The sequence below is a fragment of the Paenibacillus oleatilyticus genome, assembly GCF_018998565.1.
Taxonomy (GTDB): domain Bacteria; phylum Bacillota; class Bacilli; order Paenibacillales; family NBRC-103111; genus Paenibacillus_G; species Paenibacillus_G oleatilyticus.
Window position 1 is genome coordinate 57346 of the sequence record NZ_JAHNZO010000027.1, and the last position, 56367, is coordinate 113712.

Consider the following 56367-nt stretch of genomic DNA (forward strand, 5'->3'; position numbering starts at 1 on the left):
GGCTCATCATATCAGACGAAAACCGTGTGGGTCTAGAGAAACAGTGTTTTACCCGCCAATAAAAATAGGTCCCGTGCAACTTTGTTTTACCCGTCAAAGGATGTGGGGAACAGCCAACAAAAAAGGACCGGACCAAAAAAAGAAACAGCGGCCCGCGTCTCGCCGGGTACCGCTGTCCGGACGCGGCGACGGACCGCCTCTTGCCGCTTATAAACGCAGGCCGGCATCGAAGCCGTTATAGTTGTCGCCCGACGGATCGAACGGAACGTCTTCGTCATTATATGCGCCGCTGGATCGGTTGACATAATCCGAAGCGGACACAGCCGGCTCGCTTTCGGTCCAATCGTCGTTCACGAAATGCGCCGGAATCGGGATCAGGCTGTCTGGGTCGTAAGCCATGGCGAAAGCGGCGGTTTCGCTCAGCGAGCCTTCCGCTTCCACCAAACGGCCCCCATAGGCCTGGACAATTTCGAGCGCGGACGTCAGATCATGCCGGTCTACGATGACATGCAGAGTCGGCTGCTTCAGGTTCGTATGCGGACTCACACGGTACCCGAGCTCCTCCAACATATCCTGGGCCAAAGCGGCCGCATTCTGAGAATCGAATTGAAACAAAATCGGTGTGCTGCTCATAAGGTTCCTCCGCTTGTCGGTAGTAGGTTCACGTTTGGTCCTAGTTTGCCCCGATGAAGGAGGCTTATTCCAAGCGCGGCACATACTCCCTCGCCCCCAGGCATAGGATGATAGCGAAACCGCTGCCTTATCCGGCTTCGCCGAATCCTGATCCGAAAGAGGTGCACACCATGTACAACGGACTGCCCGAAAGCCCCGAGCTGGAGGACATACGTTCGAACCAATGGATTGCCGCCGCGGCGTACTTGTTATTTTTCGTGCCGCTGCTTGCTGCTCCGAAGTCGAAGTTTGCCATGTACCACGCCAATCAGGGGCTAGTGCTGCTCTTGGCCGCGATCGCCGCCAATGTGGTGCTCTGGCTGCTGCCGCTGATCGGGCTGCTGCTTGTGCCGCTGGCTAATCTCGGCCTGCTCGTCCTATTTATCATGGGTATTCTGAATACTGTGAACGGGTGGATGAAGCCGCTGCCGTTCATCGGCGGCCTGAGCTTGATCAGAACACCTTAGCGCGCGAGCACACCAAAAAGACGTTCCGTATCCTTCTCTTGGAGTAAGGAAACGGGACGTCTTTTGGTTTTGTCACAAATCGCGGCGTTATTCTTGGCGCACAACCTCTTGCAATGGCCGCCGTTCCACGGTCAGCAGCTTTCCCTCGCGGAAAAAGCAGCGGTGCTCCGCACAAGGCTCTCCGGCCAGCATCGCCGGAAGAAAATGCCGGACATGCTGCACCACGCCGTTGTTTTCCGGGTCGATCACCCATTCGATCGGCTTCCACGCTAAGATCCCCTCGGCCGTCTCCATCGGCAAATCCGGCAGTGCGTCACCCGGAGCTTCTCCGATAAAAGCGTACATTCCCCCGACATCCCTGCCGTCCACCTCCCACGTCACGGTCCCGCCGAAGCGCACCGCCTCCTCTTCGAGTCGGAGCCCGGTCTCCTCTTCGATTTCCCGTATGACGCTCGCCAGCGGCGTTTCTCCCGGCTCCAGCTTTCCGCCAACTCCGTTCCACAGTCCGAGCAGCGGTGCCTTGTCCCGGTTCAGCATAAGCAATCGATCGCCGTTGCGAATAAAAGCGATATTGAATTTCAGCATGTCTCATCCTCCTGACCCGCAAAATCCGCAAGTCTGTCTCCATTATAATGCAAGTTTCCACAAAACCACGGAAAATCCTGCAACTTTTGCTTATTTTCGGCGAATATGAGATTGCCAACAGTACGGGGAATTTGTTATCATTGACAAGTGGCGAGCCATATGTAATATTAATTATAAAAACGTATGCTTTACTGCTTAAAAGCTTAAAAGCCACGAAGCGTTCGCCTATTTTGGAGAGGAGTCAATCATTATGGTCAGGGAAAACCACAATATTTTGGACTGCACCATCCGCGACGGCGGTTTGGTCAACAACTGGGATTTTAGCGTCGAGTTTGTCAAAGACATGTATTACGGTCTGAGCGAAGCCGGCGTCGAATATATGGAGATCGGTTATAAAAACTCGGCTAAGCTGCTGAAAGGCGCTGAAGCGGGGCCTTGGCGCTTTTTGAACGAGGATTTCCTGAAGGAAGTCATCCCGCAAAAGACCGACACCAAGCTGTCTGCGCTGGTCGATATTGGACGCGTTGACGAGAAGGACATTCTCCCCCGGGAAAACAGTCTGCTCGACCTGATCCGCGTTGCGACCTACATTAAAGATGTAGATAAAGCGCTCGATCTGGTGCAGAAATTCCATGACTACGGTTATGAAACGACGATCAACATTATGGCGCTCTCCCACGTGATGGAGAACGATCTGAATGAAGCGTTCGAAGAAATTGCCAAGAGTCCGGTCGATGTCGTGTACATCGTCGATTCGTACGGCAGCATGGACTACCGGGACGTCGAATATCTCGTCTCCAAATTCCAGCGTCTTCTGCCAAATAAGAAGCTCGGCCTGCATATGCACAACAACATGCAGCTCGCCTTCTCCAATACGATCATGGGCGCCACCAAAGGCGTCGAGTTCCTTGACACCTCCGTATACGGTATGGGACGAGCTGCCGGCAACTGCCCGACGGAGCTGATCGTCAGCCATTTGAAAAATCCGAAGTACGACGTTCGTCCGATCCTCGGCATCATTGAGAAGCATATGATCACCATGCGCGAGAAGTGGGAGTGGGGCTACATTATTCCTTACATGATCGCCGGCGTATTGAACGATCATCCGCGTTCGGCTATGGCGGTCCGCGCCAGCGACAAAAAGGACAAGTTCGTGGAATTCTACGACAAAATGACATCCCCCGAAGCGATGCCGGCCGGCGAGTAATCCGGCTGCCGCTTGCGGTTCACGCAGAAAAAACCCGGTTTCCCCTGGAGGAAGCCGGGTTTCTTGTCTATTCGCACGCCATTCTGGTAAGCTTAACCTTGTACGGAAAGGGGATATACGCGACTATGAAAACTTTTGAAGCCCGGGTCAAGGCCGTGCTGGCCGCCCGCGATCCGCATACATTTGTCACCGCGCGGGAAAGCTCCGTCACTGTGGATCTTGCCGGCATTCCCGGTGACCGGCATTACGGACTCACGCGGCCTGCCGACAGCCGGCAGCGGTTTTATCCGCGCGGCACCGAAATTGCCAACCGGAGGCAAATCAGCATCGTCTCCGTCGAGGAATTGGCCCAGATCGCCGAGCGGCTAGGGCTGCCCGAAGTGCTCCCGGAATGGCTCGGCGCCAATCTGCTCTTGGAAGGATATCCCTCCCTTACGCTGCTGCCGCAGGGTGCACGCCTGCTGTTCCCTGCCGGAACGGGCTTGATCGGCGAAGGTGAGAACCTTCCCTGCACAGGGCCGGGCGAAATGATCGCCGAAGCGACAGGCCATGCTGCGGCAGCTACCCGCTTCACGGCTGCCGCGAAGAAGCGGCGCGGCATCGTCTGCTCCGTCGAGCGCATAGGCACGATCGCAGAAGGCGATACCGTGCGGATTATGATCGAGTAACCGGGGCAGGACCCGGCCGATTTCACATTTTACAAGCGAAGCGAGGTGCGGGAGGTGCTTCCGACCGTTACGTTCAAAGCCCCCAAGCAGCTGCTTAATCCAGCCACCGGCTACTTGACGGGCTATACGCATACGCTCAATCCTTATTCCGGCTGCGCCTTCGCCTGCACCTACTGCTACGTGCGCGAAATGCCGGTGGCGAAGTTTCGCCCGGAGCCTTGGGGAAGCTGGGTCGACGTAAAATCGTCGGCCGCGGAGCTGCTCGCCAAAGAACTCGTCCGGGCGAAGCGCAAGGGCCCTGTCTCCATCTTTATGTCCTCCAGCACGGACCCTTACCAGCCGGTCGAATACCGGACCGGGCTGACCCGTTCGCTGCTCGAAACGATGGCGGAAGGAGACGCGCCCGACTTTGTACTGCTGCAAACGCGCAGCCCGCTCGTCACCCGGGATATCGATCTGCTCCAGCGGCTCGGATCGCGCGTACGTGTCAGCCTCACGATCGAGACCGATCTGGAGTCGGTCCGCAAGGCGTTCTCGCCCGCCGCGCCGCCGATCCCCGCCCGGCTGCGGGCGCTGCGCAAGCTCGTCGAAGCGGGCGTTCCCACGCAAGCGGCCGTTTCGCCCGTGCTGCCGAGCAGCGACGGCTTTGCGCAAGCGCTGCGGGATACCGGCGTGACGCGGCTCGTCGTCGACGATTTCTTCATGGGCGACGGCAGCCTTGGTCGGCGCACGGAGCGCCTCGGCATCCGGCGCATTTACGAGTCGCTCGGTCTGGAGGCTTGGTATGACCGCGACGCTTACCGCCAAGTACTGGAGCAGTTGAAGCGGCATTTTTCGGAAGAGCGGATCTTGGTCAGTCAGGCGGGCTTTTTGCCGTAAGAAGCAGGAGTCCATTTATGAAAAAAAGGGAGGCATCGATAACCCGATGCCTCCCTGAGCTTGTTGCGAAAGTGGTCAAACGGGATTATAGAGGTTACGAAAGGGTGGGGTATCCACTTCCGACCGCTGTTGTCATCGGGAAATTTTTATTGAAGCCGCTTATCAGCGGACATTTCCCGAAGACAAAGGCGGCCGCTATCGCTTCTCCAGTGGATACCCCACCTCCGTATATTTCTCTATTTTTGTAAATGCTCACTTTCTCAACACTCTGAGGGAGGCATCGATAACCCCGATGCCTCCCTTTTATAATGCGGTTTACGATCTCCGCTTCTCCGCTGCCGGACGAATGCTTTCCAATAAGCGGAGTAAGCCATCCATGCACTCCCGTGACGCCTCTTCTCCGCCTTCCGAGAAGGCGCTGCCGGAAGGACGCTTGAGCTGCTCCTCCGTAAGCTGCGAGCGCAAGCGGTAATGCGTCTCGACGACCAGATAGCCGTCGTAGCCGTCCGCTAGCAAGCGCAGCAGCAGCGCCCGGTAATCCACTTCGCCCTCCCCGATCGCAACACCTTGAACGCCTTCCGCCGTCCGCACCGCATCCTTCAAATGAATATGGCAGATCTGCCCGCGCAAATGCTCGTAGCCGTCCGGATAAGGCACTTCGCCGTCCGGGTCCCATAAGTCGTTGCCCGGGTCGTACAGCGCCCGAAGGTGCGGGGAGGCCACCGCATCCAGCAGCCGCCGCACTTTGGCGCCGTTCGTCGCATAGACGGCGGGGTCGAATTCGAGCGCGTAGACAAGCCCTGCCGCTTCCATCATCCCGGCGATTCCTCGCAGCCGCTCCGCGATACGCGGGAGCGCTTCATCGAACGGGCCGTGCGCCCAGAAGCTGAAGCCCCGGACGTAACGGCAGCCAAAGCGGCGGGCCAGTTCCGCATATCGCTGCAGAATCCCGAGATGCTCCTCGATCTGCGCCTCGTCGTCCAGTTCGCATTTGAATACCGGCGAAGACAAGCCGCATACGGTCAGACCCGCTTCCCGCAGCCTCGTCGCAAGCGCATCAATCCGCTCGTCCGATAGCTTGAAGAGCGGCTGATCGTCGATGGAGCGCAGTTCGACCGCTTCCAGCTTATAGTCGCGGCAAAAGCAGATCACCGCCTCAATATCCTGCGACACCTCGTCGGTCAACACAGCCAGCCGAAACGGCCATGTCATGACGGCTTGCCCCCTTCCCGGGCAATAGCCGTTTGAGCGGATGCCGGGGAAACGCCGAGCGATACCGCCCGGCCCGTGACGCGGCTTTCGTTGGCGGCTTCCATAAAGCGGACGACCTCCAGCGTCTCGCGCAGATCGACCGCCGGACGGCCGCCGGCAAACCAGCCGACGATGCTTTCGAGCAGCAGCGCATAGTACGGCTTGTCGGACGCGTAGACATCGGCGTACAACGTCCGTTTCTCGCGGTGCACCCACGCGCCGAACCTCCGATTGCCTCGGCGATTCCCGCGGATCGTGCCGATGCGGCCGTCCGCCCAGGTGCCGACGATGAGATCGTGGTCGTCGTTCGTATGCGCCTGGACCCAGATGCAGTCCGTCCCCATGGCGGCGTACAGCATATCGGCCGTATGCACACCATACCAGAACAGTCCCGGCTGAGTCGGCTGCAGGTCCATCGGACCGTAGCAGTCCGCGCCGATGATGGCGCCGCCCTCCTCCGAAGCGACCGCCTCCGTCAACGTTTGCGCGAAGCGGACGGCGGAGCAGCTCATCACCTCGACACCGTACTGCTCTGCAACGCGCGCGATTTCTTCGGCATCCCGCGAGCTGGCCGCTAACGGCTTGTCGATAAACACCGGCTTGCCATAGTGCGCAATGCGGCGAAACTGCTCCAGGTGCACCCGCCCATCCACGGATTCGAGCAGAATTGCGTCGCAGCGTTCCGCGACCGCTTCCGGCGTATCCGCGATCTCCACGCCGTGCTTGCTCCGCAGCGTCTCCGTGAAGCCTTCCACCCGGCCGGCGCTCAGTTCGAAATCGGGCGAGCCGCCCGGAAACGCCACCGTTACCCGGGCTCCCGGGACGTGATGCTGATGATTCGGGTCGTTCAGCAGTTCCGTAAAATCGACAGCATGCGACGTATCCAAGCCGATCATGCCGATGCGAAGTACAGAGTTCATTTGCAATTGCCTCCTGTTCTTGGGCTTGCTTGCACATAAAAATCCGAGCCTTGTGCGATTTGGATTAAGGGTTGATAATCACGTACGGCTGATGCTCCGTATGCTCTTTCGAGTGAAGCTGCACTAACGAGTTCTTCGTATTGGAGTCCGTCAAACGGAATGTCGCAAGCCCGTCCGTCTGGCTCTGAAGGAATGGGGTAACATCGATACCATACCAGCCGCTTTGCGAGACGGACAGCGTACCGATGCTAAGCGCCGTGCCGCCAGGACGATTGTTCCAATTCACCGTCTCCTCGCTCCAGCCGTCCGCTGTCAGCCCTTGTACCGTGATCGGCACGGCAACAGCCGGAGCCGCATGAACGTACACATACAGCTTGGCGGAATGCACAGGCTCCGGGTACGCCCCGAAATTGAATTTCATCAGCGCAAGCTTGTCGCCTCCCCCAGCCGCCCGCGGGGCATCGATGATGTCCAGCAGCTCGGCGGACCCGTAATTTTCGGTCGGAGCGTTCTCAAAGACATACGCGTCGGTAACCGGACGCAACATGTTGCTGCCAACTGCTGCGCGGTTGACCGTTATCGTATAGCTGTCCGTCGTTCCGTCAGGTCCGGCGGTCCGGACCGTGATGCGATTCGCACCCGGCTGCAGAGCCACCTCTGCGGGAGCACCCGGAGTCACCAGCGCTCCGTTCACGAACACGGCGGCGTTCGCCGCCTCCGGACGGGCCGTCACGGCAAGCCGGTACGTATCGGCAGATACCGAGGCGGTATACTGGAGCCGGTCCGGCGTAAAGCCTGGCTCCAGCGCGCCCGCGCCGAGGCTAAGACCCTGTAGGCGAACCCGCGGGTACAGCGCCGCCGCATGCGGCGCATCGTACGCCTGCGCCCAGTAGTAGCCGGCCGCCGTGATGCGGCGCGGCTCGAACCCAACCTGCGCGGCCTGCGGCAGCGCCTCGGAGACAAGCGTGATGGCGCCGCCGGTCGCAAGGCCGCCCGTATATTTGCCGCCGGCATAGGTGAAGCGGCCGTACACTTCCGTCGTCACAGGCTGTCCCGTCGCCTTGTCGACGACTTGCAGCGCTGCGCTGGCGCTGTTCCCGCTGCGCACGACCTGCAGCTCCGAGACGATCATCGGCTTAAGCGCCGTCGTTCTTGTCGTCGCCTGCGTCTCCGCCGAAGCGGGGCCGACGTTGCCCCGGACATCCATAGCCGCGACTTTATAATAGTACGTCGTATTCGGCAGCAGCCCGGTATCTTTGAAGGATAAGCTTCTTGCAGTGCCGACCGCGGTCGCAGCTCCGGCTGTAAAGCCCGACTGCGTGCTCCGGTAAACGACGTATTTGTCCACCTCGGTATTGTCGAACGCCATCCCGTAGGATAGTTGAACGGTGCTGTAGTCCGTCGCAGTCGCCACAGGATTGCGGGAGACGGCGGTCGGCGGCTCCGTATCGGCCGGTGGCTGCCAGAACACGGCTCCCGGCCCCCAGTGCGACGGCAGGGCGCGCAGCGAATCATAATGGTGCATCGCGATGCCGCCAAACCCCGGCTTGTTTTCGAACGCTGCATACACTTTATCTAGCTCCGCTTCCATCGCCGTCCGGCCTTCCTCGCGGAACGTGATCGTCTCCGGATCGCCGCTATTGGCGATATCGAGCGTCTCGACGCCGATGACGACGGAGTTCGGCTTGCCGATTTTCGCGGCGTAGGCAATTTCGCCTTCTGCGCCTGCAATGATGCCTGCCGTCCCGTCGGCCGTATCGCGGTAATCCATGATCGAGATATAATCGGAAATGTCCTGAATATGCTCAGACAGCCATTTCGTTGCGCCGTTCCATTCGATATTCTTGGACTCGTTCGACGAGTCGTACCACTTCGGTATGGCCGGACCGATCGGCAGATCGATTCCTGCGGCATTGCGCCGGTCCGCCATCTTTTTCGACAGGTCCAAATATTGCTTCTGAAGCGAAGGGTACTGTTCTTTGAAATCCGGCGAGATGTACGGCTCGATGTCGGCGTTCACGCCATCGAAGCGCGCGCCTGCCGGGGAAGCGATGTTGTAGTTGATGATCTTCTCCAACTGGCGCAGTGCCAACGGATGATATTCAGTATAGGCGCCCATATATGCCGGCGACGTGCCTCCTGCGATACAAGCGAATACCTGATACCCCCGGGCATGCGCCCAAGTCAGAAAATCGCGGACCGCTTCCCGGTTATCCTCCAGTATGTCGATCCCGCCATAAGAGCCTACCGCGATATAAAATACGGTTACCGGATCGGAGCCGAACGTCGCCGTATCCTTGGCCATCGCGTCGAGCACGCTGCGCGAGCCCGGATTCAGCAGCAGATTGTACGAAGCCGGCTCCCAGATCCACATGGCGCGGTCCTGCTTTTCCACCGTGACCGGCTCATCCGTCCCTTTGCCCACCTGCGCATAGGTCGTCATGCTGAAGCCCGTATTGCCGCGGTCGTCCACCGCTTTAGCCTCGATGCTGCTCGTCCGTTCGCCGATGTCCTGCGTCTGCCATATATATTGATAATGGTCCCCTTTGCGATCCGCCGCCTCCCACGGTCCGCCGTTAATGCGGACATCAACGCGCTGCACCGCGTTTGGAGAATCCACGGATATTTGGACCGGCACCTCCCCCGTGAGCCCCTTCCCTTCCTGCGGATTGTCGATCCGGACAACCGGAGCGGTCCGGGCCGGATTGCTCGCTAACAGTGTAAGCGTCCGGCTCCAAACCCCGTAGCGTGTATTCACGTCAAGTCCTTTGGCGATGATCCGAACCGGACCGTTAAACGCCGACGTATCCAGATCGTAATACCAACTGCCGCTGTCGTCCCCGTCCGGGTCTTCCTTGCGGACCTCGGCCTGCCTTTTCCCGTCAATCAACAGAACAAGATCGTACACGTCCTGATACGTTCCCGTAATCCGGATCGTCCCCGAGCCGACCGGCGTGCCGTCGACAGGCGAGTCGATGGTGACGGCCGCTGCCGCAAGCGCCCGGGGAACGGTCCCCGGCGCGCCGAAGACGGAACACAGCCCCAAGAGCAGCAGCCAAACCGCAAAACGCAAACGAATACGACGTTTCCACATCCCGATCACCAGCTCCTATATTGTGAAGTCGCCTTCCCGAAACAAAAGAAACGAAAAGCTATAGCTTTACTTCCTGCCTTGTGCGCGCGGATTCGTAGATCGCCAAGATCAGGTCGACCGCCTGGCGGCCCTCTTCGCCCGGAATAAGCGGATCGCGGTCTTCCCGGATCGCGCCGATCATGTCGTCTACGAGAATATAGTGGCCGTCGCCGGAAATCGCTCGCGGATCGCTGCTGCCTTCCGCCTTTCCCGCCGCCTGCGGAGCTTCTTCGTCGCTTCCAGCGAATTTCCATACTTTAAATCCGCTGTCGGCAAAAACGATCGAGCCCAGCTCGCCGTGAATTTCCGCCCGCATCTCCGTGCCCGGATAGACGGACGTCGTGCCTTGAATGACGCCGAACGCGCCGTTTTTATATTTGACCGTAGCGACTGCCGTATCTTCCACTTCGATATCGCGCACCAGCGGAGCGGCGTAAGCGAATACGGATTCAACGTCGCCCATCAGCGAGAGCAGCAGGTCGATGCCGTGCACCCCCTGGTTCATCAGCGCGCCTCCGCCGTCGACCGCCCAAGTACCTCGCCAATCGGCGCTGCGGTAGTATTCGGGGCTGCGATAATATTTCATGTATACATCGCCAAGCACCAGCTTGCCGAGCTTTCCTTCGCGGATCGCGCGCCCGACGATCGCCGCCTGCTGCGTCGTCCGCTTCTGGAAGACGGTGCCCAGCTTGACGCCGTACTTGCGGCACGCAGCGATCATCTCGTCCATTTTCTCCCGCCGGATTTCGAGCGGCTTCTCGCAGAGCACGTGCTTGCCCGCCTGCGCGGACGCAATCGTCACGTCGCCGTGCAGCCCGCTCGGCACGCAGACGCAGATCACGTCGATGTCGTCCTGCTTCAGCATCCGCTCGTAATCGCCGAACACTTGCCCGATGCCATGCTCGGCGGCGAACGCCCTGCCGCGGTCGGCATCCTTTTCGGCGATCGCGACGAGCTCCGCTTCAGGATGCGCGGCAATCGCTTTCGCGTGGTTCACAGCGATAACGCCCGTACCCACCAAAGCAAATCGAATATTGCGTTTCATAGGATTCTCCTCCATCGTTTAAAGCGGATTATTTTTTTGGCGCAGCTGCATCGAGCCGCTGGTATGCTTGCATGTACAGATCGACCAGCTTTTGCGTTCCAAGCCCGTTCAGTTCCTGTACATATTTGTCCCACTCGGCCAAATTCCGGGAGCCGGTCACAAATTTGGCGAAGCTTTCCTCGCGGTATTTCTTGACCGCTTCTCCGGTCACCGACAGCGTTTCCAGCTCTTTCTCCGTGAAGGCCGGTCTAGGCTGCATCGCCGGAGGATCGTATTGCCGCGCCTCCTGATACGCTTTCTGCAGATCGGGGGTAAACAGCGACAGATGCGAGTCGAAATCGATCCACGTGTACGTACCGCTCGTGGCGAGCCCCGTCTTCTTGCGCATTTCGGTCAGGTCGGTGAATTCCGGCTTGAACTTCTTTTTGCCGCCGTCCGTCACATACGTCTCGCCTTCTTTCCCCCAGCTTGCCAGCGTACGCCCTTCTTCGCTGTAGAAGAAATCCATGTACTTCATGACGTCCTTCACTCTCTTGGAGGTGGACGATACGGTCAGACCGCCATCCAGAAAATGCATGTACGGATTGTACTGCTTGCCGCCCGCAATCCCCGCCGGCGGAGCCATAAACTGCAGGTTGTACTGCGGGTTCTCCTTACGCATCGCGTTGTTGAAGAAATCGATCCGGCTGATGTAGTCGATCGTAATAAACGACTTGTTCGTGGACATCATGTCCTGCCACTGCTTCGTCTGCACCGTCAGAAAATCAGGCTGGATCAGGCCTTCCTTGTTAAATTTATGGAACGTTTCGAGCAGCTTCTTGTAGTTGTCTTCGGTCGGGCCATATTTCCACGCTTTGGCGTCGAAATCGTAATAGACGTCTTCGCCGGTCTGGAAATTGGTCGTAAAGTGCGCCATCATCTCGTCGGGAATTTGCCCGAACCGGAACGACAGCGGGTAGCTGTCCGGATACGCTTCCTTCAGCTTCTTGAGCACCGTATACAGCTCGTCGTACGTTTTCGGCGGCGTCAAATTGTGCTTCTTGAACACGTCCTCCCGATACATCCAGATCATCCGGTTCGTTTCCCCGAAGCCCTGGTTCGGGAACATGTACATCTTCCCGTCCGCCGCCACGGCTGCCTTCGCCTCCTCCGGGTAATTCTCCATCCATTTCTTGAGGTTCGGCATGACGTCCAGATGATCCAAAATGTTGACAAGCGCGCCCTGCTGGCCGTATTTGTTCGATTCCTTCTTCCGGTTCGGCATATAGAGCAGGTCAGGCATATTGCCGGAGGCGACGACCAGGCTGAGCGAATCGCTCAATTTGCCGGAGGGCAGCTGCACCTCCAGGCGGGCGCCCGTCTTCTCTTCGATCATGTTCCAGATCGGCCAGTCCTTGCTGTATGGGAACGTCGCGTTATTGTCCAGCAGCGCGGTGAACGTTTTTTTCCCGGAGGGCTGTTGGCCCCCTTCGGCGTCCGCCGCCGGCGGTTTGCCCGGTTCCGAGCCGCTGCAGCCGGCGGCCGTGACCGCAAGGATCGCAGCAAGCGTGAGAAGCGCACTTTTTGTCATAGAAAAAGCTTCCTCCCCTTCTGTATGCCTGTAATGTCAATCATGCTATTTGGGCTTTCTTGGCCTAACCATTCGCCGCATGATGGCCGTTACCCTTTTACCGCTCCGATCATGACGCCCTTGACGAAATACTTCTGGATGAACGGATAGATGAGCAGAATCGGCACGGTTGATACCATAATAGTGGCGAATTTAAGCGAATCCTCGACGATCAGGTTATCACCTCCAATGCTGGTGACTTCGCCGGAATTGACCGCCCCTGCGAGGATCAGATTGCGCAGCAGCACCTGCAGCGGGAACAAGTCGGGCTGGCGCAGGTACAGCAGCGGCAAGTAAAAGTTGTTCCACAGCGCCACCGCGTAGAACAAGCCGATGGTCGCGAACACCGCTTTGGACAGCGGCAGCACGATCCGCACGAAGACGCCGATATCGGTCAGGCCGTCCATCCGCCCCGACTCCTCAAGCTCCTTCGGCATACCGCTGAAAAACGTCCGCATGATGATCAGGTTCCACGTGTTGACCGCCCCCGGCAGCACCATCGCCCAGATCGTATCGACGAGCCCGAGCTCGCGGACGACGAGAAAGGTCGGAATCATCCCGCCGCTGAAAAACATCGTGAATACAATCATGAGCGTAAAGCCCCGTTGAAACGCCATATCCTTGCGGGACAGCGCGTAGGCGCCCATGGACGTGACGACGAGCGATACGGCCGTTCCCAAGGTCACGTACAAAATCGTATTTCTGTACGCGCTCCAAATCTGCTTGTCGCGGAAGACGACCTCGTACATGTTGAGATTGAACCCTTTGGGCCAAAGGAACACTTCGTTTTTCATCACGTAAATGTCCTTGCTCACCGATACAGCCGCCATGTACACGAACGGATACAGCGTGGCCGCCGCCACCCCGAGCAGCAGAACGATATTGACCGCGTCGAACCAGCTCCACCTGCGCATGCTTCCCCCTCCTACCATAAGCTGTGCTCGCTGATTTTGCGGCTGATGTAATTCGCCGAGCAGATGAAGATCAAGCTGATGACCCCCATAAACAAGTCGATGGCCGAGGCATAGCTGAAGTTGCCTTGAACGAGCCCGACCCGGTATACATAAGTGCCGATAATGTCCGCCGTCTCGTATACCGCGGGATTATACATGAGAAATACTTTTTCAAAACCGATCTCCAGTACTTTCCCTACGTTCAGAATGAATACGATTACAATCGCCGGCGCGATGCCGGGCAGCGTGACGTGCCACATTTTGCTCCACCGTCCCGCTCCGTCGATGCCGGCAGCCTCATACAGCCCCGGGTCCACTGAAGTCAACGCGGCGAGATAGATGATCGTCTCCCACCCGATATGCTGCCAAATTTCCGACAGCACGTAGATCGAGCGGAACATGCCGGGCTCCATCATGAAGTTGACCGGCTCGAAGCCGAGCGCGCGAATCCAGTGATTGATCACGCCGCCTGTCGGCGACAGAAACATAATGACCATGCTGGCTACGATAACGTTCGAGATGAAATGCGGCAAATAGCTGACGGTCTGTACGAACCGTTTAAACACGGCATTTTTCAGCTCGTGCAGCATGAGGGCGAGAACGATCGGCGCCGGAAATCCGAATGCCAGCTTATACAGCCCGAGCAAAAACGTATTGCGCAGCAGCTTGAAAAAATCGGGGTTGCTCAAAAACATCTCGTAGTATTTGAAGCCGACCCATTCGCTCGCCCAGATGCCTTTGAACACGTTATAATTTTGAAACGTGATGATCAAACCGAACATCGGAGCGTAGCGGAACACCAGAAAATAAATCAAGCACGGTAAAAACAGCAGCCATAAATATTTGGTCCGGTGCCACGTCCGGATAGCGCGGCTGCTTAACCTTTTATTCGCATTCGCCGCCGGCTGCCGGACCGTCAGCTTCATTCCCGCCGTCTCCTCCATTCCCATACTCATCCCCTCTGTCTCGGTAGTTTGCCGGCTTGCCCTGCCCGAGCTCCGGTGTCAGCGTTAGCATAGCAAAGCGGCAGGCCGCTGCGAAATCCTCCAGATTGCCGGGGGATCGACTTTGGTTCGGAAATGTGACAGGATGCATACGAACCTGAAAAAATGAGTATTGGGATCGGGATATCCGAGCCTTTATAATTGAGACATAGTTTCGCAGCACGAAAAAGGAGGGCAATCCATGCGCATCGCCTGGCCGGAGAAGTGGAGGACGAATTCCTTGTTTGCCCGGCTGCTTGTGAGTTTTCTTGCTATCATCCTGCTGCTGGCCGCCTTCAATTTCGGGTCGTTTCTTTATCTCAAGGGCAAAATCCACGACGAAATTGTCAAATACAACAGCCTGAATATGAGACATACGATGGAAAGCTACGAAACGCATTTCAAGCTGACGATCGATATGCTGCTCAGCCTGAACCAGAACAACGAGCTGACCGCTAATCTGAACGTGCTCCGCCAGCTGCCGCAAACGGCAGGGTCTGAGAAGACGGTCAACCTGCATGCGGAAATTAAGGCGCTGATGGCCAATCCGCTCATGTTTTATGAGAATATCGTGTTTTATTTCAAAAACGGGGACTTCGTGCTGGAAAAAGAAGGGACAAGCCGTGTGGAGGACATGTTCGGCAAGTTTTACCGGTCGCCCGCCTACCCGCCCGATTATTGGAGGGGACAGCTCGCAGAGCCGTATTTTTACCGCATTCATCCAGCGGCACTCTTTTCGCAGAAATATATGAATCTGGAGCAGGGGCTCGGGCGGCTCATTCCGGTCTCGGTCAAAAACGCGCTGTACCGTGACGTGCTCTTCCTTGTCTTCCTGGACGGCGATAAGATGGCGCGGACGCTCCATTACTCGCTGGACAACCCGTTCTTCATTCTGGACGAGCAGCAGAAGCTGATTTACGCTTCTGATCCGGACGCAGCTGCGGCCAGGCTGCCGGCGTTTACGGAGGACGCCAGCGAGACGAAGCTGGGGGATCATTATTTGTTCCAGCAAAAAGGAAAGCACACCGGGTTCCGGTACGTCACGATGGTGCCGATCGAAAGCATCTCGTCCGAGCTGCTGCGGCTCAATCTGATTCTAATCTCGCTGCTCGCCGTCACGATCGGGATCAGCGTCGTCACGTCGGTGCTGTTCAGCGTGCGCTTGAACTATCCGGTTCAGCGGCTGCTCCGTACGGTCCATCAATACAACGATCCGGGAGTGTCCGCCGACTTCCGAATCCGCGAATTCGAGCTGATTGGCGAGCAGATCGGCAGGATGCGCCGGGATCTGTCGGACAAAAATTCGCTGCTGCGATACTACGCATTTACCGACAAGCTGAAGCAGATTCATACGAAGCATCCGGATTTGAACGATACGTCGTTTATTCAAAAGCCGTTTACGCTGATCTTGTTCCAGCTTCGTTTCTTGCCGCGGTTTATGGAGGAGACGAGCCTCGAACGCGAGCGGGCGACCTACTTCATCCGGGAATATATCGAGTCTTATGTAAAGCGCTCTCATTCGGATGCGCTGACGTTCCAGATCGACAAGGATCAAATCTTGACGCTGGCGTTCAGCGAGCATGGACAACCGGTTGCAGACAATTGTCTGGCCGGCTTGAAGGAAGTGTTCGACTACGACAAGGATTGGTGTCATTTTACGATTGCGGTCAGCGGGCCCTCCTTGCCGGCGTCAGAGTTCGCCACCGCTTACGAGCGGGCGCTGATGCTTGCGGGAGAGCGCCAACCACTGGAGGAGACGCAGATCATCCGCCAATCGGCGGTTCGCCAGCCGTACCGGCTGACGGCGATGCAGGAGCAGGAGCTGCAGACGAAGGTGCGCTCCGGCAGCTTTGAGCCGCTGCGCCAGTGGACTTTGCAGCAGCTTGAGGCGCTGCGCGGGCGTGAAGCGACGGTCCCGGAGCTGCGGCGATTTCTGCAGCAGACTGCGGGTCTGGCGCTGAAGGCGGTCGAAGCGGCGGGGCTGCCGCTGCAGGCGATGCCCGCCGAGCGGGCACTGCTCGCGGACATCGAGCAGTGCTTCACGTACGCGGAGGCGCAGTCGCTGCTGGAACGCCTGCTCGGCCAGGCGGCCGAGGCGATTGCCGCTTCCAGCGAGCACAAAGACCCGGTGATCGAGTTCGTGAAGCGGTACACGGAGGAGCATTTGAGCGAGGACGTCTCGCTCGATCTGATCGCCGACAAGCTGAATCTTTCCCGGGGATATGTATCGACGTATTTCAAGGAGAAGACCGGGATGAATTTCAGTGATTACCTGCACCATGTGCGTATCCGCCACGCGCAAGAGCTGCTGCTCGATCTTGAGCTCAAAATCCAGGATATCGCGCTGCGTCTCGGCTACCAGAACGTCAATTCGTTCATCCGCATGTTCAAGCGCTACTCCGGCATGACGCCGGGAGAATACCGCAAGAAGCAGAGCGGAGCGTGAGCCGTGCGGGAGGTATGGCAGGCTGTAATCGGCGCGAACGAAGCAAGCGGGCAGTAAAAAAGAAGCGAGTCCCCGTTTCGAGGAACTCGCTTTTTTCGCTATGAGCGGCTATCTTATGGTGCTGCCGTTCGCGATTGCCTGTTCTTACCGGAAATCCGGCGGAATCCGGCGGGCGGTGCCGGTCAAGATCGCCGCTTCGATAATCGCGTGGCGAACTTTCTTCACGACATGCTCGTTGAAAATACTCGGGATAATGTACTGCTCGTTCAGCTCGGCATCCGTGACGACGGAGGCGATGGCGCGTGCCGCGGCAAGCTTCATCGGCTCGTTGATGTTGCGGGCCCGGCAATCAAGCGCCCCGCGGAAAATACCCGGGAATACCAGGACGTTGTTGATCTGGTTCGGATAGTCGCTCCGGCCGGTAGCAAATACGCGCACATACGGCAGCGCTTCTTCCGGAGCGATCTCCGGCGTCGGATTCGCCATCGCGAAGACGATGCTATCCGGTGCCATGGTTTGGACATCTTGTCCGTTCAAGAGGCCGCCGCGGGATACGCCGATGAAGACGTCCGCGCCGCGGATCACTTCTTTCAGCGTGCCCGGCTCGGCTTCCACCTGCGGCTGGTCGGCCAGCCACTGCCACATCGGATACTCGTAGGTGCCGCCGCGGACAATCGCGCCCTCGCGATCGACCGGCACCAGCTTCGTAACGCCTGCGGCCAGCAGCATTTTGCAGATGGATACGCCTGCGGCGCCGATGCCGTTCACGACGACGCGCACGTTCTCGATCCGCTTGCCGACAACCTTCAGCGCGTTAAGCAGTCCCGCGATAACGACGACGGCCGTGCCGTGCTGATCGTCATGGAATACCGGGATGTCGAGCTCTTCGTTAAGCCGGCTCTCGATCTCGAAGCAGCGCGGCGAGCTGATGTCTTCCAGGTTAATACCGCCGAAGATCGGGCTGATCGCCTTGATCGTGCGGATAATTTCTTCCGTATCCTTCGTATCGAGACAGATCGGGAAAGCGTCGACACCAGCGAGCTGCTTGAACAGCATCGCTTTTCCTTCCATGACCGGCGCGGCCGCATGCGGACCGATATCGCCCAGACCGAGCACGGCGGTCCCGTCGGTGATGACCGCTACGGTATTCCGTTTGATCGTCAGCGAATACGCTTTCCTCGGATTTTCGTGAATTGCCGTACATACCCGCGCAACCCCCGGCGTGTAAACCCGGGACAAGTCGTCGCGGTTTTTGATCGGAAGGTTCGGTTGAACGGACACTTTGCCGCCCAAATGCACAAGGAACGTGCGGTCGGAGACGTTGATCAGCTTGATGCCTTCGTGCTGCTTCAGCGCTTCCACCACTTGCGATTCCACGGATTCCGCCACATCCACGGTGATGTCCCGGATGGAGGAATCCTTACCCGGCCGAATCACGTCGATCGAAGTGATGTCTCCTCCGGATTTGCTGATTGCGGCGGCTACATCCCCGAACGTGACCTTCTCGTGGTCTAACTCCACACGCAAGATAATACTTGTCTGTGCCATGCTGATATCCTTCCTTTTATATAAAATGATGTATCGAACCTAGTAATATGACCTGCAATAATCACATGTTATCACGACATTTATTTTTCGCGCAAATGAAAAACTCTATAATCCCCTATTAAATTCTTTTTTCACCCGCTCTTCTTCGCTTTCGCGATGGCTTGCTCGAGCATCTCCACATTCATCGGCCCGGGATGCTTCTCCCGGATCGTTCCTTGCGCGTCGATGACGAACGTGGCCGGATAAGCATTCACGCGGTACGCCTTGCCGACTTCGCCTTGACGGTCCAGCACGATCGGGAACGTAAGCCCCCATTCCTTGACCCATGCGCGCACGACCGGCTCGCTGACCTCCGTCGACGTAGCATTGACGCCGAGAATCGTCACGCCATTGCCCTCCTGCTCCTTATGCACCTGCTGCATATGCGGCATTTCCGCCTGGCATGGCGGACACCACGTCGCCCAAAAATTAAGCACGACCGTCCGCCCCCGGTAGTCGGACAGCTTGACCGTCTGGCCGTCAAGCAATGGCAGCTCGAAGTCCGGCGCCTGCTGGCCGATTTTGAGACCGATGTTCGCCCCTGCTTCAACCGTCCCCGTCGAAGGCTTATCCCACACATTGGCGGCCAGCGATGCAATTAGCGCATACCCCACGACGAAGACGACCGTCCGCTGGAGGAGCGGCTGCCACTCCGTCTTCGTTTTGGACACGAACCAGAAAACCGTTAGACCCGCCGCGAGCAGTGCTTTGAGTCCCCAAGTGATAGGGCTATCCTCTTCCGTAAAAAAAATCAGCGCCGCGTAGACGGCATACCCCCCAATAACCGAGACAAGCACCGAATCCATATAAACGGCTGCATTCAATTTGGCCTTTTTGGCGCTCCACCATACATAGACGCCGGACAGCAGCGTCGCCAGCCAGACGCCTTTGTCGCCACCGCTGAAATAAAGCAGCGACATCGGATTGGACAGCACGCTCCCCGGATCGAAGACAAGGATACTCAGCTTCCAACTGACCACCCATATAAGAAGCGCATTCGATACGATCGCGCCGAACGTTCCTCCGACGGAACAACCTTTTAACCGCAGCCTCGAAATGACGTAACCCGCCGCAACTGCCGCAATGACGACCAGCATGCTTTTTTGCAGGATGAAAGGTCCCCACGTCCACGTTTCCATTGTTTGCTCACCGTACTTTCGTCAAATATCCTGCTTTCATTGTGGGGCGGCGGCCGGACGTTGTCAAATGGTGTCCCAGCTTGGGGAACCGGACGATTTCCGTCCATGGATTCCCGGGCTTGTACATAAAACAACTAGAACTGCAGGAGGGATTTCCACTTGAAAAAGCAACTTACCGCACTGTTACTCGCCACTACCGTCACGTTCAGCGTCGGAGCTTTGACAGCCGAACAAGCCCTTGCCGCGTCGAATGCCACCATTGTCAGCGGCGTGAATTTCCGCAAGGCGCCGAATACGGGTTCAGCCACCTATGGCCTTCTAAAAACAGGTGAAAAAGTAGACATTCTCGATAAGGTTAATAATTATTGGTATAAAGTTCGCGACGATCAAGGCAGAGTCGGCTACATCTCCACAAGCAGCAAATACGTCCGCACCGACGGTTCCGGCGGAAGCTCATCCAACGGAAGCGGCACATCTAATGGCGGTAGCACGTCCAATACCGGAGGCTCGTCCAATAGCGGCAGCACGTCCAAGCCGAGTACGGGCAATAGCAGTGAGCTCGTTAACAAGATCATAGCCGCAGGTAAAAAATATATGGGCACTCCCTACGAATTCGGCTCCAGCCGTTCGAACACCAGTACGTTCGATTGCTCCGACTTCACCCGCCAGGCGTTCAAGGAAGGCGCAGGCATCACGCTGCCCAGCGACTCGCGCGGACAAGCCTCTTACGTCAAGTCTCTCGGCGGCACGACAACGGACTGGCACAATCTGAAGCCGGGTGATCTGATGTTCTTCATGGATTATAAAGGAACGAAAGCGTCGGCCTACCCGTCGGATAAGTCAAACCAGCGCATCTCCCATGTGGGCATTTACCTCGGCGACGGTAAAATACTGCATACGTTTTCGAAAGCATCGGGCGGCGTACGCATCGACTCGATTGCGGGCAAGCACTGGGAACACCGCTTCGTCTTCGGCGGAAGCGCGTTGAAATAATCTTTGTCAAAAGCTCCGGTTCTCCCTTTTTCAAGGGCGGCCGGAGCTTTTTTTATGCCGAGCGCTTCCTTCGCTAAAAACGTTTGGTTCAAGTACCGGTCCGCAATCGGCAAAACGCCAAGCCCATACAAATAGACTTTCCTCTACCGCATCCATAGTGCCTGCTCGGAAATTAGAGGAACTGCAATGCGCTATCATCCCAATTTTTCCTGCACGCGCAGAAATAGATAATCCATGGTGCGCTATTGCCTCCATTCCAGGGGGTTTGAACATTTTTCGACACGCTTAAATGATCTCAGTTCCTCTATGTTCCCGAAATCACACTAACCTTCCGCTTAGCGCATCGTGGTTCCTTTATTTTCTCAAGCTTGGTCCGGTCAAGGCTTTTGGCTGTTCCGAGTTTGATCCAAACCACGTCCAAGTTCACGCGTGGTTCGAACCGGATGTCGCGTCCATGTTTGCGCTGGTCTGCGCCAGATGCTACGTCCAGATCCTCACCTGTTCAAGCCAGATAGTCGCGTCTGGGACCGCATCTGTCCGCGCCAGATGCTACCTACGTCCAGATCCCCAGCCAGATAGTCGCGTCTGGGTCCGCGCCTGTCCACGCCATAGGCTACGTCCGGCTCCGCGTCTGCTCCGCGCCGGATGCCGTGTCCGAGTCCGCCCCCGCCTCCATCAGTCCTGCTGCGGTAGCCCCCTTTTCCTTCCGTAAAGGGGGCTGCAGCTTGCAGCAGCTCACAACAAAGCCGCCCCCGCCACAGATTGCCTGCGCCAGAGACGGCCCCACCTTTACGCTTACTTCTTCGCTCTCCACGCGTCGAGCTGCTTTTGCGCCTCGTCCATCACCTTGTTGATACCGGCGGCTTTCAGCTTGTCGATCGCTTTGGGCAGCACCTCCGACGGCTCGACGGAGCCGGTCTCCAGCGCTTTCTTGAACTCCTCCGACACGCTCTTGACAGCGGCAAGCTCGTTCTCCACCTTCGAGGAGTCGAACTGGAAGCCGAGCAGCGGCGCGTTCTTGGCCGATTTGTTGAACTTGTCGTACTGCTCCCACTTGTCGGTCGGGTCTTTCGGGAACCGGTTCAGCAGGAACATGTTGCCGAGCGTAAACGACGGCATGGAGTAACCGGAATCCGGGGTCAGCTCGATGACGCCTTCGGAAACTTTTTTATAGTGCGTGCCTTCGAGACCATAGTTTACCAAATTCCGCAGATACGCGTCGGAGTTCAGCAGGTTCAAAAACTCCATCGCTTTCTCGGGATGCTTGGAATTCGCCGAGATTGCCATCATGGAGCCGGTCACCGACCAGTTGAACACGATCGGCTCGTGAATCGGCTTCGAGACGATCTCGTATTTGAAGCCTTCCGACCATAAATTGTCTGCGAACGGGACCGTATGCGCTTTGTCGACGAGCCATTTGCCGGTTTTCTCGTGATCGTTGCCCGTTTTGGTCGCAACGTCGGGCGGCAAATAACCGGCTTTGTAGTACTTGCGCATCGTTTCGCTCATTTGCCGGTACTCGGGCGTCTCGAATACGTTGACGATCTTGTAGTCCTGCGTATCGAGCCGTACCCCGAACGGGATACCCTGTACGACGAAATCGAACGGTACGAACGGGTCGACGTTGCTTGGAATCGGGTAGACGCCCGGTTCGTTTTCCTTCATCGTCTTGAGCAGCGGCTCCAGACTTTCCAGCGAACTGACGTTCGAGAGGTCCATCTTATATTTGTCGACGTACTGCTTATTGAACCGCCATACCGCCTGTGCAGGCAGCTCCTTGTTCGTCGGCACCCCGTAGTTGTGCCCGTTCACCTTGGAGCCTTCGAGGAACGACGGGTGCACGGCCTTCTTGATGCCCTGCCCGTATTTGTCCAACAGGCCGTCCATCTCGTAAAACGCCCCTTTGCGGGCGTTCTGCACGTAGTCGAAGGCCCACGAGCTCGTAAACGCGATGTCGTAAGGCTCGCCGGATACGGAGATGACCTGCATCTTCTGGGAATAGTCGCCCCAATCGATCATCTTCATTTTCACGGTGGCGTTGATTTTCTCTTTCGTATATTTGCTGACGGCCTCCATTACTTTGTCGGCATCCTTTTGCGGTCCGCCGATCGTGTACCAGATCAGCTCGACAGGCTGGCCGTCCGCTTTTCCGGCGCCGGCTCCTTCTTGGGCAGGGTTACCTGCACCGCCGGAGCAGCCGGCGGCCAGCGCGGACAGGATCAGCACCGAGGCGAGCCCGGCGGCGATTCGTTTCCGTTTGAACATGCAGTATTCCTCCTTGTACGATGTTATTCTTTGACCGCTCCGATCGTCAGCCCCTGCACAAAATACCGCTGAAAGAACGGATAAGCGAGCACGATCGGACCGGTAGCCAGGACGACCATGGCCATTCTCGAAGACTCCTGCGGCAGCGACTTGGCGATTTCGAAGCGTTGGGTGGCGTCGCTGAGATTGGAGTTTTGCACGATAAACTGAATGTTGCTCTCGATCTTCATCAGCAGCGACTGCAGCGGAAGCAGATTCGGGCTGTCGATGTACAGCAGCGCGTTGAACCAATCGTTCCAGTAGCCGAGCGTGCTGAACAGGCCGATCGTCGCCAGTCCCGGCAGCGAGATGGGCAGCACCAGATGCGTGAACACCTTCCATTCGCCCGCCCCGTCGATTCGGCCGGATTCAATGATCGCATCGGGAATCATCTGCTTGAAAAACGTGCGCATGATCAAGATCGAGAAAGCGCTGACGCACGTGGGCAAAATAAGCGCCCACACCGTATCCTTCAAATGCAGCACCTGCGTCGTCACGATGTAGGAAGGCACCAGCCCGCCGTTAAACAGCATCGTGAAAAAGGCGAAAAACGCAAAGGCGTTCCGGTACGCAAAATTGTTTCTGGACAGCGCATAGGCGTACAACGCGACAGTCAGCACGCTGAGCAGCGTTCCGACGACGGTGACGAAGAGCGTCACCCCATAGGACCGGAACAGCTGACCTCCGGTTCGAAAAAGGTACCGGTATGCCTCGAAGCTCCACATCTCCGGAAACACCTGATAGCCGTTGTTCGCCAGCGCTTGCTCGTCCGTCAGCGAGATAATGACGACGAAGATAAACGGAAATACGCAGGCAATGGCAAACCCGCCGGCGATCGCGTGGCATACGCCGTTCCAGAACGGCGACAGCTTCGTAAAGTCTCGACTCTTCTTCCGCATGGCAGCGGTAGGCGCATTCGGACTTGGCAAGCCGACTCCCCCCTTTCCTTTTCGTCGAAGTGGTTAAAATAAAGCGTTCTCTTTGTTGATCCGCTTCACGATGGCGTTGGTCACCAGCACCAGAACGAGTCCGACCACCGATTGATACAGCCCGGCCGCCGTGCTCATGCCGATATTGCCCGTCACCTTTAGTCCCCGGTACACGTATGTATCGATGACGTTGGTCACTGGGAACAGCGCGCCCGTATTGCGCGGCACCTGATAGAACAAGCCGAAGTCCGCGCGGAAAATGCCGCCGATCGCCAGCACCGTCAGAATGATGATCATCGGCCGGATAAAGGGCAGGGTAATGCTCCAAATTTGCTGCCATTTGCCTGCGCCGTCAATCATCGCGGCCTCGTAATACGACTTGTCGATGCCGATGATGGCCGCCAGATAGACGACGCTGGAATAACCGACACCTTTCCACAGGTTGACAAGCACGAGAATGTAAGGCCAGTAAGCCGGTTCCGCATACCAGGAGACGCGCTCCATGCCGAGCGCCGTCAGCGCCTGATTCAGCACCCCGCGATCCACGCTCAGGAAGCTGAACAAGAAATAGCTGACGATGACCCAGGACAAAAAGTAAGGCAGGAACATGCCGGTCTGGTACATTTTCGCCCACCGACGGCTGACGATTTCATGCAAAATAACGGCCATAATCACCGATAAAACCGTGCCCAGCACGATAAACGCAAAATTGTACAGCAGCGTATTGCGCACGATGATGTAAGCGTCTTCGGATTGAAACAAAAATTCGAAGTTTTTGAAGCCGGTCCACTTGCTCCGCCATATGCTCGCCAGGAAGCCGTCCCGGTCGAAGCGGTATTCCTTAAAGGCAATGATCGCCCCCGGCATCGGCAAATAGCTGAACAGCAGGAAATAGACGGCTCCCGGAAGCACCATGAGCAAAAAGGTTTTGTTGCGGTTTAGCTTCTTGAGTGTACGTCCGATGGTTCCCACAAGCTTTTCACCCCCGTTCTTTGCGTCTGCAAGCTCCATTTCGGAAAACGCATACATCGCTTTCTTTTCTAACTTTACCCAATGTGGTCCGCGGCAGAAAGTTAAGAAACTATAGAACGGGTGGAGAAATTATAGAAACGTTTTCATCCGTCTCCCAGCTTGCTCCAATTGCGGTATTCCGTCGGCGAGAAGCCGTAATATTTGCGGAACTGCTTGTAAAAATAGCTCGTATCCGTATACCCGACCCGGGCGGAGATATCACTTGTTTTCAGATTCGATTCAACGAGCAGCGCCTTCGCTTGGGCAAGCCGGTACTTGTTCACGTAATCGGAAAATGTCTCCCCCGTTTCCTTATGGAAAAGCTGGCCCAAATAAACCGGGTTCATGTGAAAGGCCTGGCTTAGCGTTTTCAAAGACAGCTCATCCCCATAGCGACGCTCGACCTCGCGCAGCACCTGCCGGATGACAGGGCTGTACTCCCGCTCCGCCGCCTCGGATGCGAAAAGCACGCGGTCGACGAAGCGCTCGACCAGCTCCTCCAGCTCCTGCATTGTCTGCGGCTTGACGACCTGCGAGAACAAATGCTTGTAATCGCCGATGGCACCCTCGTGCTCCTGCCGCATCAGATTCGCATGATGAACGGCGGCCGCAAGTACGGCCATCGCCGTGTTCTGGACATCGGACGGCGCAAGCCCTTCCGTCCCCCGGAGACGCGCGAACGCTTCCCCGACCCAGGCAAGCGCCTCGTCCTTCTTCCCGGCCGACAGCAGCTTGCAGAAATGGGCCAGCTCCGCCTGCGCAGGCGCCGCAGGTTCCGTCGCTGTAGTTAGAGCAGGCGCTTCGTAGACAAGCGGCCCGTCGTGCGGCGCGAGCACATAGTAGTCCTGCATCCGCTTGGCGGTGCGATAGCTGCGATGGGCCGACGCCTCGCCCTTGGACGCTTCGCCGACCGTCACCAGCAGCGGCAGACCCCACCGCTCGCGGATGGCGGCTTGCAGCTCCGCCATGAAGCGGACGAAGCCGGTCCGGTCCGCATCGACATCATTCAGCCCCGCGAGCAGCACAAGATCCCCTTCGAGATCGGCGAACACGGCCTGCTCCGGGCCGTAAGACTGCGCCGTCCGCTGGCAATACGTCCTTACAGCGGCAATCGTCTCCGCCCGGGACGACACTTCGGCGGTCTCCGCCTGCTCTTGATCGAACAACAGCTTGACGATGCCCACGACATACCCCGGCAGGCCCAGCCGGATGCCGAGCAGCTCCTCGCGGTTTCGCAGCTCCTCCGGCTCGATGGCCGCCGTGACCCAGCGGTACAGGAGATTATCGCGGATAATTTCCAGATGGCGCTTAATGCTCTCTTCCTTGTAGACGGACTGCTCGATTTTGGCAACGGTGGCGGTCAGCGTCCGGATCAATTCTTCCGTATTGACCGGCTTTAGCAAATAATTTTCGATGCCGAGCGTGACGCCTTCTTTCACATAGTCGAAATCGTTGTACCCGCTTAAAATAATGAACTTCACGTCAGGCTGCAGCTCCCTTACGCTGCGAATCAGCTCCAGGCCGTTCATCTGGGGCATCTGGATATCGGTAATCAAAATATCGATCGTCTCGGCCGCCAAAGCTTCGAGCGCCTCCGCCCCGTCCGCGGCCTTGCCGACAATCTGCAGCCCGTGCCGCTCCCAATCGATCAAATAAGCGAGTCCCTCCATGATGAACGGCTCGTCGTCAACCAGAAATACGCGATACATACTCGTTCCCCCTTACGCTTCCCGGAATCGTTACGGTCACCGTCGCTCCTTCGCCGGGACGGCTGTCGATCCGCAAGCCGTACGCTTCCCCGAAGCTGTGCTTCAGCCGCTCATTCACGTTTGTCAGACCGATGGACGCCCCGGACGGTTGCGGCGGATACGCCAAATCTCGCTGCAGCTGCGCCAGCCGCTCCGGCACGATGCCCGAGCCGTTGTCGGCAACGGCGATGTGGACGTCGGAGCCTTCGGTCCAGCCGCGGATGAGAATCCGGCGCTCCCGGCCGTCCGGAGCAGCGCCATGGAAGGCATGGCGGATGCAGTTTTCGACGATCGGCTGGAGCGTCAGCTTCAGAATCGTACAGCGGCCCACGGCTTCGTCGACCGCAATCTCATAGTCGAACCGGTTCGGATAGCGGGCCCGCAGCAGGTTCAAATACAGCCGGCACAGCTGGACCTCGTCCTGAACGGTCACCATCGTCTCGTGCCTGATCAGATTTTGGAACAGCGCGCCCAAGCTGTAGATCATATCCCCGACATCCCGGTTGCCGTCCATCACCGCTTTGAGCCGGATCGCCTCCAGCGTGTTATACAGAAAATGGGGCTGGATCTGTGCCTGCAGCGCCAGCAGCTCCGCCTGCCGCTGCTTGATCTCGGACAAGTATACCCGCTGGATGTGCTCCTGCAGCGTTTCGCACATTTTGTTGAAGCTGGTGGCGATGTGGAACAGCTCGTCTTCCTTCTGCACGGTTACGCGAACCGAGAGATCCCCGTCCTGCAGCTTGCGCATGGCGCGAATGACTGTCTGCGTCCGGCGCGAGAAATTGATCATCAGCAAATACGACAGCAGCACGGCGGCAGCTACACACAAGCCTGTGCCTGCGATCACCGTTCGCTTCATCCCCTGAAGTCCTTCGCTTACCTTCGCTACCGGCACAATACTCGCGAGCACAATGCCGCCTTGATTCAATGTCTTCAGCTGCACATAGGCCGGTTCGTCCAGCGCGACCGGGTCCGATTGGTCCCGCAGGACGTGCATGTAAGGGTAGCTCTGCCCCGTATAGCGCCGGGAGGAATCGTACAGCACGGTGCCGTCCGCCGTCAGCAGAAGCAGCTCCCCCTTGAAATCGCTCCGGTCGTTCTGCACAATCCGGTCCATGCCGGTCCATTTCCAATCGACTAGCAAGGTACCGTGATTCTGCAGGGTGATCGGATCGTTAATGTCGTTAGCCATCGTAAACATGCGGTTGCGGTCCCCATCCGCTCCCGGCTCGAACGACGGCGGCGGCGCGAAGGACTTGGTCTGGCGGATGCGGCGGATCGGCTCGGCAACTTTCGGGTTTTCCGGCCCCGGATAGACGAAGCCCTGCTCCTCCAGCCCGCGGTACGCGTACAGGAAGCCCTTGACGCTGCTGTACAGCCAGATCGTCTGAATTTCCCGGTCGAAGGCCAGCGATTGGAAATATGAATCCATGTTTTTGTCGACAAAACCGGCATTGTCCGCAAAACGGTCCAGCCGATAACGAAGATAATCGGAAAAATCGTTGTTCAGAAAAAACAGCACGTCCCGAAGCAGCCGTTCGTCCTTGTACAATTGGAACACCATCTGCTGACCGGCCTCATACCTGCGCTCCACTTCGTGCGTCGCCCGCTCCAGCACCTGCTTCGCCGCCTCCAGCTCCTTGCGCGTCGATTGCTCGGCGGCATTGCGGTAAATCAGAACGGCGAGCGCCGTCAAGGAGACGACAATAATGAGCGAATACAGCAGCAAAATTTTGTTGAACAGCTTCTTCTCGATATGATTTTTGTAAAATGTCCGGACCCCCGAAACCATGACTGCGCCTCCTCCACATCCGATTTTCCCCAATAAGTCATATGTATTCGCGGCTGTCCGGAAATATCGTTTCGGCCTTCGCGGCTTCGGACACCAGCGTGTTTCGGAAAGGGGCAAAAAGACCGCCTGTCTCCTTATCCGCAGATAAGAGAGACAAGCGGCCTCCGTGCTATTTCGCCAATCCGTTCACTTCGAACTCGTAAATACGAGCGGCCGTATCGCCGCCTTGCGTGGCTTTATCGATCGTCAGCTTCACGTATCTCGCCTTCGTCAGCGCGATCGGATGCTTGCTCTCCGCGGCCGTATTGCCTTGAACCTGGACGACGTCGCTCCAAGTGCTGCCGTCGTTGCTCACTTGAATGTGGAAGTCGCGGGTGTTGAACGCGGCCGCTTCACCGCCCGCTTCCGCATGCTTCGCCACAAACTCGCTGATCGTATAGCTCGCGCCCAGATCGACCGACAACCAATGCGGCCCGCTGCCGAGCGCGCACCACTTGCTGTTGTCCGTCACCTTGCCGTCGAAGGCGTAAGCTGCCGCTTCGTTCGGTCCGCAAGCTCCGTCCGCCGTCGCCGGCTTGTTCAGGGCGAGATTTTTCACCCCGCCAGCAGCGTCCTTGGTCACCGTGATGAACGCTTCTTTGGTTACGGTGCTGTCGCCTACCGAGTTCTTCGCCGTCAGCGTTACGCTGTACGTTCCTTCAACAGCATAAGTAACGACCGGCTGCTTCTCGGTGCTTGTGGACGGCGTTCCGCCCGGGAACGACCATACCCGCTGCTCCGTCACCTCGGACGATTGATCGATGAACGTCACCGGCTGTCCCGGCGCGACGAGCGTCTTATCCGCCGCGAACGCCGCTACCGGCTTCGGATACGCCGGCCAGGTCACCATGGTCTGCGCCGCTTTGCCGCGCCGTCCGTCCGCGCTGAGAGCGACGACTTCCAGCTTCGTCTGCGCTTCCGGTCCGATCCGGCGCAGCATCGGCACGTAGTACACCCGGTTCGGAGTGACGCCGAGCAGCTCTTTGCTGCCGTCCGGCTTCACCCGGTACACCTCGAAATAGCGGACCGGACGGTCCGTCGCCGACCATTCCAACCGGGCATCACTGTAGATGCCGTCCTTGAACTCCGCTTCCTTCACATTCAAGCCGCGTACCTCGGGTACAGGGTTCGGATCGTCTTTTGCGTTATAGACGGAAAGCTGCCCGATGTTGACCGAGAAGTCCGAAATCGTCTGCTTCGCATCCGCATACAGAGAGATGGCGGCGATCCGCTTACCACGGTACGGATTCAGATTGAACGTCTGCGTATCCCACGTTCCGGGATGCAGGCCGCCCGCGTCAAGGAATACAAACTTGTCGGGCTGATCGGCGAACGACAGTCCCACCTTCAAGTCCGCGTGCTTCGTCTGCGTCTTGAACGTAAGCGACAGCTTCGTATTCTGCTCTACGAGCAGGTCCGTCTTGTACAGCTTAAGATTTGTCGCGTTCTGCGGACTGAGCGTTCCTGCCAGCTTCAAGGAGCTGCCGCCGTAATAAGCGGTCGTGAAGTCGAAGCTCGGCTTCAGCGCCTCCCCTTTGCTCTCTGCAATCCAGCGCCATGTCGGCAGCACATCCTGCAAGCTCCGGTTGTTCCACGGCGTTGTCCGTACGACTTCCCCATTCACGGCGAACAACTGACCGTTGCCCGTATTGAAGTTCGTCGTAAACGGCAGATCGTTTATCGGCGACTGCTCTACAACATAGTGCGCGATGCCCTTCCAATCCGCCGTGCCGGACGTATTGGCCGGGTTGCCGGTCGGACCGACCCAGAATTTATTTTCCTTCGCGTAAAATTGCTCTTGATTTTCCGACGAGTTGAACGCCCAGTCCGGGCGATAAATGCCGAGCGACGTAACCGCTTTCTTGCCCTCGGGAAAAATCGCGTTCCAGCTAATTTTCGTATCGTAACCCTTCGCTTCGACATCGATGCCCGTGAACAGCTCGTACGGGCTGCGGCCCAGGCTCTTGGCCTTGCTCGCGGACGGCTCCAGCGAGCGCCACCAGAAATTCAGGAACATGCTGTCGGAGCGGCGTTCGCTGCCCTGCTGCAGGAACATTTGGTTGCGGTCCGTCAGCGCGTTCTGCCAATCGATCGATCCGCTGGATGTCATCGAGTCATACCACATGATCTGCATCCCTGCCGGCTTTTTCGCCTGCAGGTAAGCAAGGAACTTCTGCATCGCCGCGGCATCTTCCGGCGTAGCGCCTTCCGTCTCCTGGTTAATAAACCAGCCGTCGAAGCCGTAATAGTTCGCCACTTCGAGCAGCTTATCCGCTACCGGGAACGAACCGTCCGGGTTTTGCCGGATCGTCTGCTTCACCCATTCGAACTTTCCTCCGTATACGCTCGGCGGGAAAAAGACGGTGCCCAGCACCGGAACGCCGTTCTTATGGGCTGCATCCGTCACGTCCGCGCTCGGCGGCACGATGATGCCTTCGCCCGACGATCCACCCCAATAGACGAGCTTATCGACGTAAGCCCAGTAGCCGAACGTATTCGCGTCGAATTTCTCCGACCCTTGCGACGGCACGCCGCTGGTTTGCCGGTTCATCGCCGAAAGCGCTGCCACTTTAGGCTCGACCGTAGCGTGCTTGTTTACCTGATATCCTGTAAAGCGGTCCTGCAAAGCAATCGTGCTGCGGTTGAACTCCGCATCCTTATCTCCCTGCGGCGTCCAACGGAGCAGATCCTCCGGGAACCAGTAGGACGAGTGCGGCTGCGCCGCTTGAGCGCCCGCGGCAAACACCAGGCATGAGAACATGAACAGTAAGAGACCGGTCCATCGTTTTTTCATCGTGCTTCCTCCCGTTTGGTTAAATTTCGGACTGTCCGGCATGCGTTCCGGGCATCCCCCTCCACCCTTCAGAGGATTCGAAGACGCTCCATATTCCATGAAAGCGCATCCTTCCATCCCATTGTATGGAAAAACATAGCGCTTCCAAAAGTGGAATTATTAAAGATCCAGTGGACGAAATGAAGAAACTTGATCGATGAACCGCTTTTGGAGATATAATACTAGGTAAAAGTCCGGCAATAGACCGCGAAACGAGCAATCGTTCCACAGGCTGTTGAGAAAGTGGTTATAATAAATAGAGCAACATACGGAGGTGGGGTATCTACTGGAGGAGCGATAGCGTTCGCCTTTGTCTGCGGGAAATATCCGCTACTAAGCGGCTTAAATTAAAATTTCCCGCGGACAACAGCGACCGGAAGTAGATACCCCACCCCTTCGTAACATCTATTACCTCAATTGACCACTTTCTCAACAAGCTCAGGAACGAGTGATCGTTCCAGTCCGGACTTTATCCCCTTCCCGGCAGAAAGGATCGAACATCTATGAAGCTTGTCAGACTTGCCGCCTTTATTCCGATACTCTCCGTTCTGCTCCTATCCGTCATGCTCCCCGGAGCCGCCGCCGTCGATATCGTTCCTTCGGAGCCGCGCAAGGTGATGCGTGTCGCCGGCGACAACAATTTTCCGCCGTTCGAATTTGTCGCCAACGGCACGTTTCAAGGATTTAACGTCGATATGTTGAATGCGCTCTCGCTCGAAACCGGCATTTCGTTCGAATTTTATCCGATGCCCTGGAGCGATGCGATCAAGGCGCTGGAAAGCGGCAAGGTGGATGCCATCCAAGGGATGAAGTACAGTCCGGAGCGAGCCCAGAGCTACCGCTTCTCCGAGCCGTATTTTACAAGCTCGCAGGGCATCTTCGTCCGCAAGGACTCGTATTCCGTCCATTCGCTGACCGATCTGCAGAACCGCAAAATCGCCGTGCAGGAAGGCGACATTAGCAGCGAAGCGATGCAGCGCATTCCGAACGCCACCGTGCTCGCGGCGGAAAATCAGGAGGAGGCGATCCGGCTTCTGCTCGGCGGTCAAGTGGACGCTTTTATCGGCAACCAGATCACCGGCCAGTACGTGCTGCAAAAAAACCGTCAGCAGGACCAGGTGAAGCTGGTCGGCGATCCGATCGCTCCGACGGACTACGGCCTTGCCGTGCTCAAGAAGAACGAAGCGCTGCTCGGCGAAATCAATCACGGGCTGCGCGAACTGAAATCGAACGGCACCTATGCCAAAATCGAACGAAAATGGTTCGGCGAATATATTTATCCGTCCGCCCCGCGGCTGAAGGAGCTGCTATCCTACGTCGTGGCGGGACTCGTCATTACGGCAGCCGTCCTGCTGCTGATTCTATGGTGGAACTTCACGCTCAAGCGGGAATTGAAAAAGCGGCTGGACGCCTACAAGAAGACGCTGGACGAGCTGGCCCGCCGGGACCGGCTCCAATCGCTCGGCCAATTGGTCGCGGGCATCGCTCATGAGATCCGCAATCCGATCACTTCGATTTTATCGTATTCCCAGGCGCTGCCCTTCAAGTACGACAACAAGGAGTACCGCGAATTTTTCACAATGCACGTCACCGAGGAAGTGATGCGGCTGAACCGGATCGTGACGGAGCTGCTGGACTTCGCCCGCGAGAAGCCGCCCGAGAAAACGCTGTTCAAGCTGGAGGAGCCGGTGCGGGCCGTCGCTTTGTTTTTTCATAACCTTTTCGAGGAAAGACACATTGTCGTGCAGCTCGACGTACCGGATTCCGCATACGTGTGGGCGGATGCCCAGCAAATCAAGCAGGTGCTGATCAACCTCATCCGCAACGCCATCGATGCGATGCCAGGCGGCGGAACGCTCCGCATCGCCGCGCAGGAGCAGCAGCCGTTCGTCATTCTGGAGATCGAGGATTCGGGGGAAGGGATCGATGCGGACGACTTGCCGAAAATTTTCGAGCCGTTCTTCACCAAAAAAGCGGGCGGCGTCGGCCTCGGGCTGTCGATCAGCTATCAGCTGGTGCGGGATAACCGAGGGGAAATCGAAGTGACGAGCGAGAAAGGAGCCGGGACCCGAATCGTATTGAAACTACCGAGCCAACTGGAGGAAGACGAGCATGCCTAAACCGAACCTGCTTATACTGGACGATGAAATTGCGATCTGCAAATCGCTTTCGTTTATTTTGGAAGACGATTACGAGGTTTATGCGTCCACCGACCCCGACGAGGCCATCGCCCTGTTCTCCCACGTCGCCTTCTCGATCGCCCTGCTCGACCTGAGGCTCGGGATGCGCGACGGCATCGAGGTGCTGAAGCAAATCCGCAGCATCTCCCCCCGGACGATCGTGATCATCATGACGGCGTACGGCAGCATCCCGTCGGCGGTGGAAGCGATGCGGCAAGGCGCGTTCTACTATGCTGCCAAGCCGATCGATATTCATGAGTTGAAAGTGCTGCTGGAAAAAGCGATGGAGCAGTTTCAGCTGCAATCGCGGGTCGAATGGCTGAACGAAGAGATTCAAAAAGCGTACGACGTGCACGGCTTGATCGGGAACAGCGCGCAGATGCAAAACGTCTTCTCGCTGATCGACAAGGTCAAGAACATCGATTCCAGCGTCCTGATCATGGGGGAAAGCGGTACAGGGAAAGAGCTGGTGGCACGCGCGATTCATTTTGCCGGCGACCGGCAGAAGCAGGTGTTCTCGACGATCAACTGCGCCGCCATCCCCGCCAACTTGATCGAATCGGAGCTGTTCGGCTATGAGAAGGGTGCCTTTACCGGCGCCGTGGCGCGGAAAACGGGCATTTTCGAAACGGCCAACGGCGGCACGCTGTTTCTGGACGAGATCGGCGAGCTCGACATCGGGCTGCAGAGCAAGCTGCTCCGCGTGCTTCAGGAGAAAGCGATCATGCGGATCGGCGGGCAAAAGGAAATCGCGATCGACGTGCGGATTATTGCGGCCACCAACCGGGATTTGAAGAAGGAAATTCAGCAGGGCAAGTTCCGGGAGGACCTGTACTACCGGCTGAACGTCATTCCGATTCTGCTGCCGCCGCTGCGTGACCGGCAAGAAGATATCTCTTCGCTGATTCAGCACTTCATCAACAAAATCAACGAGCGCATGTCGAAGCAAATCAAAGGCATCGAGCCGGATGCGCTTCAACTGCTGCTGGACTATCCGTTTCCCGGCAACGTGAGGGAGCTTCAGAACATCATTGAGCGCTCGATTGCGCTGGCGGACGGCGACCGGGTGACGGTCAGCGATCTGCCCGGAGATCTGCAGATGAAGCCGACGCAACCCGCCGACAGCAAGCTGGTGCCCGTTTACGTCGGAGAAACGATGGACACGATCGAGCGAAAGGTCATTCTGTCCACGCTCCAGGCGATGGACGGCAACCGGCGCAAGACAGCGGAGACGCTCGGCATCGGGGAGCGCACGCTGCGCGACAAGCTGGCCCGCTACCGGGCCGAATGACAACCGGGCGGCAAAAACCGCCCGGCAAATTTCGCCGCCCCGGCAATTTCCGCCGCTTTTTTCGCTCTATCCGCCACCTCCCCCCTGCCCGTTGACTCCTACCTGCTTCCGCTTTTTCGGCTTGCTCGCCACCTTTCCTCCTACCTCACCGTTTTCACCTGCTCACCGGCTTTTCCTCCTCCTTCTGCCTTCCCGTTCTGCTTCACCGTTTGTCGCTATCCGCCATCATTCCGCCACTTTCCCTTCTCTCCGCTTTTTCCGTTTCCATGGCTTACCTTATTGTATCCGCTCCTTATCCTATCCCGCGCCCCCCCAATCCAAGCCAATCCCCCCTGCCGTTCGCTCTGCCGAAAACCTATTGGCACGATATTTGCTTATAGAAAAAGCGTAACGACAAAACGATATGCAGGGGGAATTATACAATGATGTTCAAACCAAAAAAGCAGGCTTTTCTGGCAGTATTCTGTATGTTAACGCTCATGGTTTCGGCGTGCGGCAGCAAGCCCGACGCTTCGGCAGGACAGCAAGCTCCGGCGGCGGCTGCGAGCAGCAACGAGATCTTATCTAAAATCGCCAAGACGAAAACGCTTACGGTAGGAACGGACGCCACTTTCAAGCCGTTCGAGTACAAATCCGGCGATCAATTTGAAGGCTTCGACATCGAGCTGATCCGTGCGGTAGCCAAAGAGCTAGGCGCCGATAAAGTCGAATTCGTGGATACCGAGTTCAAAGGTCTCATTCCGGGGCTGCAGGCGAAGAAGTTCGATCTCATCGTCTCGGCGATGTATATTACCGACGAGCGCAAGAAGACGATCGACTTCTCCGATTCGTATTTTCCGGGCGGCCTTTCGATCATGGTGAAGAAAGACAACGAAGCGGTAAAAAGCTTCGACGATCTGAGCGGGAAAAAAGTGGCGGTGCAAATCGGCACAAAATCAGTCAAATTCGTGGAAGAAAGCCGCAAGAACATCGAACTGGTCAAAGTGGAGAAAAACACGGAAATGTTCCTGGAGCTGGAGACCGGCAAAGCCGACGCGGTCATCACCGGATTCCCGGCCGCCAAAGCTTACGCCAAAGAAAAAGGCACGGTCAAAGTACTGCCCCAAACACTCACGGAAGAGTATTACGGCTATGGCATCCGCAAGGATAACCCGGAATTCGTGAAGGCTGTCAACGATGCGGTCAAGAAGGTCAAAGACAGCGGTAAATACAACCAAATTGTTAAAAAATGGTTCGAATAATCGACCAGGCAGCTTAGCTCGCGATTAGGAGGGAAACTATGCAGCATTTTGACTTCAGCGTCCTTGGCGAGTGGCAGAATATCCGGCTGCTGCTGCAATCGTTATGGTATACGGTCATTTATACGCTGGGCGGGTTTGTGCTCAGCCTGATCATCGGGGCGTTCATTTCGTTCGGACAAATGTCCAAATTCAAGCCGTGGAAATATGTATCGCTCGCTTATCTGTCCTGGTTCCGGGGGACTCCGCTGCTCGTGCAGTTGTTCCTGCTCTATTACGGACTGCCGATCGTGTTCGGCATCGACACGGTACCATGGGTATCCGGCGTCATCGCCTTGGGGATGTACAGCGGCGCGTATGCTTCCCAGGTCATCCGCGGAGCCGTTCAATCGATCGACAAAGGGCAGATGGAGGCCGGGCGTTCCCTCGGCTTCTCCTATGCGCAGACGATGCGCAAAATCGTGATCCCGCAGGCGGTAATCCGCATGCTGGCGCCGATGACCAACGAGTTCATCTCGCTCACGAAAAACTCCTCCCTGCTGTCGACGATTACGGTCGTCGAGCTGTTCCGGCAGGCGAACCTGCTGATTGCCGATACGTACAAAACGATCGAATTTTTGCTGGCTATCGCAATTCTGTACTATTTGGTCAACAACCTGATCGGGTTTATCGGCCTGCTGCTGGAAAGACGTCTCGGAACGGGGGATGATATGCGATGATACAAATAAACGGGATTCACAAGTCGTTCGGCAGCAACCACGTGCTGCGCGGCGTCGATCTTCAGGTGCAGCAAGGGGAGGTCGTCGTCATTCTCGGGCCGTCGGGCTCGGGCAAAAGCACGCTGCTGCGCTGCATCAACTATCTGGAAACGTACGACAAAGGCAGCGTCGTCATCGAAGGAAAGCCGATCGGCCGCATTCCCGCGCAAGGACAGGCCGGCCAGTCCGTGGAAATGCCGCAGAAGGACCTGAATGCCGTCCGTCAGGATGTCGGCATGGTGTTCCAATCGTTCAACCTGTTTCCGCACAAGTCGGTGCTGCACAACATTACGATGGCTCCGATCTCGCTGCGGGGCATGAGCCAGGAAGACGCCGAGCAATTGGCGCGCGAGCTGCTGCGCAAGGTCGGCCTGCAGGACAAGGCGGAAGCCCGTCCGTCCAGCCTGTCCGGCGGGCAAAAGCAGCGGGTCGCCATCGCCCGCGCGCTAGCCATGAAGCCGAAGGTGATGCTGTTCGACGAGCCGACCTCCGCGCTGGACCCGGAGACGGTCGGCGAGGTGCTGCAGGTCATGCGCACCTTGGCGAAGGAAGGCATGACCATGGTCATCGTCACGCACGAGATGGGCTTCGCCCGGGACGTCGCGGACCGCGTCGTCGTGATGGACGGCGGCGTCATTATCGAGGAAGGCAAGCCGTCCGAAATTTTCACAAAGCCCTCGCATCCCCGCACCCAAATGTTCCTGAGCCAAGTGCTCGAAAGCAAGTAAGGAAGCGCGTAAAATCGCACGAAGGAGAAAAAAACGTCATGCACAAATTCACTCATCTGCAGCGGCCCGGCGTAATGTTTACTCCGGGCGCAGGCGACCCGTATGTGACCCGGCTCTGCGACTGGATTACGGAATGGGACGGGCAGCGGCCGCTCGACGCCGCAATCGTCGGCGCTCCTCTGTCGAAAAGCTCGATCAGCTTCTCGGGCGCCCATTTGCATCCCGCTACGCTAAGACAGCTGTTCAGCGCCTTTACGACGTATAACTTCGAAGCGGATCTGGACCTGAGCAGCTTGCAAGTCAGCGATCTCGGAGATGTAGGTATGCACGTCACCGACATTCCGCAGTGCCATCGCAACATCGAACAGGCGTTTCAAGAAATTTCGCGGCAGCTCCCCTCCACGATTCCGTGTCTGGTGGGCGGCGACCACTCGATTACGTTTCCGGCGCTGACGGGCATTCAGAGCGTTCGCCAAGAACGCATTGGGCTAATCCAGTTCGACGCCCATCTCGATGTCCGGGATACGGCCTACGGCGGCAGATCGAACGGAACCCCTATCCGCAGTCTGGTGGAAAACAGCATTATCCGGGGCGAGGATATCGTGAATATCGGCCTGCGCAGCTTCGCCAATTCCAAAGCGTACCGCGACTTCGCCGAGCAGCAGGGCATTACGCTTTATACGGCAAGGCAAGTCCGGGAGGAAGGCATCAAGCCGATTCTGGAACGGACGATTCGCGAGCTTGCCGCCAAAACGGATTCCGTCTACGTCACGTTCGATATCGACGTGCTGGACCAAGCGGACGTCCCCGGCGTGCCGGCGATCGGGCCGGGCGGCCTCTCGCCGGTCGACTTGTTCATTTGCGCCGAGCTGCTCGGAGAGTGGAACCGCGTCATCGGCATGGACATGGTCTGTGTGGACCCGAGCCGGGATACGCGCGACCGGACATCGCGCATAAGCCTACATGTTCTGCTGTACTTCTTGACCGGACTCGCCAGACGACGGCTCGCGTTTGCTTAAAGTGATAAATTAGGGAAATATAAATGTACGAGGGGGGGTGGGGTATCCACTTCCGGTCGCTGTTGTCTGCAGGAAATTTATATTGGAAGCCGCTTAGCAGCGGGTATTTCCCGCACACAAAGGCGAACGCTTCGCTCCTCCAGTGGATACCCCACCGCCATATGTATTTCTATTTTTATTAAAACCACTTTCTCAACAGCCTAGGACCTGCTGCCGTGACAGCAGGTCTCTTTGTCAAAAGCTGGATTTGCCCTGCATATAGTTGTCGTGCGCCTGCTTGACCCAATCGAACAAATAAGCGCTGCCGCCGTGATCCGGGTGAAGCTTTTTCATTAATGTCCGGTAGCGCTGTTTCAGCTCTTTGGGCGAGGCGTCGTCCGCAGCGCCGATTAGCGTCGAAAAGGACACCGGTCCCCTGCTTGGTCCCGACGGTCTCGCAGAATCTCTCGCAGAGTCCGACGAGCTGTCCCCGTAATGCCGGTTATACGACTTTTTCTCGTCCGATGCTTGCCGGTACAGCTCTTGAAATTCGGCTTCCAGCCTATCGAGATACGGCTCCAGCTCCTCTTCCGCCCCGAGCCATTCCCCTTCCCAGAATTCGTGCTCAAATTGCTCGTAGAGCGCGTCGAAGCGCTCCATCCAATCGTTCAGCATGACCACCGAAGCTTTGATCTTCTCCGTGAGCCGGAAAATCCGGATCACCTGATGCACTGCCCACTCGGGCATATTCCGGGCGAAGGCATGCAGCACCCTGCTCATATATTTGTCGGGCAAGCGGGCATCCTCCCAAAACTCCAGCAAGGCCCGCTGCTGATCACGGTTTAGCCTCTTTCCGATCTGTACGGCCATCGGAAGACTGACGGCGCTTTTGCTTAGCTGGACCTTCCAGCTTTCCGTCAAATTCGTCAGCGCAGCCACGACCGGAATCAACCGGTCATCCGTCACCGTAATCCTCTCCGGGTCGGGGCGGTCCTTCATCGTATCGTCCATTCGCTGCCCTCCTCTTCCGCTTCCAGGTCTAGGCCTGACCCGAGTTGATTCTATACTGGCACTTCCGCCCGCCTTCGGCCATGCATTCCGTGCGTACAACGGGTACGGCAAGCAATGCCTGAAACAGCGACAGCTCGCATTGGCAAGCCTGCCGGTAGCGGACGGCCACCTGATAGATCGGGCAGTTCGCTTCCTCGAAGACGATCGTTCCGTCCCCTCCCTTTTCTACCTTAACCATATACCCTTCCTGCTCTTGCAGCCGGGCCAGCCGCTCCACCCGGTTTTCCAAATCAAGACCTTGAAACGAATTCTCATGCTTTCGCAGCCATTTCTCTTTCCGCCGATCGAACAAGCGGCTGACTTGGCCGACCCCGAATTTATCCTTCACTTCGTCGATCAAATCGTTGACTAACGCGTCGTAGCCGTTCGCAAACAAAGCGCCCGCCTTTTCCGTAAGGCTGTATAAATAAGCCGGTCTCCCGGCGCTTTGGCGTTGAATATTCGTCTGCACATATTGATCCTTTTGCAGTTCGTGAATATGGCGCCGAACGGCTACCCCCGAGATGCCTAGCTGCTCGGCGGCTTCCTGAATGCTGATTTTACCCCGCTTCTTTAACAAGATAAGCAGCGCTCTGCGGGTCGAGCGATCCTCTTGATGCAAGCTTTGAATGTTCACGGTTCGTTTACACCTGCCTGTCTTCATCATTTTGATCACCGGACGATTCAATTATTCACCATTATATACCGAATAGAATAAATTTGTACACGGAAAACTTTTTTGCCTATAGGAAAATTCTAATATTCCATTGTCGCCTGGAAATACACCTCGCTATAATAGAAACAACGCTTAGTAAAGAAACGGGTGATTGCTGTTGGAACCGGTCCTCTTGAATACGAAACTGCATAGACCTCCCCTTCCGGCAGCCCTTGTGCCGCGTCCCCGCTTGACGATGCGGCTTCAAGAAGGCTTGCAGCGCAAAGCAACCTTCATTACGGCCCCTGCAGGCTACGGAAAGTCCACGCTGGCGGGCGCGTGGGTTCAGCAGACCGGATTGCCTGTCGGATGGCTGTCGCTCGATAAGGGAGACAACGACATTTTCCGGTTCTGGCATTACGCCACCTCGGCGATTGACCGGGTCTGCCAAGGCTTCGCGCAGCGGGTTACACCGGCCTTGGAGTCGCTGACTCCGGGAAGTTGCGAGCCCTTCCTTGTGCCGTTTCTCAACGAGCTGAACGGAATGCAGGGCAAGCTGGCATTCGTCCTGGATGATTATCACGTCATTCGCGATCCGAACATCCACGCTTCGCTGGCTTTTCTCCTCGACTATTTGCCTGCTCATGTTCATCTGTATGTCACGAGCCGGGAGGAGGTGCCCTTCGCCAAAGCGCGGCAGTTCAGCCGCGGGTGGGCGGTGCAGCTCGATGCCGACGACCTGCGGTTCGATGCGCAGGAGGCGGCGGAGCTGCTCCGTTTGCAGGAGGGCATGGCCGACTGTCCCCAAGAGCAGCTCGAGCTGCTTGTCCGGCGGACGGAGGGCTGGGCGACAGGCTTGAAGCTGGCGGCTCTCTCTATGGGCAAAATGAAGCCGGGGCTTTTGATGCAAGACTTGTCGGGAGACAGCAGCCGGATCGGGCAATATTTGCTTGAGGAAGTGTTCGAAGCGCTGGAGCCCTCCGCACAAGCTTTCTTGACCAAATGCTCCATTCTCCAGCGGCTGTGCGGGCCGCTATGCCAAGCGGTTTCGGGGGACGCCGACAGCCGGACCAAGCTGGAGCAATTTTCCCGCGCTGGACTGTTTCTAATGCCGCTGGACACACATAAGGAATGGTTTCGTTTCCATCATCTGTTCGCCGATTTTCTCCAGCGGCAGTGGCTTGAGCGGGAGCCGGGCGAAGTCCGGGAAGCGTACAAGGCGGCGGGCGCCTGGTGTGCGGAGCATGGCTTCCAAGAGGATGCCGTGGACTATTATTTGGCGGGGCGGCATTTTTCCGAAGCGATCGGGCTGCTGGAGCAAATGAAAGCGATTATGGTCAAAAGAGAATTTTCGACCCTGCGCCACTGGCTGTCGCTCATTCCCGAAGCTATCCTGTGGGAGCACCGCTATTTGTATTTTTCGTATATTTTATCGCTGCTATGGGATAATGAGCCTTTGCTGGCCGAGAGCTATTTGCAGTCCGCGGAAGAGCGGTTCCGGGCTTCCTCCGGGACTTGGACGCAAGAGGAGCGACATCGTTTTCTGGGGAACCTGTACTATTTGAGAAACTCGAAGGCCACACAATACGATATCGATGTCGTCAAAGGGCTGGAATACATCCGCTTGTCTCTCCGGTACAGTCCGGAGGGCCCGGACCTGCTGCTTGCCCCGCCCCATATGCCGCTATCCCCCTCGATCTTCCGATCGTACAACGGCAAGCGCGGAAAGCATTTGCCAAGAGAGGTGGCGGACCCTTTTTTCCGAAGTATGATCGAATTTCTAACGCCGACGGGCGTGCACGATACCGCACTCGTCTGCTACGGCGAGCTGCTTTACGAGCGCAATGAGCTGGAGGAAGCGGAGGAGCATTTTAAGCTGGGGCTGCAGGAGAACGTGCACAGCCGGCACCAGCCGGAAAAAGTGTACTTGCCCGCTTATCTGTATTTGTCGCGGATTTCCAGGGCCAGAGGATACTGGCAAGGCGCGGAGCAATGGCTTGAAGCCGCCGGCAAAAAGGCAGCCGACGACCGGGCCGCCGGCGTGCCGCTATTCGTCGAGGCAGAGCTGGCCGGGCTGCGGCTGGAACTGGGCGATGCTTCCGCGGCGATAAAGTGGAAGAACAAATACGCGCTTGAGGCACACGACCCGGTCTCCATTTTTCAACTGTTTCCTTATACGTCCCTGATCCGGGTCTTAATGGGCGAAGAACGTTATGAGGAGGCGTGGGCGCTGTCGGATAGGCTGCTTGCGATAGCCGTTAAGGGGCATCGGCCTATGGATGCCTTGGAGCTTCAAGTGCTGCAGGCGCTGCTCGGGCACAAGCTCGGCAAGACGGAAATGGCCGTCTTAACGTTGGAACAGGCTCTGAAATACGCCGAGCCGGACGAATATATCCGCGTGTTCGCAGACCGTGGCAAGCCGGTCGCCGAGCTGCTGATGACGTATATCCGCATGCGGCGCAAGGGTCATGTGCGGGAAAACGAGGGGCCGTCCCTCCATTTCGTCCAGCGGGTGCTTTCCTGCTTCGGCGAAACGGCGCCGGGAATCGGCAAATCTGCGGACGGATTGGACCGGCTGGAGCGGCTGCTGACGAAGCGGGAGCTGGCCATTTTTCGCTGTATGATGGAGGGCATGGATAATCAAGCGATTGCGGATGCTTTAACGATCGGGATGGGTACGTTGAAGACGCATGTCAACCATATTTATGGCAAGCTTCAAGTCAAAAACCGGATCGAAGCGATCCGCCGCGGCAAGGAAATGCTGGAATAGATCCACCCATAAAATCTAACCTCGTCTATAACCGGGGTTAGATTTTATTTTGGGCTGAATCCGCTATGCTTTAACGTGGATAAGAAGCTAACGGAAGGAGCACCAGGATGATGCAAAGCACAGGAGTTGGCCGGATGGCAGAGGCGGCAGCCGAAGAAAAAAACGTTTCGCTGCGGCACGGAGAGGAGAGTTTATGCGAACGATGAAATGGCGGAAGACGCTTCGTACGGCTCTGCTTTTTGTCGTGCTGCTGACTTCCGTTCCCGGCGGGCAAACGAACGCGTCTGCGGGCTTGGCAGTTTCCCCGGTTAAAGGGAAGCATGTCGCCGCCGGATTGTTCCATTCGTTCGCCATAAAATCGGACAGAACCGCGGTCGCTTGGGGAAATAACGGGATGAGCTATTCGCGGATACCCGAAGGCCTGAATGACGTCGTGGCGATCGACGGCGGGGCGGCGCATTCGCTGGCGTTGAAAGCCGACGGGACCGTCGTCGCCTGGGGTGAAAATTTTCGCGGGCAAGCCAGCGTACCGCCCGGACTTAATAAAGCGACGGGGATCGCAGCGGGAGTATCCCACTCGCTGGCCGTGAAACCGGACCGGACCGTCATCGCCTGGGGGGATAACGAAAAAGGACAAGCGAATGTACCGGCCGGGATGAACGATGTGATCGCGGTCGCGGGAGGGCTGTATCATTCGCTGGCCTTGAAGGGAGACGGCACGGTCGTCGCCTGGGGAAACAACGATTCCGGGCAAACCGACGTGCCGCCCGGGTTACACCAGGTGACGGCGATTGCCACGAAATTTTATCATTCGCTTGCGCTGAAGGCAGACGGTACCGTCATCGCGTGGGGAATGAACGACAGCCGCCAAACGGACGTGCCGCCCGGGCTGAATGGGGTCTTGGCGATTGCGGCGGGAAGGACTCATTCGCTGGCGCTCAAGTCGGATGGGACCGTCGTCGCTTGGGGAGGAAACGTGTTTGGGCAAAGCGACGTACCGCAGGGACTGAACGGAGTCATAGCGATCGCGGCGGGCCAATATCATTCGCTCGCTTTGAAATCGGACGGCACGGTCGTCGGCTGGGGCTGGAATTCAGAGGGACAGACGAAAGTGCCGGGCAGCGCGGACCTGAGGGGGTTAGCTTTGCAGGAGGGCCCTATCAACCCACCGTTCCAACCTTCGGTCACGGAATATACGTATGCCTATGTCGGGCCATCCGTTTCCAAGGTCCATCTGACGGCGACGCTCGCCGATTCGACCAACGGGGCCTTATATATCAATGACGAATTGCAATCCAGCGGCGGTGAGACGGCCGTTCCCGTAACCGGGGCATCGACCGACATACCGGTTCGTGTCGAGCCTTTTCTTTTGCCGGGAAAAACCTACACGATCCGGATTCTGAAAGATGCCACGGCCCCCGTTGTAACATTCAGCCCGAACGGTAACGATTCATCGGCAAAGTCGGCTGCCGCCATGGTGACGGTTGAAGATACGGAGAGCGGTGTCGCTCCCGCTTCTCTTCAATACGCTTGGACGCCGTCCTTGGTCGTGCCTGCCGACGGTTGGGCGCCTTTCACAAACGGAGATACGCTGAAGCAGGCAGGCGGGGACGGCAAATGGTATTTGCACGTTCGCGCCGCCGACCGGGCCGGGAATACGGCCGATCGGATCGCGGGTCCTTTCCTTCTCGATAACACGGCCCCTGAGATCGTGATGAACGGCAGCAATCCGATGTATGTTCCCGTGGGCAAGCCTTATATGGAACCGGGTGCGACGGCGAGGGATGCGATCGACGGCGATCTCCCGGCTGCTTCTATTGTGACGTCGGGAGATGTGGATACCGGTAGTCCGGGAGCGTACGAGGTTCGCTATCGCGCCACCGATCGTGCAGGGAACGCCTCCACCGTTACCCGCAGCGTGTATGTCAAAAGCGGGCCTGCCATTTACTTGAAGGGGCCCGGCACCATGACCGTCGAAGCAAACGGTACGTTTACGGACCCCGGCGCAACGGCAGTAGACGTGCTGGATAACGACATTACCCCGTCGATTACCGTAACGGGAACCGTAGATACCAGCCGCCTGGGCGTCTATCGGCTCGATTATAACGCAACGGACCGTTTCCAGTATGCAGCGCCAAACGTGACGCGCACCGTCTACGTGAAGGACACGCAGCCGCCCGTGTTAACGCTGCTGGGTGACAATCCGCTAATTGTTGGGGTCGGCGGTTCCTTCAACGATCCCGGTGCAAAGGCGCAGGACGGCTATGACGGCGACATTTCTTCCTTGATCACCGTTAAGGGAAGCGTGGATACGAGCCGTCCGGGCTCCTATACGTTAGAGTACCATGCGACGGACCAATCGCTTAACGAAGCTGTGCCGGTAACCCGGGCGGTCGTTGTCGTCGCTCCCCCGGCGATTACCCTTCTGGGCCCGTCTGCGATGAGCCTGAAGGCAGGCGAATCCTTCACCGATCCCGGAGCTCAGGCGAAGGATGCTTACTATGGAGACCTTTCCGGTCAAATAACGGTAACCGGAGCCGTAAACACGCAGGCACCCGGCGTCTATACGCTGCGTTACAACGTCCAAAACCCGGCCGGCCTTGCCGCAGCCGAGGCGACTCGAACCGTCACCGTCGTTGGCACAAGCGAATCCGGACACTCGGGAGATTCCGGCAGTTCCGGCGATTCCAGCGGTTCAATGTCACCCGTTCCGTCTGCACCTAAGGACCAATCAACAATAACGGCAATCGTCAGAATCAACGGCAAAGAGACGGACGTGAAAGCGACAAAAGAAACGTCCAGCGAAGGCCAATCCATTCTGCGAGTTGCCTTGCCTGGGGAGCCATTGACAGCAGCGTTCGCAGCCGAGCCGGAGGTCGTCATTGAAGTTATGAACAACGAGCCGGTCATCAAGGCGGAATTGCCCGCGGCGCCGCTTCTGGAGGCGTTAGCCAAACAATCGGGCGCACTTGTGCAAATCAAGGCAGCAGGAGCGAGCTACAGTCTTCCGCTCAGCCTGTTGGCGAATGAACCGAAGGATGCCACCATCACCATCGCGATAGCAAGAGCATCCGATGCAATAAGCGCAACCGTTAATGCCGCAGTTCAAAGGCAAGGCGCACGGCCGCTGCTTGATAACCCGGTTCGTTTCTCAGTATTTTCCAACGGGAAGGAAATCACGGATTTCAATGGAAGCTACACGGCCCGGACATTGTCCCTGCACTCCACCGCGGACTCGGGCAAAGCAACGGCAGTTTGGGTAGATGCGTTCAACCAGGTGCATTTTATCCCGTCCATATTTACAAGTCATGGCGGAGAGAACATGGCAACCATCTTCTCTCCGCGTAACGGCATGGTGACGGTTATTCAATCGAATCAATCGTTCGCGGACTTGAGAGGCCATTGGGCGCAAGCGGATATCGAGCGGCTGGCGAATAAACGCATTGCCGAAGGGGTGACCGTGGATGCGTTTGTCCCGGACGTTCCAATTACCCGCGCCGAATTCGCGTCTCTGCTGGTGCGTTCGCTCGGGCTCCCCGAAGAAAAGAAAGCCCTCCCGTTTACGGATATCGAGACCACGGATTGGTATGCCGGAACAGTAGGAACAGCGCAGAAAGCGGGATGGATCAACGGATACGAAGACGGAACCTTCCGGCCGAATGAAACCATTACCCGCGTACAAATGGCGGCCATGATTGCGCGGGCTCTGAAATTCGCCGGGAAAGCTCCTCAACCGAACTTGGTCGTACTTGATCGGTTCGACGACGATACAGGCATTGCGGACTGGGCCAAGCAAGCCGCTGCTCAGCTTTATGCGGCAGGTATTATCCAAGGAACGACCGAAACGACCTTCGGTCCCCAGGAGCGGGCCACCCGCGCTCAAAGCGCCGTCATGCTGAAACGAATGCTGCAATATTTGCATTTTATTAACGAATAACGTTCCACGAATGGCTTTCGCCGCCCTCTCGACGGTGAAGGCCATTTTTATCTGGAGAATGGGAAACAACAAGGGGAAATGGTAAAATATGCAGTACCTATCATTTTATCTATTAAAAGGGGATCAGGGCATGAGCCGAAGAAGATTGCAGATTGGCATGTGGCATGCGTTCAGCGAAGAGGATATGGAACGTTTCGGTTCCGATGCGATTGGCGGTATTGAAATTTGCCAGTATCGCGATAACGAAAGCTTATTATATACAACGAAAGTCTGTAGAGAGAAGAGTCTTTCCTTTGGCATTCATTCGCCGGTTTTCGGCGGACAGCCGTACAGGCCGCCTCGGATTACCTCCATAGACCGCGAGGAGCGGGAAGAAGCCTTGCGCCGCGTAGAATGCGAAGTCCGTATAGCAGCGGAATATGGCGCCGATTATATTTTGTTTCATTATCCTTTTGTGCCGATATTCCCATTGGAAACGAAGCAGGTTTTCGCCAACATGCCGAAGCCGGACGAGCGTTACGAAGCCAATCAGATCGATGCGGCTCAGCTAAAGGACATTTCTCTCCGATTGTTTGATGCGTTTTGCGGGCTTCAACACCGCTATGGGCAGCGTATCGTATTGGAGCATGATTTTTGGGGAGAGCATAAGGAGCTGCTTACGACGATGTTCCGGGAGCATCCGGAGATTGGTCTCGTCGTGGATACGTCCCGGCTGGATATTTCCGCAAGAGCGTTTCACAACGTCGAACCGATGCGCTGGCTTGAGGCCGTAGCTCCGTATGTTTATTTGATCCATTACAGCAACGTCCGGTACGAAGCGGACCGGTTCATTCATCATCTTCCCGTTCTGCCGGAGCATGACGATGACGACCGCTTCGGGAACGCCTACGCCTATCTCGCCTACCTAGCGCAGCGGAACGAACGGTTTCACGTAACCTTCGAGCATCACGCGAATCTCATTGATCGGGACCGGCTGCTTGAGCTTTATGTCCGAACAGAACAGTTGCTGCAAACCTCGCTGAAGAAGTCCGACCCGGCCTAAGTGAAATGAATATCCCCTCTTGACCTTCACGTAACGGAAAGGTGTACGCTATCGGTGCAACGACATCCGATGAAGGAGAGGTACTTAGTACTTATGCCAAATCATGATCAAATTTATGCCGAGCAAGCCGGGCGTTACGACCGCTTAATCAGCAAGCAACCCGAACTGGCGCATATCGTGCAATCCATCAAGCCGTTCGCAGGTCTCGACATCGTCGATCTGGGCGCAGGAAGCGGCAGGCTGTCGTCCGCTTTGATCGGACAAGCGCGGTCGCTGACGGCAACCGATGCATCCTCCGCGATGCTGGACGTCTTGAAGGAGCGCATCCCTGAAGCGGACCGTCCCCGCCTGCGCACAGTCGTCGCGGATCACCGCGAGCTGCCCTTGCCGGACGCCAGCGCGGACTTGATCGTTTCCGGTTGGAGCCTGGGCTACTTGACAAACAGCAACGATCCGCTGTGGGCGTCCAACCTGGACCGCATCCTGCAGGAAATAAACCGGGTGCTTCGTCCCGGCGGAACCGTGATCATCTTCGAAACGATGGGTACGGGCTTCGAAACGCCGAATCCGCCAGACTTTCTCTTGGATTATTATGCGGCTTTGGAGCGGCAGTATGGCTTTACCCACCAATGGGTCCGCGCGGATTATACATTCGAGACCCTGAACGAAGCGGAAGAACTAACCCGCTTCTTCTTCGGCGATGAACTGGCCTCCCAAGTCGCCGCTAAAGGCTGGACGACCGTTCCCGAGTGCGCCGGCATCTGGTTCAAGCATAATTAAGCGCTCCCTTCATGGCAAAGAGGCTGTTCACCCGAGCATTACCACTCGGCAAACAGCCTCTTCTTAGTCAACAACGGCCTACAGCCCTAAAATCGCATCAATCATCGGCTTCGTCTCCCCGCCCGGGTACATCAGGTAGAGCAAAATGTACACCGCCACACCCGTCGGCGCCGTCAGCAGCCACATGACTGCCGTCCAACGGCCGATTTTGCGGTGCTTGGCAAATCTCTTATTGAACGCGTACAACAGCGTTACAATGCCGAAAACACCTGCGAGCGTCGCGAGCGTAATATGGAAAAACAAAAACAGATGATAAGCCAGCTTCAAATTCTCCGGTCCGCCGAAAGACGTATTGCCGATAAAGATCGTCCGGCTGGCATAAATCAGAAAGAACACCAGCGCAAATCCCGCGCCCCAGAGCATCAGCTTTTGGTGCGTTTCCCGGTTCCCCTTCACAATATGATACCAGCCGAACGCGACAAAGATAGCGCTAATTACAATAAAAGACGTACTGATCGTTGGCAAAATCGCTATTTTCACGTGTACCCCACCCGTTCACTTTGCAATAAACATTCAACCATGCCCATTAGGCCCGATTGGCGCTCCCTGCCGGAAAATAAGGCTCGTCGGGCAGCTCGTCGTCCTGCTTGCGCTCCCTCCGATACCAACGGAAAAAGGTAAAGCCCAATGCCATGCCATATACAATCTCCTGAACGATCTTCATGATGACGCCGCCAAGCTGCTGATCGTCGAGCATCGGCAGCAGCAAGAGCTGCTCCGGAACGGCCGAATACATCGCATACATCGGATCTCTGGCGAAAATAATCAACGCACAGGCCGGCGTCAGCAAAATCCCGTTCACGAAAATGTACGCCATCCGTTTCATCTCGGACATCGTGTTGTATTCCGGCAGCGGGCAAAACACCGGGAACCACATTTGGAAGGCGGCCAGCAGGAAAAAGATTTTATACACGAAAAGCGCTGCGGCGTTGGCCATCAAAGCATCCATGATCATCGGAATGTGATACATAGAGAAAATAAAGTTAAACAGAAACAGCGACAGCAGCGGATTGGTCAAGAAACGCATCACCCGTTTGGCCGTCTCGCCTTTTAACGCGGGGCGAAGCAACCACCCCGGCAGACCGAGCAGCAAACACGGCGGCATGACCAGATACAGAATCGACTGCTGAAACATATGAACGCTGAAAAAGTAGTGATGGCCGTAATAGGAAAGCGGGCTGCCTTCCGCCGCGTACCATAAAGCCAATCCGAGCCAGAACCACAGCTTTTGTTTCAATGCGACGGGCTCGCTATTCGCAAAATCTTTACGCCAGCGGCCTACCGCAAGCGTATATAATACACCGACAACAATCAACAGCAGCAAAAAACCGGGGCTCCATAATGCAGCAAACGTAGGGCCGGTTTCGTGCCCTCCATGGGACATCGTAGGGTCCAAGACGATTATGCTCCTTTCCCAACCCGGTTCTTGCGCCGGGAATTGTGTCGAAACGGTGAAAATGTCTGCCGTTACGCAAAAGAGAGGGGCTTACGTACGCAGCCTCCTCTCTCCTCTATCCTACCACCAAACCCAATATACGGCCATGATAACCGCAGTTAATGCGATAAACGCGCCGAATGCCAATCCGACAATCGGGAAGAAATGTCCCCGGTCTTTCATATGCATCCAGTAAGCCAACTGGAATATAATCTGAACAATCGCCAAGCCGACGATGAAGAACAAAATAAACGAACGGTCCAGCCCGCCGTACAGCACGACGGCAAATGCCAGCATCGTGAGTACGATGGAGATAATGTACGATAAGTAGTGATTCTTCGGACCTTCCAAACGATGACGATCACCGGCAGACGACGAATGGTGTTGGTTGCTCATTTATGGACCCACCTTCCCCATCAGGTATACGACCGTAAAGATGAATACCCAAATGACGTCGATAAAGTGCCAGTATAAGCCGGCGACGTAATATTTGGGCGCCGTAACGACAGTCAAGCCTTTTTTGAAGCCGTTGATGATCAAAAGCGAGATCCACAGAACACCGAAAGCCACGTGAGCGCCGTGAAAGCCTACTAACGTATAGAAGGAAGTAGCGAACGCGCTTTTCGAGAACGTATGACCTTCATTGACATAGTGTACGAACTCGTAAATTTCAAGGCCCAGGAAAGCGAGGCCGAGCAATACGGTAACAGCCATCCAAGCTTGAAGCTTTTGGAACTGGTTGCGGTGCAGCGCCATCGTGGCGAACACGCTGGTCAAAGAACTGGTAAGCAAGATAAACGTCGATATACCGACCAAATCAAGCGAGAACAAATGCTGAGCCGTCGGGCCGTCCGGCACTTGGTTACGAAGCGCGATGTAGGAGGCGAAGAGCGAACCGAATAGTACGCACTCACCGCCAAGGAACAGCCAGAAGCCTAGAACTTTATTTTTGCCTTCTAATGTTGCCGTTTCCGCGTGAGGTGGCAAAGCGCCGCCCGCTTCATGATGTGCTGCACTCATGCCTTCGCCCCCTTATCGTTTAACTCCTCCGGCTCGATATGGAAACCGTGATCATCATACACCGAACGGAAGAACATGCAGATTAACGTCATACCGATACCGAGGATACTGACAATATACGTGTGATACATAAATCCGTATCCTGCGATGAACAAACCGACGGACATCAGGAACGGCAGAATCGAAGGCGACGGCATATGAATCGAACCGATCGGTTCGGCCGGCGTCATTTCTTTGTTGCCTGCCATTTTTTCTTTCCAGAATGCATCATATCCGCGAACAAGCGGAGTTTGTTTGAAGTTGTACTCCGGCGGCGGCGAAGGAATCGTCCATTCCAGCGTACGAGCATCCCACGGATCTGCCGGGGCATCCATCGGTCTTCTCAAGGAAGCAAAGATGTTGATCAAGAAGATGATCGTGCCGATCCCCATCAGGAATGCGCCGATGGTACTGACAAAGTTACCTTGCTCAAGTCCCACACCAGGTTGATACGTAAACACGCGGCGAGGCATGCCCATCAAGCCTAAGAAGTGCTGCGGGAAGAACGTCATATGGAACCCGATAAAGAAAGTCCAGAAATGAATTTTACCAAGCGTCTCGTTCAGCATGCGGCCGAACATTTTCGGCCACCAGTAGTACGAAGCCGCGAACAATCCGAGTACGAGACCGCCTACGATAACGTAGTGGAAGTGAGCTACGACAAAGTACGTGTCGTGGTATTGGAAGTCAGCTGCCGGTACGGCAAGCATAACCCCGGTAACTCCCCCCATAACGAACGTCGGGATAAATGCCGTTGCGAAAATGTTCGCTGTTGTGAACCGGATTTGTCCGCCCCACAGGGTGAACAGCCAGTTGAAGATTTTGACCCCGGTCGGAACCGCGATCGCCATCGTGGCGACCCCGAAGATCGCATCCCCGACGGGACCGATCCCTGTCGTAAACATATGGTGAGCCCAAACCATGAAGCCCAAGAACCCGATCAGCGCCGTAGCGAATACCATCGAGCTGTAACCGAACAAACGCTTTCTGGAGAACGTCGAAACGACGTCAGAGACGATACCGAAAGCTGGCAAGATCAAGATGTAAACTTCGGGGTGCCCGAAAATCCAGAAAAGGTGTTCCCAAAGTACCGGGTTACCGCCCTTGGCTACATCAAAGAATGCGCCGCTAAAAATCCGGTCGAACATCAGTTCGACAAGCCCTACCGTAATGGCCGGGAAAGCGAACAAAATCAGCAAAGAAGTGATGAATGCAGTCCATGTAAACATCGGCATTCTCATGTAAGTCATGCCTGGCGCACGCATGTTGATGATCGTGACGAGGAAGTTAATCCCCCCGATCAGCGTACCGAGACCCGCGATCTGCAAGCCGAGAACGTAGAAGTCTACACCCTTGAACACTCCGCTTGGATCAATGATGCCTGCAAGCGGCGGGTAAGCCGTCCAACCTGCCGCCGGTGCGCCGCCGAGAAACCACGACGTGTTCAGCAGCAAGCCGCCGAAGAAGAATAACCAGAAGCCCAGTGCGTTCACGAACGGGAACGCTACGTCGCGGGCTCCGATCTGAAGCGGTACGATCGCATTCATGAAAGCAAAGATGACCGGCATCGCCGCAAGGAAGATCATTGTCGTACCATGCATGGTTGTCAATTGGTTAAACGTATCTCCGAAAAAGATTTTCTGATCGGGGTAAAGCAGCTGAATCCGGATCAAGATGGCCTCAATGCCGCCCATCAGGAAAAAGATCCCGCCCGCGATCAAATATAAAATTCCGATCTTTTTATGGTCCACCGTGGTAAGCCAATCCATCAGCCCGGTGTACCGTTTTGCCGTGTGTCCGTGAGCCACCGTATAAACCTCCTTTTTCCGCGATGCTCGTTACTTTAACTTCAACGAATTCAAGTATTTGATTACATCATTGATTTGGTCGTCCTTCAATCCGACTTGAGGCATTTTGTTGCCCGGTTTCACCGATTGAGGATCGGAAATCCACTGCTTCAAACTTTCATCGTTGTGCGGCAAAATGCCAGCAACGAGCTCACGGGAAGCAAAGCCGTTCAAGTTCGGACCCGCGCCGAGTCCCTGTGCGTTAACCGCGTGACAGGACAAACAGTTGTCTTTGAAGATCTGTTCGCCTTTTTGCGCATCGGCCGGAACGGAAGCAGGCGTTTTCATTTTGGCGACCCATTGATCGAAATCGGCTTGATCCATCGATTTCACTTTAAAGTCCATCAAGGAGTGAGAGGCGCCGCAGAGCTCCGCACACTTTCCTTTGAAGACGTCTACTTCGTCTGCTTGCAAGTAGTACACGTTGGTGTTACCCGGGTTCGTGTCCATTTTACCGCCGAGCGACGGAACCCAGAAGGAGTGCTTCACATCGGAAGCGGTTAATTCGAAGGCGATCTTTTTGTTTGTCGGAATGACTAAGTCTTGGGCTGTTGCAATCCCCAACTCCGGATATTCGAATTGCCACCAGAAGGCGTGAGCCGTCACTTTAACATGCAGCGCTTCTTTGTTGTCTCTGTGGTCTTCCAAAAGCTTGAATGTGTACTGTACGGTAGGAACGGCCAAAATGAGGAGCAGTATGATCGGAATAACCGTCCAAATAATCTCCAGCGTATGGCTTCCTTCCACCTGTTTCGGAATGATGTCTTTGTCGCCTTTTTTCTTTCTGAAGCGGACCAAGACGTACAAATAAAGTACAAAAACGACCACGACAACCAGAAGCATGATCCCGAAGCTTAGCTTCATCAGGAACAGCTGATCTCTGGCGACCGGCCCCCTTGGATTTAAGGCGGAAATCGTCTGGTCTCCACACCCCGTTAACAGCAACATCATCAACCCAAAAAGAGGGATGAACCGCCACAGATTTTGCCATCGAATCATCTTAATCAATCCCACCTTATAAAGCAAATATTTTTCGATCAACATAGGTCATAACTTGTCAATGAACCTAATCACCATATTAACTATAAATTCGGACCCGTTTTTTGTCAATGAATCTGAAGAAGTTCACAAATTGTTCGGAACTCTTTATTTGCTAGGGATTAAGCGTTTTCGCCTCTACTTGGTTATTTCCATATAGCGGTGGTTTTATGCATCATTTGGACCTCGCTTTCCTGCGCATAAATCGTCCCCGATAATCAATCCTAAGAAGGAGATTTGCAAAGGAGGGCACTCATGATGCGTTATTTCCGATGGATCGGATCGGCAGCCGCCTTGGGCCTCGCCATGACGATGACCGGCTGCTTTTCTTGGTACGATTACAACAGCGCCCAGAATTACGGCAGCAAGCGGGATATGCCGAGGCAAGACACGTCGCGCGCTTATCAAACTCAGCAGCAGTATGCCCCCGTTTCCCACAAAGTAACCAAACTGGAGATGAATCAACATTTGTCCGATCAAGTAGCCGCGATGGACGGGGTCAGCAGCGCGATCGTCATGATGGGCGATAGCACCGCCTATGTCGCTATCACGATGGACAGCACCGCCAGCGGGACGCGGGGAGGCGACGTCGCTGGAACGGAAACCAATAATTACGGTTTGGTCAAAGGGCTGTACAGCACTTACGGAGATCAAAGCGATTTTGCCCCATCGGACCAATTGATCAGCGGAGGCAGCGGCGGCGAGACGGAAATGCACCACGAGCATTTGTCGCATTTGTTCAAGCAGAAGATCGCGGAAAAAATACGGCTGAATCAGCCCACGGTGCATGACGTCTATATTTCGGCCAACCGTGTTGTCGTCAACGCGTTCAACCGGATGGCGCAGGACAGCTGGAGCGGAAGAAGTCTGGAGCCCTACCGCGCCCAATTCGCGGAAATGATGGAACGGACGTTCGGAACGGACGTTACGGTCCCGAATCAGGCGGAAGGAAACGGCCGGGAATATTGAGCCCCGGTCCCGTCATCGCTTCAGCGGAAAGTAGGCTGCACCCGGCTTTTTTCAGCCCCGTGCAGTTTCTTTTTGCCGTCGGTTCCTGTAGAATTGCATTTATAATTGAAGGTTCTCTTAGAAGAATAATTCGAATTACGAGGAGATAATATAATGAAGAAAAATAATTTTGCCCTGCTCGGGATCGGGAGCGACTTGGCCGAGGCCATGCAAAAACATGGATATAACGAGCCGACGCCGATCCAAAGCGAGGCGATCCCGGTTGCGCTTGCCGGCCACGACATCATCGCTCAAGCACAGACCGGCACGGGCAAAACGCTGGCTTTTGCGCTGCCGATTCTGGAAAACGTCAATCCCGGCAACCCGAACGTGCAGGCGCTGATCGTTACCCCGACCCGTGAGCTTGCCATTCAAATTACGGAAGAAATCAAGCGCTGGGCTCCGCTCAAAGGCTTGCGCGTGTTGTCCGCTTACGGGGGGCAGGATGTCGAACGCCAGATCCGCAAGCTGGAAGGAAATATACATATTATTGTAGCGACGCCCGGACGGCTCCTCGATCATTTGCGCCGGGAAACGGTGCAGCTTCATAAGCTGTCCGTTCTTGTGCTGGACGAAGCGGATCAAATGCTGCACATGGGCTTCCTCCCGGAGGTCGTGGAAATTATTTCGGTGACCCCAAGCCGCAGGCAGACGCTGCTGTTCTCGGCTACGATGCCTCCGCGCATCCGCCAGCTGGCCAAAGAGTACATGCGGCAGCCGGTTGAAATCGAAGTGAAATCGAAACGCGTGACGCTGGACGAAATCGAGCAGGTCGTGATTCAGACTACGGACCGCGGAAAGCTGGAAGCGCTCTGTAAATTGATCGACGAGGAGAATCCGTATTTGGCAATGATTTTTTGCCGTACGAAGCTTCGAGCGAGCAAGCTGATGAACGAGCTGGCGGAACGCGGGTATTCGTGCGACGAGCTGCACGGAGATTTGACGCAGGCGAAGCGCGAGCAGGTCATGAAGCGGTTTCGCGAGGCCAAAATCCAGCTGCTCGTAGCGACCGATATCGCGGCGCGCGGCCTCGACGTCGAAGGCATCACGCACGTGTTCAATTACGACATTCCGCACGATGCCGAAAGCTACATTCACCGCATCGGGCGGACGGGACGCGCAGGGCAGACGGGCAAAGCGTTTACGTTCGCCGCGCAGCGGGATAAGATGTATCTGGAGCAGATCGAGCGGGGCATTAAAGCGACGATCGCGAAGCGGTCGGGGAAAGCAGCGGCAGAGCGCGGCGACGCGGGTGAAGGCGCAGCGCGCGGGCGGCGCGGCGGCGGCGCGGATGCGGCAG

44 protein-coding genes are annotated in these 56367 nt (G+C 56.5%); 18 read left to right on the forward strand and 26 right to left on the reverse strand.

What is annotated here, in order from left to right:
• Positions 1 to 207: 207 nt before the first annotated feature.
• On the reverse strand, positions 208 to 633 hold the full coding sequence (locus KQX66_RS27630; protein WP_216796092.1) for a hypothetical protein: 426 nt from the start codon (positions 631 to 633) through the stop codon (positions 208 to 210).
• A gap of 170 nt (positions 634 to 803) precedes the next feature.
• Between KQX66_RS27630 and KQX66_RS27635 the strand changes: the two genes are divergently transcribed.
• Positions 804 to 1139 carry a hypothetical protein gene (locus tag KQX66_RS27635; protein ID WP_216796129.1) on the forward strand — a complete coding sequence of 112 codons (336 nt, stop codon included), beginning with the start codon at positions 804 to 806 and terminating at the stop codon, positions 1137 to 1139.
• Positions 1140 to 1226: 87 nt separating this feature from the next.
• Here the strand turns inward: KQX66_RS27635 and KQX66_RS27640 are convergent, their stop codons facing one another.
• Positions 1227 to 1724, reverse strand: a complete 498-nt coding sequence (locus KQX66_RS27640) for an NUDIX hydrolase (protein ID WP_216796093.1) — start codon at positions 1722 to 1724, stop codon at positions 1227 to 1229.
• A 250-nt stretch (positions 1725 to 1974) separates the two neighbouring features.
• On the opposite strand from KQX66_RS27640, the gene KQX66_RS27645 reads away from it, so the two are divergent.
• From KQX66_RS27645 to KQX66_RS27655, 3 genes are all read left to right on the forward strand, one after another.
• A complete protein-coding gene (locus KQX66_RS27645) occupies positions 1975 to 2931 on the forward strand; it encodes an aldolase catalytic domain-containing protein (protein ID WP_025852462.1) in 957 nt (318 codons plus the stop codon).
• A gap of 125 nt (positions 2932 to 3056) precedes the next feature.
• Positions 3057 to 3599, forward strand: a complete 543-nt coding sequence (locus KQX66_RS27650; protein ID WP_216796094.1) for an MOSC domain-containing protein — start codon at positions 3057 to 3059, stop codon at positions 3597 to 3599.
• Positions 3600 to 3653: 54 nt separating this feature from the next.
• Positions 3654 to 4478: an SPL family radical SAM protein gene (locus tag KQX66_RS27655; RefSeq protein ID WP_216796095.1), complete on the forward strand. Its 825-nt coding sequence runs from the start codon at positions 3654 to 3656 to the stop codon at positions 4476 to 4478.
• Between the two features lie 315 nt (positions 4479 to 4793).
• Here the strand turns inward: KQX66_RS27655 and KQX66_RS27660 are convergent, their stop codons facing one another.
• The 7 genes from KQX66_RS27660 to KQX66_RS27690 form a co-directional block, all read right to left on the reverse strand.
• Positions 4794 to 5690 (reverse strand): sugar phosphate isomerase/epimerase family protein, encoded by an 897-nt coding sequence (locus KQX66_RS27660; RefSeq protein WP_216796096.1) that lies wholly within the window; start codon positions 5688 to 5690, stop codon positions 4794 to 4796.
• Positions 5687 to 6649: a Gfo/Idh/MocA family protein gene (locus tag KQX66_RS27665; RefSeq protein WP_216796097.1), complete on the reverse strand. Its 963-nt coding sequence runs from the start codon at positions 6647 to 6649 to the stop codon at positions 5687 to 5689. The genes KQX66_RS27660 and KQX66_RS27665 overlap by 4 nt, the downstream gene beginning before the upstream one ends.
• Before the next feature lie 64 nt (positions 6650 to 6713).
• Entirely contained in the window at positions 6714 to 9743 is a 3030-nt protein-coding gene (locus KQX66_RS27670; RefSeq protein WP_216796098.1) for a CBM96 family carbohydrate-binding protein, read from the reverse strand.
• A gap of 58 nt (positions 9744 to 9801) precedes the next feature.
• On the reverse strand, positions 9802 to 10827 hold the full coding sequence (locus KQX66_RS27675) for a Gfo/Idh/MocA family protein (RefSeq protein ID WP_216796099.1): 1026 nt from the start codon (positions 10825 to 10827) through the stop codon (positions 9802 to 9804).
• A gap of 28 nt (positions 10828 to 10855) precedes the next feature.
• Positions 10856 to 12397 (reverse strand): extracellular solute-binding protein, encoded by a 1542-nt coding sequence (locus KQX66_RS27680; protein WP_216796100.1) that lies wholly within the window; start codon positions 12395 to 12397, stop codon positions 10856 to 10858.
• 89 nt (positions 12398 to 12486) lie between these two features.
• Positions 12487 to 13350 (reverse strand): carbohydrate ABC transporter permease, encoded by an 864-nt coding sequence (locus KQX66_RS27685; RefSeq protein ID WP_216796101.1) that lies wholly within the window; start codon positions 13348 to 13350, stop codon positions 12487 to 12489.
• Positions 13351 to 13361: 11 nt separating this feature from the next.
• Positions 13362 to 14339 carry an ABC transporter permease gene (locus KQX66_RS27690; RefSeq protein ID WP_216796130.1) on the reverse strand — a complete coding sequence of 326 codons (978 nt, stop codon included), beginning with the start codon at positions 14337 to 14339 and terminating at the stop codon, positions 13362 to 13364.
• 235 nt (positions 14340 to 14574) lie between these two features.
• Here KQX66_RS27690 and KQX66_RS27695 point away from each other — a divergent pair, with 235 nt between their 5' ends.
• A complete protein-coding gene (locus KQX66_RS27695) occupies positions 14575 to 16818 on the forward strand; it encodes a helix-turn-helix transcriptional regulator (protein WP_216796102.1) in 2244 nt (747 codons plus the stop codon).
• Positions 16819 to 16962: 144 nt separating this feature from the next.
• Here KQX66_RS27695 and KQX66_RS27700 read toward each other — a convergent pair whose 3' ends face one another.
• Positions 16963 to 18366: an NAD-dependent malic enzyme gene (locus tag KQX66_RS27700; protein ID WP_216796103.1), complete on the reverse strand. Its 1404-nt coding sequence runs from the start codon at positions 18364 to 18366 to the stop codon at positions 16963 to 16965.
• A gap of 131 nt (positions 18367 to 18497) precedes the next feature.
• Positions 18498 to 19544 carry a redoxin domain-containing protein gene (locus tag KQX66_RS27705; RefSeq protein ID WP_253957472.1) on the reverse strand — a complete coding sequence of 349 codons (1047 nt, stop codon included), beginning with the start codon at positions 19542 to 19544 and terminating at the stop codon, positions 18498 to 18500.
• Between the two features lie 159 nt (positions 19545 to 19703).
• Here KQX66_RS27705 and KQX66_RS27710 point away from each other — a divergent pair, with 159 nt between their 5' ends.
• Positions 19704 to 20537 (forward strand): C40 family peptidase, encoded by an 834-nt coding sequence (locus KQX66_RS27710; protein ID WP_216796104.1) that lies wholly within the window; start codon positions 19704 to 19706, stop codon positions 20535 to 20537.
• A gap of 613 nt (positions 20538 to 21150) precedes the next feature.
• Here KQX66_RS27710 and KQX66_RS27715 read toward each other — a convergent pair.
• The 7 genes from KQX66_RS27715 to KQX66_RS27745 form a co-directional block, all read right to left on the reverse strand.
• The gene (locus KQX66_RS27715) at positions 21151 to 21351 is read right to left on the reverse strand and encodes a hypothetical protein (protein WP_216796105.1); all 201 of its coding nucleotides are present in this window, start codon (positions 21349 to 21351) and stop codon (positions 21151 to 21153) included.
• Positions 21333 to 22802, reverse strand: coding sequence for an ABC transporter substrate-binding protein (locus KQX66_RS27720; RefSeq protein WP_216796106.1), 1470 nt, complete (start codon positions 22800 to 22802; stop codon positions 21333 to 21335). The genes KQX66_RS27715 and KQX66_RS27720 overlap by 19 nt, the downstream gene beginning before the upstream one ends.
• Positions 22803 to 22825: 23 nt before the next feature.
• Entirely contained in the window at positions 22826 to 23740 is a 915-nt protein-coding gene (locus tag KQX66_RS27725; RefSeq protein ID WP_216796132.1) for a carbohydrate ABC transporter permease, read from the reverse strand.
• A gap of 63 nt (positions 23741 to 23803) precedes the next feature.
• The gene (locus KQX66_RS27730; RefSeq protein WP_438804213.1) at positions 23804 to 24733 is read right to left on the reverse strand and encodes an ABC transporter permease; all 930 of its coding nucleotides are present in this window, start codon (positions 24731 to 24733) and stop codon (positions 23804 to 23806) included.
• A gap of 152 nt (positions 24734 to 24885) precedes the next feature.
• The gene (locus KQX66_RS27735) at positions 24886 to 26490 is read right to left on the reverse strand and encodes a response regulator transcription factor (RefSeq protein ID WP_216796107.1); all 1605 of its coding nucleotides are present in this window, start codon (positions 26488 to 26490) and stop codon (positions 24886 to 24888) included.
• Positions 26468 to 28321, reverse strand: a complete 1854-nt coding sequence (locus tag KQX66_RS27740) for a sensor histidine kinase (protein ID WP_216796108.1) — start codon at positions 28319 to 28321, stop codon at positions 26468 to 26470. The genes KQX66_RS27735 and KQX66_RS27740 overlap by 23 nt, the downstream gene beginning before the upstream one ends.
• Positions 28322 to 28490: 169 nt before the next feature.
• The gene (locus tag KQX66_RS27745; RefSeq protein WP_253957473.1) at positions 28491 to 31154 is read right to left on the reverse strand and encodes an endo-beta-N-acetylglucosaminidase; all 2664 of its coding nucleotides are present in this window, start codon (positions 31152 to 31154) and stop codon (positions 28491 to 28493) included.
• A 542-nt stretch (positions 31155 to 31696) separates the two neighbouring features.
• Here KQX66_RS27745 and KQX66_RS27750 point away from each other — a divergent pair.
• From KQX66_RS27750 to KQX66_RS27775, 6 genes are all read left to right on the forward strand, one after another.
• Complete coding sequence (locus tag KQX66_RS27750) at positions 31697 to 33313, forward strand: transporter substrate-binding domain-containing protein (RefSeq protein WP_216796110.1); 1617 nt, start codon at positions 31697 to 31699, stop codon at positions 33311 to 33313.
• Complete coding sequence (locus KQX66_RS27755; RefSeq protein ID WP_216796111.1) at positions 33306 to 34664, forward strand: sigma-54-dependent transcriptional regulator; 1359 nt, start codon at positions 33306 to 33308, stop codon at positions 34662 to 34664. Before KQX66_RS27750 ends, KQX66_RS27755 begins: the two co-directional genes overlap by 8 nt.
• A gap of 422 nt (positions 34665 to 35086) precedes the next feature.
• Positions 35087 to 35905, forward strand: coding sequence for a transporter substrate-binding domain-containing protein (locus KQX66_RS27760; RefSeq protein ID WP_216796112.1), 819 nt, complete (start codon positions 35087 to 35089; stop codon positions 35903 to 35905).
• Positions 35906 to 35943: 38 nt separating this feature from the next.
• Positions 35944 to 36621, forward strand: a complete 678-nt coding sequence (locus KQX66_RS27765) for an amino acid ABC transporter permease (RefSeq protein WP_216796113.1) — start codon at positions 35944 to 35946, stop codon at positions 36619 to 36621.
• Positions 36618 to 37388, forward strand: coding sequence for an amino acid ABC transporter ATP-binding protein (locus KQX66_RS27770; RefSeq protein ID WP_216796114.1), 771 nt, complete (start codon positions 36618 to 36620; stop codon positions 37386 to 37388). The genes KQX66_RS27765 and KQX66_RS27770 overlap by 4 nt, the downstream gene beginning before the upstream one ends.
• 38 nt (positions 37389 to 37426) lie before the next feature.
• Entirely contained in the window at positions 37427 to 38407 is a 981-nt protein-coding gene (locus KQX66_RS27775; protein ID WP_216796115.1) for an agmatinase family protein, read from the forward strand.
• A 234-nt stretch (positions 38408 to 38641) separates the two neighbouring features.
• Here the strand turns inward: KQX66_RS27775 and KQX66_RS27780 are convergent, their stop codons facing one another.
• Positions 38642 to 39397 carry a J domain-containing protein gene (locus KQX66_RS27780; RefSeq protein WP_216796116.1) on the reverse strand — a complete coding sequence of 252 codons (756 nt, stop codon included), beginning with the start codon at positions 39395 to 39397 and terminating at the stop codon, positions 38642 to 38644.
• 28 nt (positions 39398 to 39425) lie between these two features.
• Positions 39426 to 40073: a helix-turn-helix transcriptional regulator gene (locus KQX66_RS27785; protein ID WP_308647289.1), complete on the reverse strand. Its 648-nt coding sequence runs from the start codon at positions 40071 to 40073 to the stop codon at positions 39426 to 39428.
• Between the two features lie 211 nt (positions 40074 to 40284).
• On the opposite strand from KQX66_RS27785, the gene KQX66_RS27790 reads away from it, so the two are divergent.
• From KQX66_RS27790 to KQX66_RS27805, 4 genes are all read left to right on the forward strand, one after another.
• On the forward strand, positions 40285 to 42861 hold the full coding sequence (locus KQX66_RS27790) for a winged helix-turn-helix domain-containing protein (protein ID WP_253957474.1): 2577 nt from the start codon (positions 40285 to 40287) through the stop codon (positions 42859 to 42861).
• Between the two features lie 193 nt (positions 42862 to 43054).
• A complete protein-coding gene (locus KQX66_RS27795) occupies positions 43055 to 46798 on the forward strand; it encodes an immunoglobulin-like domain-containing protein (RefSeq protein ID WP_216796119.1) in 3744 nt (1247 codons plus the stop codon).
• Positions 46799 to 46928: 130 nt separating this feature from the next.
• Positions 46929 to 47840 carry a TIM barrel protein gene (locus KQX66_RS27800; protein ID WP_216796120.1) on the forward strand — a complete coding sequence of 304 codons (912 nt, stop codon included), beginning with the start codon at positions 46929 to 46931 and terminating at the stop codon, positions 47838 to 47840.
• 93 nt (positions 47841 to 47933) lie between these two features.
• The gene (locus KQX66_RS27805) at positions 47934 to 48620 is read left to right on the forward strand and encodes a class I SAM-dependent methyltransferase (protein WP_216796121.1); all 687 of its coding nucleotides are present in this window, start codon (positions 47934 to 47936) and stop codon (positions 48618 to 48620) included.
• Between the two features lie 78 nt (positions 48621 to 48698).
• Here KQX66_RS27805 and KQX66_RS27810 read toward each other — a convergent pair whose 3' ends face one another.
• The 6 genes from KQX66_RS27810 to coxB all read right to left on the reverse strand — a co-directional run bounded on the left by KQX66_RS27810 (position 48699) and on the right by coxB (position 54020).
• The gene (locus KQX66_RS27810) at positions 48699 to 49160 is read right to left on the reverse strand and encodes a DUF420 domain-containing protein (RefSeq protein WP_216796122.1); all 462 of its coding nucleotides are present in this window, start codon (positions 49158 to 49160) and stop codon (positions 48699 to 48701) included.
• A 46-nt stretch (positions 49161 to 49206) separates the two neighbouring features.
• Positions 49207 to 50076: a cytochrome c oxidase assembly protein gene (locus tag KQX66_RS27815; protein WP_216796123.1), complete on the reverse strand. Its 870-nt coding sequence runs from the start codon at positions 50074 to 50076 to the stop codon at positions 49207 to 49209.
• Positions 50077 to 50196: 120 nt separating this feature from the next.
• The gene (locus KQX66_RS27820) at positions 50197 to 50511 is read right to left on the reverse strand and encodes a cytochrome C oxidase subunit IV family protein (protein ID WP_025846585.1); all 315 of its coding nucleotides are present in this window, start codon (positions 50509 to 50511) and stop codon (positions 50197 to 50199) included.
• The gene (locus KQX66_RS27825) at positions 50512 to 51135 is read right to left on the reverse strand and encodes a cytochrome (ubi)quinol oxidase subunit III (protein ID WP_054972545.1); all 624 of its coding nucleotides are present in this window, start codon (positions 51133 to 51135) and stop codon (positions 50512 to 50514) included.
• A complete protein-coding gene (gene ctaD / locus KQX66_RS27830; protein WP_054972555.1) occupies positions 51132 to 52943 on the reverse strand; it encodes a cytochrome c oxidase subunit I in 1812 nt (603 codons plus the stop codon). Before ctaD ends, KQX66_RS27825 begins: the two co-directional genes overlap by 4 nt.
• A gap of 69 nt (positions 52944 to 53012) precedes the next feature.
• The gene (gene coxB / locus KQX66_RS27835; protein WP_216796124.1) at positions 53013 to 54020 is read right to left on the reverse strand and encodes a cytochrome c oxidase subunit II; all 1008 of its coding nucleotides are present in this window, start codon (positions 54018 to 54020) and stop codon (positions 53013 to 53015) included.
• A gap of 294 nt (positions 54021 to 54314) precedes the next feature.
• On the opposite strand from coxB, the gene KQX66_RS27840 reads away from it, so the two are divergent.
• Positions 54315 to 55028 carry a YhcN/YlaJ family sporulation lipoprotein gene (locus KQX66_RS27840; protein WP_253957475.1) on the forward strand — a complete coding sequence of 238 codons (714 nt, stop codon included), beginning with the start codon at positions 54315 to 54317 and terminating at the stop codon, positions 55026 to 55028.
• A gap of 153 nt (positions 55029 to 55181) precedes the next feature.
• Positions 55182 to 56367 (forward strand): DEAD/DEAH box helicase (locus KQX66_RS27845; protein ID WP_216796125.1); only part of this gene is annotated, 1186 nt, incomplete at its 3' end.

Coding starts and splice junctions, on each gene's coding strand:
- KQX66_RS27740 (WP_216796108.1), bottom strand. CDS start 28,321: ATGGTTTCGGGGGTCCGGACATTTTACAAAAATCATATCGAGAAGAAG.
- KQX66_RS27645 (WP_025852462.1), top strand. CDS start 1,975: ATGGTCAGGGAAAACCACAATATTTTGGACTGCACCATCCGCGACGGC.
- KQX66_RS27685 (WP_216796101.1), bottom strand. CDS start 13,350: ATGCGCAGGTGGAGCTGGTTCGACGCGGTCAATATCGTTCTGCTGCTC.
- coxB (WP_216796124.1), bottom strand. CDS start 54,020: ATGATTCGATGGCAAAATCTGTGGCGGTTCATCCCTCTTTTTGGGTTG.
- KQX66_RS27690 (WP_216796130.1), bottom strand. CDS start 14,339: ATGGGAATGGAGGAGACGGCGGGAATGAAGCTGACGGTCCGGCAGCCG.
- KQX66_RS27725 (WP_216796132.1), bottom strand. CDS start 23,740: ATGCGGAAGAAGAGTCGAGACTTTACGAAGCTGTCGCCGTTCTGGAAC.
- KQX66_RS27755 (WP_216796111.1), top strand. CDS start 33,306: ATGCCTAAACCGAACCTGCTTATACTGGACGATGAAATTGCGATCTGC.
- KQX66_RS27795 (WP_216796119.1), top strand. CDS start 43,055: ATGCGAACGATGAAATGGCGGAAGACGCTTCGTACGGCTCTGCTTTTT.
- KQX66_RS27825 (WP_054972545.1), bottom strand. CDS start 51,135: ATGAGTGCAGCACATCATGAAGCGGGCGGCGCTTTGCCACCTCACGCG.
- KQX66_RS27640 (WP_216796093.1), bottom strand. CDS start 1,724: ATGCTGAAATTCAATATCGCTTTTATTCGCAACGGCGATCGATTGCTT.
- KQX66_RS27760 (WP_216796112.1), top strand. CDS start 35,087: ATGATGTTCAAACCAAAAAAGCAGGCTTTTCTGGCAGTATTCTGTATG.
- KQX66_RS27805 (WP_216796121.1), top strand. CDS start 47,934: ATGCCAAATCATGATCAAATTTATGCCGAGCAAGCCGGGCGTTACGAC.
- KQX66_RS27665 (WP_216796097.1), bottom strand. CDS start 6,649: ATGAACTCTGTACTTCGCATCGGCATGATCGGCTTGGATACGTCGCAT.
- KQX66_RS27735 (WP_216796107.1), bottom strand. CDS start 26,490: ATGTATCGCGTATTTCTGGTTGACGACGAGCCGTTCATCATGGAGGGA.
- KQX66_RS27780 (WP_216796116.1), bottom strand. CDS start 39,397: ATGGACGATACGATGAAGGACCGCCCCGACCCGGAGAGGATTACGGTG.
- KQX66_RS27680 (WP_216796100.1), bottom strand. CDS start 12,397: ATGACAAAAAGTGCGCTTCTCACGCTTGCTGCGATCCTTGCGGTCACG.
- KQX66_RS27670 (WP_216796098.1), bottom strand. CDS start 9,743: ATGTGGAAACGTCGTATTCGTTTGCGTTTTGCGGTTTGGCTGCTGCTC.
- KQX66_RS27695 (WP_216796102.1), top strand. CDS start 14,575: ATGCGCATCGCCTGGCCGGAGAAGTGGAGGACGAATTCCTTGTTTGCC.
- KQX66_RS27745 (WP_253957473.1), bottom strand. CDS start 31,154: ATGAAAAAACGATGGACCGGTCTCTTACTGTTCATGTTCTCATGCCTG.
- KQX66_RS27750 (WP_216796110.1), top strand. CDS start 31,697: ATGAAGCTTGTCAGACTTGCCGCCTTTATTCCGATACTCTCCGTTCTG.
- KQX66_RS27650 (WP_216796094.1), top strand. CDS start 3,057: ATGAAAACTTTTGAAGCCCGGGTCAAGGCCGTGCTGGCCGCCCGCGAT.
- KQX66_RS27635 (WP_216796129.1), top strand. CDS start 804: ATGTACAACGGACTGCCCGAAAGCCCCGAGCTGGAGGACATACGTTCG.
- ctaD (WP_054972555.1), bottom strand. CDS start 52,943: ATGGATTGGCTTACCACGGTGGACCATAAAAAGATCGGAATTTTATAT.
- KQX66_RS27800 (WP_216796120.1), top strand. CDS start 46,929: ATGAGCCGAAGAAGATTGCAGATTGGCATGTGGCATGCGTTCAGCGAA.
- KQX66_RS27765 (WP_216796113.1), top strand. CDS start 35,944: ATGCAGCATTTTGACTTCAGCGTCCTTGGCGAGTGGCAGAATATCCGG.
- KQX66_RS27775 (WP_216796115.1), top strand. CDS start 37,427: ATGCACAAATTCACTCATCTGCAGCGGCCCGGCGTAATGTTTACTCCG.
- KQX66_RS27675 (WP_216796099.1), bottom strand. CDS start 10,827: ATGAAACGCAATATTCGATTTGCTTTGGTGGGTACGGGCGTTATCGCT.
- KQX66_RS27720 (WP_216796106.1), bottom strand. CDS start 22,802: ATGTTCAAACGGAAACGAATCGCCGCCGGGCTCGCCTCGGTGCTGATC.
- KQX66_RS27630 (WP_216796092.1), bottom strand. CDS start 633: ATGAGCAGCACACCGATTTTGTTTCAATTCGATTCTCAGAATGCGGCC.
- KQX66_RS27770 (WP_216796114.1), top strand. CDS start 36,618: ATGATACAAATAAACGGGATTCACAAGTCGTTCGGCAGCAACCACGTG.
- KQX66_RS27820 (WP_025846585.1), bottom strand. CDS start 50,511: ATGAGCAACCAACACCATTCGTCGTCTGCCGGTGATCGTCATCGTTTG.
- KQX66_RS27705 (WP_253957472.1), bottom strand. CDS start 19,544: ATGGAAACGTGGACGTGGGGACCTTTCATCCTGCAAAAAAGCATGCTG.
- KQX66_RS27840 (WP_253957475.1), top strand. CDS start 54,315: ATGATGCGTTATTTCCGATGGATCGGATCGGCAGCCGCCTTGGGCCTC.
- KQX66_RS27700 (WP_216796103.1), bottom strand. CDS start 18,366: ATGGCACAGACAAGTATTATCTTGCGTGTGGAGTTAGACCACGAGAAG.
- KQX66_RS27660 (WP_216796096.1), bottom strand. CDS start 5,690: ATGACATGGCCGTTTCGGCTGGCTGTGTTGACCGACGAGGTGTCGCAG.